The organism is Pseudooceanicola marinus, from assembly GCF_002786295.1.
GTDB lineage: Bacteria > Pseudomonadota > Alphaproteobacteria > Rhodobacterales > Rhodobacteraceae > Pseudooceanicola > Pseudooceanicola marinus.
Window position 1 is genome coordinate 55,387 of record NZ_PGTC01000009.1, and the last position, 54,093, is coordinate 109,479.

Annotated in this window: 57 protein-coding genes and 1 riboswitch (2 of these 58 cut by a window edge); of the genes, 27 read left to right on the forward strand and 30 right to left on the reverse strand. The window is 68.0% G+C overall.

The features are described from left to right. From CVM50_RS01510 to CVM50_RS01540, 7 genes are all read right to left on the reverse strand, one after another. Window positions 1-58 carry the beginning of a FecCD family ABC transporter permease gene (locus CVM50_RS01510; RefSeq protein WP_085886450.1) on the reverse strand. 926 nt of this gene lie to the left of the window's left edge, so the window shows 58 of its 984 coding nt (coding positions 1-58); its start codon is at window positions 56-58; its stop codon lies off the left edge, out of view. Further along, window positions 55-870, reverse strand: coding sequence for an ABC transporter substrate-binding protein (locus tag CVM50_RS01515; RefSeq protein ID WP_085886449.1), 816 nt, complete (start codon window positions 868-870; stop codon window positions 55-57). The genes CVM50_RS01510 and CVM50_RS01515 overlap by 4 nt, the downstream gene beginning before the upstream one ends. Then, window positions 870-2,717: a TonB-dependent receptor plug domain-containing protein gene (locus CVM50_RS01520; RefSeq protein ID WP_085886448.1), complete on the reverse strand. Its 1,848-nt coding sequence runs from the start codon at window positions 2,715-2,717 to the stop codon at window positions 870-872. The genes CVM50_RS01515 and CVM50_RS01520 overlap by 1 nt, the downstream gene beginning before the upstream one ends. 140 nt (window positions 2,718-2,857) lie before the next feature. Further along, window positions 2,858-3,067, reverse strand: a riboswitch (cobalamin riboswitch). A 151-nt stretch (window positions 3,068-3,218) separates the two neighbouring features. Next, entirely contained in the window at window positions 3,219-3,812 is a 594-nt protein-coding gene (locus CVM50_RS01525; protein ID WP_085886447.1) for an SCO family protein, read from the reverse strand. Between the two features lie 68 nt (window positions 3,813-3,880). After that, the gene (locus tag CVM50_RS01530) at window positions 3,881-4,483 is read right to left on the reverse strand and encodes a copper chaperone PCu(A)C (RefSeq protein WP_198431832.1); all 603 of its coding nucleotides are present in this window, start codon (window positions 4,481-4,483) and stop codon (window positions 3,881-3,883) included. Window positions 4,484-4,604: 121 nt separating this feature from the next. Further along, window positions 4,605-4,955, reverse strand: coding sequence for a hypothetical protein (locus CVM50_RS01535; RefSeq protein WP_085886446.1), 351 nt, complete (start codon window positions 4,953-4,955; stop codon window positions 4,605-4,607). 40 nt (window positions 4,956-4,995) lie between these two features. Beyond that, window positions 4,996-5,469, reverse strand: coding sequence for a MarR family winged helix-turn-helix transcriptional regulator (locus tag CVM50_RS01540; protein WP_085886445.1), 474 nt, complete (start codon window positions 5,467-5,469; stop codon window positions 4,996-4,998). Window positions 5,470-5,613: 144 nt separating this feature from the next. On the opposite strand from CVM50_RS01540, the gene CVM50_RS01545 reads away from it, so the two are divergent. The 5 genes from CVM50_RS01545 to CVM50_RS01565 all read left to right on the forward strand — a co-directional run bounded on the left by CVM50_RS01545 (window position 5,614) and on the right by CVM50_RS01565 (window position 11,126). Further along, window positions 5,614-7,521, forward strand: coding sequence for an FAD-binding monooxygenase (locus tag CVM50_RS01545; protein WP_085886444.1), 1,908 nt, complete (start codon window positions 5,614-5,616; stop codon window positions 7,519-7,521). A 543-nt stretch (window positions 7,522-8,064) separates the two neighbouring features. Continuing rightward, a complete protein-coding gene (locus tag CVM50_RS01550; RefSeq protein ID WP_085886443.1) occupies window positions 8,065-8,592 on the forward strand; it encodes a CoxG family protein in 528 nt (175 codons plus the stop codon). A gap of 195 nt (window positions 8,593-8,787) precedes the next feature. Beyond that, a complete protein-coding gene (locus CVM50_RS01555) occupies window positions 8,788-9,723 on the forward strand; it encodes an ABC transporter ATP-binding protein (RefSeq protein ID WP_085886442.1) in 936 nt (311 codons plus the stop codon). Further along, the gene (locus CVM50_RS01560) at window positions 9,720-10,481 is read left to right on the forward strand and encodes an ABC transporter permease (RefSeq protein WP_085886441.1); all 762 of its coding nucleotides are present in this window, start codon (window positions 9,720-9,722) and stop codon (window positions 10,479-10,481) included. The genes CVM50_RS01555 and CVM50_RS01560 overlap by 4 nt, the downstream gene beginning before the upstream one ends. 117 nt (window positions 10,482-10,598) lie before the next feature. Beyond that, window positions 10,599-11,126 carry a GNAT family N-acetyltransferase gene (locus tag CVM50_RS01565; protein WP_085886440.1) on the forward strand — a complete coding sequence of 176 codons (528 nt, stop codon included), beginning with the start codon at window positions 10,599-10,601 and terminating at the stop codon, window positions 11,124-11,126. Between the two features lie 64 nt (window positions 11,127-11,190). On the opposite strand, the gene CVM50_RS01570 is transcribed toward CVM50_RS01565, so the two are convergent. From CVM50_RS01570 to CVM50_RS01595, 6 genes are all read right to left on the reverse strand, one after another. After that, window positions 11,191-12,693 carry an SLC13 family permease gene (locus tag CVM50_RS01570; RefSeq protein ID WP_085886439.1) on the reverse strand — a complete coding sequence of 501 codons (1,503 nt, stop codon included), beginning with the start codon at window positions 12,691-12,693 and terminating at the stop codon, window positions 11,191-11,193. 133 nt (window positions 12,694-12,826) lie between these two features. Continuing rightward, on the reverse strand, window positions 12,827-14,719 hold the full coding sequence (gene uvrC, locus CVM50_RS01575) for an excinuclease ABC subunit UvrC (protein ID WP_085886438.1): 1,893 nt from the start codon (window positions 14,717-14,719) through the stop codon (window positions 12,827-12,829). Window positions 14,720-15,007: 288 nt separating this feature from the next. After that, the gene (locus tag CVM50_RS01580; protein WP_085886437.1) at window positions 15,008-15,787 is read right to left on the reverse strand and encodes an SDR family oxidoreductase; all 780 of its coding nucleotides are present in this window, start codon (window positions 15,785-15,787) and stop codon (window positions 15,008-15,010) included. Between the two features lie 21 nt (window positions 15,788-15,808). After that, on the reverse strand, window positions 15,809-16,759 hold the full coding sequence (locus CVM50_RS01585; RefSeq protein ID WP_085886436.1) for a calcium/sodium antiporter: 951 nt from the start codon (window positions 16,757-16,759) through the stop codon (window positions 15,809-15,811). A gap of 7 nt (window positions 16,760-16,766) precedes the next feature. Next, the gene (locus CVM50_RS01590; protein WP_085886435.1) at window positions 16,767-16,973 is read right to left on the reverse strand and encodes a hypothetical protein; all 207 of its coding nucleotides are present in this window, start codon (window positions 16,971-16,973) and stop codon (window positions 16,767-16,769) included. A gap of 103 nt (window positions 16,974-17,076) precedes the next feature. Beyond that, window positions 17,077-17,874 carry a S49 family peptidase gene (locus CVM50_RS01595; RefSeq protein ID WP_085886434.1) on the reverse strand — a complete coding sequence of 266 codons (798 nt, stop codon included), beginning with the start codon at window positions 17,872-17,874 and terminating at the stop codon, window positions 17,077-17,079. A gap of 139 nt (window positions 17,875-18,013) precedes the next feature. On the opposite strand from CVM50_RS01595, the gene pgsA reads away from it, so the two are divergent. From pgsA to CVM50_RS01610, 3 genes are read left to right on the forward strand one after another with little or no spacing between them, the layout of a single operon-like run. Then, entirely contained in the window at window positions 18,014-18,676 is a 663-nt protein-coding gene (pgsA, locus tag CVM50_RS01600; protein ID WP_085886433.1) for a CDP-diacylglycerol--glycerol-3-phosphate 3-phosphatidyltransferase, read from the forward strand. 38 nt (window positions 18,677-18,714) lie between these two features. Further along, window positions 18,715-18,960, forward strand: coding sequence for a molybdopterin converting factor subunit 1 (moaD, locus tag CVM50_RS01605; RefSeq protein ID WP_085886649.1), 246 nt, complete (start codon window positions 18,715-18,717; stop codon window positions 18,958-18,960). A gap of 10 nt (window positions 18,961-18,970) precedes the next feature. Next, complete coding sequence (locus CVM50_RS01610) at window positions 18,971-19,429, forward strand: molybdenum cofactor biosynthesis protein MoaE (RefSeq protein ID WP_085886648.1); 459 nt, start codon at window positions 18,971-18,973, stop codon at window positions 19,427-19,429. Between the two features lie 219 nt (window positions 19,430-19,648). On the opposite strand, the gene pufQ is transcribed toward CVM50_RS01610, so the two are convergent. The 3 genes from pufQ to ubiA are packed head-to-tail and all read right to left on the reverse strand — an operon-like array spanning window position 19,649 to window position 23,037. Then, complete coding sequence (gene pufQ / locus CVM50_RS01615) at window positions 19,649-20,026, reverse strand: cytochrome PufQ (protein ID WP_143515551.1); 378 nt, start codon at window positions 20,024-20,026, stop codon at window positions 19,649-19,651. Between the two features lie 3 nt (window positions 20,027-20,029). After that, on the reverse strand, window positions 20,030-22,000 hold the full coding sequence (locus tag CVM50_RS01620) for an OmpA family protein (protein WP_085886431.1): 1,971 nt from the start codon (window positions 21,998-22,000) through the stop codon (window positions 20,030-20,032). Between the two features lie 59 nt (window positions 22,001-22,059). After that, window positions 22,060-23,037 carry a 4-hydroxybenzoate octaprenyltransferase gene (gene ubiA, locus CVM50_RS01625; protein WP_085886430.1) on the reverse strand — a complete coding sequence of 326 codons (978 nt, stop codon included), beginning with the start codon at window positions 23,035-23,037 and terminating at the stop codon, window positions 22,060-22,062. Window positions 23,038-23,048: 11 nt separating this feature from the next. On the opposite strand from ubiA, the gene CVM50_RS01630 reads away from it, so the two are divergent. The 5 genes from CVM50_RS01630 to CVM50_RS01650 all read left to right on the forward strand — a co-directional run bounded on the left by CVM50_RS01630 (window position 23,049) and on the right by CVM50_RS01650 (window position 27,151). Then, on the forward strand, window positions 23,049-23,795 hold the full coding sequence (locus CVM50_RS01630) for a 16S rRNA (uracil(1498)-N(3))-methyltransferase (RefSeq protein WP_085886429.1): 747 nt from the start codon (window positions 23,049-23,051) through the stop codon (window positions 23,793-23,795). Next, window positions 23,795-24,673: a GNAT family N-acetyltransferase gene (locus CVM50_RS01635; RefSeq protein ID WP_085886428.1), complete on the forward strand. Its 879-nt coding sequence runs from the start codon at window positions 23,795-23,797 to the stop codon at window positions 24,671-24,673. The genes CVM50_RS01630 and CVM50_RS01635 overlap by 1 nt, the downstream gene beginning before the upstream one ends. Further along, a complete protein-coding gene (locus tag CVM50_RS01640; protein WP_085886427.1) occupies window positions 24,670-25,200 on the forward strand; it encodes a hypothetical protein in 531 nt (176 codons plus the stop codon). The genes CVM50_RS01635 and CVM50_RS01640 overlap by 4 nt, the downstream gene beginning before the upstream one ends. Window positions 25,201-25,279: 79 nt before the next feature. Continuing rightward, on the forward strand, window positions 25,280-26,650 hold the full coding sequence (locus CVM50_RS01645; RefSeq protein WP_085886426.1) for a glutamate--cysteine ligase: 1,371 nt from the start codon (window positions 25,280-25,282) through the stop codon (window positions 26,648-26,650). 126 nt (window positions 26,651-26,776) lie between these two features. Further along, on the forward strand, window positions 26,777-27,151 hold the full coding sequence (locus CVM50_RS01650; RefSeq protein ID WP_085886425.1) for a hypothetical protein: 375 nt from the start codon (window positions 26,777-26,779) through the stop codon (window positions 27,149-27,151). Window positions 27,152-27,201: 50 nt separating this feature from the next. Here the strand turns inward: CVM50_RS01650 and CVM50_RS01655 are convergent, their stop codons facing one another. From CVM50_RS01655 to CVM50_RS01675, 5 genes are all read right to left on the reverse strand, one after another. Next, a complete protein-coding gene (locus CVM50_RS01655; RefSeq protein WP_085886424.1) occupies window positions 27,202-27,747 on the reverse strand; it encodes a GbsR/MarR family transcriptional regulator in 546 nt (181 codons plus the stop codon). A 94-nt stretch (window positions 27,748-27,841) separates the two neighbouring features. Beyond that, a complete protein-coding gene (gene plsY / locus CVM50_RS01660; RefSeq protein ID WP_100148413.1) occupies window positions 27,842-28,453 on the reverse strand; it encodes a glycerol-3-phosphate 1-O-acyltransferase PlsY in 612 nt (203 codons plus the stop codon). Continuing rightward, window positions 28,440-29,735 carry a dihydroorotase gene (gene pyrC, locus CVM50_RS01665; RefSeq protein WP_085886423.1) on the reverse strand — a complete coding sequence of 432 codons (1,296 nt, stop codon included), beginning with the start codon at window positions 29,733-29,735 and terminating at the stop codon, window positions 28,440-28,442. The genes plsY and pyrC overlap by 14 nt, the downstream gene beginning before the upstream one ends. A gap of 131 nt (window positions 29,736-29,866) precedes the next feature. Beyond that, window positions 29,867-30,466 carry a hypothetical protein gene (locus tag CVM50_RS01670; RefSeq protein WP_085886422.1) on the reverse strand — a complete coding sequence of 200 codons (600 nt, stop codon included), beginning with the start codon at window positions 30,464-30,466 and terminating at the stop codon, window positions 29,867-29,869. Between the two features lie 174 nt (window positions 30,467-30,640). Then, entirely contained in the window at window positions 30,641-31,594 is a 954-nt protein-coding gene (locus tag CVM50_RS01675; RefSeq protein ID WP_085886421.1) for an aspartate carbamoyltransferase catalytic subunit, read from the reverse strand. A gap of 101 nt (window positions 31,595-31,695) precedes the next feature. On the opposite strand from CVM50_RS01675, the gene CVM50_RS01680 reads away from it, so the two are divergent. From CVM50_RS01680 to CVM50_RS01695, 4 genes are all read left to right on the forward strand, one after another. Continuing rightward, window positions 31,696-32,532 (forward strand): uracil-DNA glycosylase, encoded by an 837-nt coding sequence (locus CVM50_RS01680; RefSeq protein WP_232618123.1) that lies wholly within the window; start codon window positions 31,696-31,698, stop codon window positions 32,530-32,532. Between the two features lie 40 nt (window positions 32,533-32,572). Next, the gene (moaB, locus tag CVM50_RS01685; protein ID WP_085886420.1) at window positions 32,573-33,106 is read left to right on the forward strand and encodes a molybdenum cofactor biosynthesis protein B; all 534 of its coding nucleotides are present in this window, start codon (window positions 32,573-32,575) and stop codon (window positions 33,104-33,106) included. A gap of 130 nt (window positions 33,107-33,236) precedes the next feature. Next, window positions 33,237-34,724, forward strand: coding sequence for an efflux RND transporter periplasmic adaptor subunit (locus tag CVM50_RS01690; RefSeq protein ID WP_085886419.1), 1,488 nt, complete (start codon window positions 33,237-33,239; stop codon window positions 34,722-34,724). A 4-nt stretch (window positions 34,725-34,728) separates the two neighbouring features. Continuing rightward, a complete protein-coding gene (locus CVM50_RS01695) occupies window positions 34,729-38,118 on the forward strand; it encodes an efflux RND transporter permease subunit (protein WP_085886418.1) in 3,390 nt (1,129 codons plus the stop codon). 96 nt (window positions 38,119-38,214) lie between these two features. Here CVM50_RS01695 and CVM50_RS01700 read toward each other — a convergent pair whose 3' ends face one another. After that, complete coding sequence (locus tag CVM50_RS01700) at window positions 38,215-39,027, reverse strand: protein-disulfide reductase DsbD domain-containing protein (protein WP_085886417.1); 813 nt, start codon at window positions 39,025-39,027, stop codon at window positions 38,215-38,217. A 169-nt stretch (window positions 39,028-39,196) separates the two neighbouring features. Here CVM50_RS01700 and CVM50_RS01705 point away from each other — a divergent pair, with 169 nt between their 5' ends. After that, a complete protein-coding gene (locus CVM50_RS01705) occupies window positions 39,197-39,763 on the forward strand; it encodes a YqgE/AlgH family protein (RefSeq protein WP_268808198.1) in 567 nt (188 codons plus the stop codon). A 54-nt stretch (window positions 39,764-39,817) separates the two neighbouring features. Here CVM50_RS01705 and CVM50_RS01710 read toward each other — a convergent pair whose 3' ends face one another. Further along, entirely contained in the window at window positions 39,818-40,771 is a 954-nt protein-coding gene (locus CVM50_RS01710) for an L-threonylcarbamoyladenylate synthase (RefSeq protein WP_085886415.1), read from the reverse strand. 166 nt (window positions 40,772-40,937) lie between these two features. On the opposite strand from CVM50_RS01710, the gene CVM50_RS01715 reads away from it, so the two are divergent. From CVM50_RS01715 to CVM50_RS01735, 5 genes are all read left to right on the forward strand, one after another. Beyond that, on the forward strand, window positions 40,938-42,662 hold the full coding sequence (locus CVM50_RS01715) for an acyl-CoA dehydrogenase (RefSeq protein WP_085886414.1): 1,725 nt from the start codon (window positions 40,938-40,940) through the stop codon (window positions 42,660-42,662). Next, the gene (locus CVM50_RS01720) at window positions 42,659-43,696 is read left to right on the forward strand and encodes an MBL fold metallo-hydrolase (protein WP_085886413.1); all 1,038 of its coding nucleotides are present in this window, start codon (window positions 42,659-42,661) and stop codon (window positions 43,694-43,696) included. Before CVM50_RS01715 ends, CVM50_RS01720 begins: the two co-directional genes overlap by 4 nt. Before the next feature lie 43 nt (window positions 43,697-43,739). Beyond that, on the forward strand, window positions 43,740-44,198 hold the full coding sequence (locus CVM50_RS01725) for a hypothetical protein (protein WP_198431833.1): 459 nt from the start codon (window positions 43,740-43,742) through the stop codon (window positions 44,196-44,198). Between the two features lie 74 nt (window positions 44,199-44,272). Continuing rightward, a complete protein-coding gene (locus tag CVM50_RS01730) occupies window positions 44,273-44,407 on the forward strand; it encodes an aa3-type cytochrome c oxidase subunit IV (protein WP_085886412.1) in 135 nt (44 codons plus the stop codon). Window positions 44,408-44,464: 57 nt separating this feature from the next. Next, window positions 44,465-45,091, forward strand: coding sequence for a hypothetical protein (locus CVM50_RS01735; protein WP_085886411.1), 627 nt, complete (start codon window positions 44,465-44,467; stop codon window positions 45,089-45,091). Window positions 45,092-45,179: 88 nt separating this feature from the next. Here the strand turns inward: CVM50_RS01735 and CVM50_RS01740 are convergent, their stop codons facing one another. Together CVM50_RS01740 and CVM50_RS01745 are read right to left on the reverse strand one after the other, a co-directional pair. Then, complete coding sequence (locus tag CVM50_RS01740) at window positions 45,180-45,536, reverse strand: AzlD domain-containing protein (protein WP_085886410.1); 357 nt, start codon at window positions 45,534-45,536, stop codon at window positions 45,180-45,182. After that, on the reverse strand, window positions 45,533-46,267 hold the full coding sequence (locus tag CVM50_RS01745; RefSeq protein ID WP_085886409.1) for an AzlC family ABC transporter permease: 735 nt from the start codon (window positions 46,265-46,267) through the stop codon (window positions 45,533-45,535). The genes CVM50_RS01740 and CVM50_RS01745 overlap by 4 nt, the downstream gene beginning before the upstream one ends. A 121-nt stretch (window positions 46,268-46,388) precedes the next feature. Here CVM50_RS01745 and mobA point away from each other — a divergent pair, with 121 nt between their 5' ends. Beyond that, a complete protein-coding gene (gene mobA, locus CVM50_RS01750) occupies window positions 46,389-47,009 on the forward strand; it encodes a molybdenum cofactor guanylyltransferase MobA (RefSeq protein WP_085886408.1) in 621 nt (206 codons plus the stop codon). A 4-nt stretch (window positions 47,010-47,013) separates the two neighbouring features. Here mobA and CVM50_RS01755 read toward each other — a convergent pair whose 3' ends face one another. The 5 genes from CVM50_RS01755 to soxR form a co-directional block, all read right to left on the reverse strand. Continuing rightward, complete coding sequence (locus CVM50_RS01755) at window positions 47,014-47,496, reverse strand: lytic transglycosylase domain-containing protein (RefSeq protein WP_085886407.1); 483 nt, start codon at window positions 47,494-47,496, stop codon at window positions 47,014-47,016. 122 nt (window positions 47,497-47,618) lie between these two features. After that, window positions 47,619-48,461, reverse strand: coding sequence for a 4-(cytidine 5'-diphospho)-2-C-methyl-D-erythritol kinase (locus CVM50_RS01760; RefSeq protein ID WP_085886406.1), 843 nt, complete (start codon window positions 48,459-48,461; stop codon window positions 47,619-47,621). Window positions 48,462-48,491: 30 nt separating this feature from the next. Beyond that, complete coding sequence (locus CVM50_RS01765) at window positions 48,492-50,195, reverse strand: tetratricopeptide repeat protein (protein WP_085886405.1); 1,704 nt, start codon at window positions 50,193-50,195, stop codon at window positions 48,492-48,494. Between the two features lie 109 nt (window positions 50,196-50,304). Beyond that, complete coding sequence (locus CVM50_RS01770; protein ID WP_085886404.1) at window positions 50,305-51,948, reverse strand: electron transfer flavoprotein-ubiquinone oxidoreductase; 1,644 nt, start codon at window positions 51,946-51,948, stop codon at window positions 50,305-50,307. A gap of 97 nt (window positions 51,949-52,045) precedes the next feature. Continuing rightward, entirely contained in the window at window positions 52,046-52,561 is a 516-nt protein-coding gene (gene soxR / locus CVM50_RS01775; protein ID WP_085886403.1) for a redox-sensitive transcriptional activator SoxR, read from the reverse strand. Window positions 52,562-52,643: 82 nt separating this feature from the next. Between soxR and CVM50_RS01780 the strand changes: the two genes are divergently transcribed. From CVM50_RS01780 to CVM50_RS01790, 3 genes are all read left to right on the forward strand, one after another. Beyond that, entirely contained in the window at window positions 52,644-53,027 is a 384-nt protein-coding gene (locus CVM50_RS01780) for a VOC family protein (RefSeq protein WP_085886402.1), read from the forward strand. Window positions 53,028-53,174: 147 nt separating this feature from the next. After that, window positions 53,175-53,645: a transcription elongation factor GreA gene (gene greA / locus CVM50_RS01785; RefSeq protein WP_085886401.1), complete on the forward strand. Its 471-nt coding sequence runs from the start codon at window positions 53,175-53,177 to the stop codon at window positions 53,643-53,645. 200 nt (window positions 53,646-53,845) lie between these two features. After that, on the forward strand, window positions 53,846-54,093 hold the start of the coding sequence (locus tag CVM50_RS01790; RefSeq protein ID WP_085886400.1) for a hypothetical protein. Its footprint extends 781 nt past the window's final position; the window shows 248 of its 1,029 coding nt (coding positions 1-248); its start codon is at window positions 53,846-53,848; its stop codon lies off the right edge, out of view.

Here is a 54,093-nt window from a genome sequence, read left to right on the forward strand (position 1 = left end):
GCGCGGCCAGCGCCAGCAGGATCACCAGGGTCGCGAGGACCGCGAAGAGACGGGTCATTCCAGTCCTTTCCGGAAGGCGGCGAGATCGTCGATCGCCTTCAGAACATAGGGGGTGCCGCAGATCCAGTCACTGTCACTGACGGCGCGCGAGGCCGCGCGGTCGCGGATCGCCTCGACCACCGGATGCTCCAGGATTTCCTCCGAGCGCGAGGCGCCGGGGTAGGGCGTGCCGGTGATGATGGCGTCGGGATCGGCCATGGCGAGCGTTTCCAGCGGCAGGTGGCCGCCCATGGTGTCGCCGGCGATATTGTCGAAGCCGGCGGTGATCAGGATCTCCCCGGCCAGGGTCCGGTCGCCGGTGGTATAGCCGTTGGCATAGTAGATGGCGGCCGAGGGGCGGTCATCGACCTGGGCGCGCAGGGTGGCCAGGCGCCCCTCGAAGGTGGCGATCATCTCCTCCGCCTGCGCCTCACGCCCCAGGGCGGTACCGATGCTGCGGATGCGGTCGGGGATATCGTCCAGGCTGTAGGCCGGGGCGACCTCCACCACGGGGGTGCCCAGCCGTTTCAGCATCTCGACCGCGGCGCGGGAGGTGAAGGAGCCAGCCAGCACCAGGTCCGGCTTCATCAGCCAGATCTCCTCGGCGCGGCCATGGTTGGCGGGATAGGCCTGCGCCTCTTGCGCCATGGCGGAACTGCGCGGATCGCGCGCGATCCAGGAGACGGAGTGCAACTGGCCGGGGGCGGCCAGCTGCATGGCGATCTGATCGGTGCACAGGTTGATCGACACGACGCGCCGCGGCCCCTCCTCCGCCGCGACGGGCAGGCCCGCCGCGCAGAGGGCCAGCGCAAGTGCGGCGCGTCGCAGCATCAGAAGCGCCCGCGCAGGCCGAAGTAGACGGCGCGGTCCGAGGTGCCGTAGCCGTAGACGGTCTGGTATTCCTCATCCAGCACGTTCTCGATTCGCATGTAGGCCTCCGCGCTGTCGTTCAGGCGATAGCCTAGGCTGAGGTCGACCAGCGTGTAATCCTCCAGCGCGACGATGCCGGAGCCGGGCCAGGGGACATTGTCCAGCGTGTCGTAGACCTGGCGCAGGGTCAGGCTGCCGTTCAGCGCCTCGGTCAGCTCGGCGTCCAGGCTGACGTTGAACTCATGCTCGGGCACGCGCACCAGGCGGTCGCCGTCGGCATCCTCGGTGTCGGTGTAGGTATAGGCGGCCGAAAGATGCAGCGTCTCGCTCAGGGGGACGCCGCCCGACAGTTCCAGCCCCTGCATGGTGCTGGTGCCCGGCACCTGGTTGTAGCCGCTGCCGGCGAAATCGATCAGGTCGGTGATTTCCATCCGGAACAGCGTAGCGCGCAGGAAGGCGTCAGGGCCGAAGCGTTTCTCGACGCCCATCTCGTAGCTGACCGAGGTCTCTGGATCGAGGTTCGGGTTGCCGAAGTTGGAGTAGAGTTCATAGAGCGAAGGCGCGCGGAAGCCGGTGCCGACAGCGGCGCGCAGGATCAGGTCGTCCAGCGGCCGATAGGCGACGGAGACGCGACCGGTCGTGGCGCCGCCGAACTCGGAATGGTCGTCCTGGCGCAGGGTCAGCACGACGTCCAGCGCCTCGGACGGGGCCCAGGCGCCTTCGACGAAGACGCCGGCGGTCTTGTAGGTGCCGTCATTTGCGGTGCCGAAGGCGTCGCTCTTGAACTCTTCGCGGGTGTAGTCACCGCCGAAGGACAGGTCGAAGGTCGGGGCGAGCTGGACCGAACCGCTGTAGGACAGGCCATAGCGTTCCCCCAGGTAGCGCGAGGCGCTGCCTTCCTGGTAGCGGCGGTCGATGGCGTAATATTGCAGGGCGACCTCGTTCTCGACCGCGCCGGTCTCGAAGCGGGCGAAGGCGCGCAGCCCGTATTCCTCGGTGTCGCTGGTGTTGTCGGCATCCCCCGCGCTGGTGTCGTATTCGCCCTCGCTCGTCTGGTAGAAGCCCGCGCCGCCGATGGTCATCGTTTCGCTGACATCATATTCGCCGGCAAAGGACAGGCGGGTCGCCTCGAACCCGTCGGCCTCGGTGTTGCCCAGGTTCTCATCCGCGGAAGAGAAGCCGTCGGTGCGGATGTGGGTCAGCGAGGCGGAGACGCTGCCGTTGTCGGTCACGTAGCTGGAGTTGAAGCCCAGCTTTACGGTGTCGTAGCTGCCCAGCTCGACGGCGTAGCGGTTGCTCAGCCCCGGTTCGGTCGCGCGGTTGGTGGTGATGTTGATGACACCGGCCACCGCTTCGGATCCGTAGAGCGCGGATTGCGCGCCCTTCAGCACTTCGACCCGGCAGATGTCCGAGGTCATCATGTTGGCCCAGTTGAAGGCCATCTGGGTGCTGGCGGTGTCGCTGACGTTGATGCCGTCGACGAAGACGCCGATGTAGGCGCCGCCCGCGCCGCGGATACGCAGGGTGGATGTAGTACCAGCCGGGCCGTTGTTGGAGACCGAAACGCCCGGCAGGCGGTTCAGGAACTCCGACAGGCGGACCTCGCCGGCGGCGCGGATCTCTTCTTCCTCGACCACCTCGACGGTGGAGCCGGAGCGCTCGACCGCGGTGGCCTCGGCATTGGCGGTGACGGTGATCGCGTCGAGGTCGAAGGCCTCCTGCGCCTGGCCGGGGGTGGCGACGGCCACCAGTAGGGCGGCGGAGGTGAGGGCGGTCGTGCGCGAAAGCGCGGCCTGGGTTCGTGTCATCTGCTGTCCCTTCGGACCCGGGACGTGATCCCGGGCTGAGCCTGTGGAGAAGCCTTGGAAGGGAAAGACCCTGCCGCGGCGGTTGCTTGCATGCCACCACGACGGAAAGGTCCGTTGCCTCGTGCGCGCCCCGCGCCCGGACAGGGTGATCGGCCTCGGCAGGTCTCCTGACTCGCGGGTCACGGCTTCACCGGGTCTTCCCACGGCACGGGTGCGCCGCAGTGACATGGTCCGGTGTCGCTCTCCGCCTACAGTTGCGGGGGCAGTCGCGGTCTGGGAGGGGATCCTCCGCACCGCATTCCCTATTCACCGGCCCCCGGAAGGGCCGGACCGAAGCAGGATCTTGCTAGTGCAGGGGCCCGGTTTCAGCAAGGGGCGCAATGTGTCAGCCGCCGGGAGAGGGGCTTTCACGCCACAGGGGGAAGTCCGCGCCGAGACCAAAGCAAAAAGGGGCGCCCGGTGGACGCCCCCTTGCAACTGTCGTGTCCCGCTGACGTCGGATCAGCTGTCCAGCAACCGCCGGATCTTGGCCACCGCGCGGTCGTAGTCCTCCTGGTAGCCGATCGGCTCGAAGAAGCGGCCACGGTCATCGAAGAGCAGGACCGAGGCGGAATGGTCCATGGTGTAGTCGCCATCCTCCAGGTCGACCTTGCGGGCGTAGATGCGGAAGGCCTTGATCGCCTTCTCGATCTCCTCCGGGTCGCCCGACACGCCTTCGACCCCCGGCACCCAGGACACGTAGTCGCGCAGCTGGTCCACCTGGTCCCGCTCCGGGTCGACGGTGACGAAATAGCTGCGGATCGACTGGTCGGTCGTCGCCAGTTCCTCCTGCCAGGTGGCGATGTCGCCCAGGGTGGTCGGGCAGACCTCGGGGCAATGGGTGAAGCCGAAGAAGACCGCCGTCGGCGCGCCGCGCAGGCTGTCCTCGGTGAAGGTCTCCCCGGTGGTGGTGGTCAGCACGTAGTCGCCCCGGCCCAGCTCATCGGCCAGGGTGCGGTTCAGCATCGGCTGCAGGATGCGGAAGGCGGCGAAGAGGATCACGGCGACGCCGGCGATCACCCAGAGGCCGATGATGGCCGCTTTCTTGGAGGTCATGGCGGGTTCCTTTCTGTCTGTCGGCCCGGCCGCCACGCGCAGGGCGCGGCGGCGCATGGCGGGAGGGGTCAGTGCGACATGCCGTGGCCGGCGGGACCGCGTGCATTGGGCGCGCCGATCGCCAGCGGGACCTCGACGCGGCCGGCGTTCTCGAAGATCAGCGTGATGGTGGCGGTCTCCCCCTCGACCAGGGGCGCCTGCAGCTCCATCAGCATCAGGTGGTAGCCACCGGGCTTCAGCTCCACGGTCTCGCCGGCGGGGATGACCAGCCCGTCGGCCAGTTCGCGCATCCGCATCACGTCGCCCTCCATGGCCATCTCGTGGACTTCCATGTGACCGGCCAGCGGGCTTTCGGCGCCGATCAGGCGGTCGTCGCTGTCGCCGGTGTTGGTGATGGTCAGGAAGCCGCCGCCGACGGGGGCATTGGGCAGGGTCGCGCGGGAAAAGCCGCCCGAGAGTTTCAGCGGCCCGGCCATGACGTGGTCATGGCTGGCCACCATGTCCGAGATCGGCAGGGCGCAGGCATCGCCGGGCGCGGCGCGCTGGCTGAAGCCGGTGACGGGCGCCGTGGCACCGGGCAGGGCGACGGTGGCGGCGGCGCTGCCGGCGGTCACGGCCAGAGCCAGGGCGGCGGCAGTCAGGGTGCGGGCGGAAAGGGTGAGAGTCTTCATCTGTTGTCTCCGGTCTCGCGCGGCGGCTCTCGGCCGTCCTGCGCGTCTCCTCCGAGGCACCGCGCGGGCGGTGCCATGTCTCTTTCGATCAGGGATGCGGCGCCCGGTCGGGGCAGTCCGCTCAGAGGATCGGGGCCGGAGGGGCGCGGGGCGCGTGGCGCTGGTCGGGGCGGGCGCCGGGGATCAGATGGGCCGAGGGGGCCCGCGACAGGGCGAAGATCAGCCGCGCCGGGGCCTCGGGGGCCTGCGGCGCTGCGGCTTTCGGCAGGGCGTGGCAGAAGGGGCAATGATGGCCCGCGCCACCCTCTTCGGCGCAGAGGGAGTCATATCCCGCCTCCAGCACCAGCACGCTGCGTTCGCGGGCGATATCATCGGCCGTGGGCGTCATGTGGGCGGCGGACAGCACAGACCCCCACGCCAGCAACAGCGTGAGCCACAGCGCCAGGAAAATGCGTCCGATCGCGGGTCTCATGCCCTGTTCCTAGCCGGTTGCGGGCGGTCGGGGAAGCCCCTCACCCCGCGTCGCCACCTTGTGACGCAGGGGCGGGTGCCGCGTCGGGCGCGTCGAGGCGCGCCAGCACCTTTCCGGCCAGGGCGTGGAACTGCGCGCTTTCCTCCGCCGTCAGCCCGGCCAGGATCTCCGCCTGCAGATCCGCCACCACGGGCAGGGCGCGGGCCAGAAGCTCCGCGCCATCTGCCGTCAGGTAGACGGCCCGGGCGCGGCGGTCGGTGGCGCTGACCTCGCGCCGCAGGTGGCCCTTTTGCACCAGACGTTCGATCACCCCGCCGATGGTGGCGCGGTCATAGGCGATCCGCCCGGCGACACCCGCCTGGTCGATGCCGGGATTGTCGCGCACGGCCCCCATGGCGGCGAATTGCACCGGGGTCAGATCCAGCCCGGCCGCCTTCGTCCGCTGCTGGAAGACATGGGTCGAATGCTGGTTCAGCCGCCGGATCAGATGCCCGGCCATGCCCGTGATCTCCAATGCTCTCTCCTTCGCCATCCGCGGTGTCGCGGGCCAGTCTAGCGCAGTTGATAAGTGGGCACATCAATTTCTTGACCGGAGATAAGATGCATGCTTATCATAAGTTGACTTACTAAAATTTGAGAGATCGCTCTGGGAGGAGACATGCAGTTTCATCTGAACGGGTTCCGGCCCGGCAATCCGGCCATCGCCCATCCGCTGAAAGAGACCCCGCCGTACCGCCCACTGCCCGACCAGGTCGATGTGCTGATTGTCGGCGCCGGGCCCACGGGGCTGGTGGTGGCCGCGCAGCTGGCGGCCTTCGAGGGGATCACCACGCGGATCATCGAACAGAAACCGGGCCGCCTCTTGGTAGGCCAGGCCGACGGGATCGCCTGCCGCTCGATGGAGATGTTCGAGGCCTTCGGTTTCGCCCGCCGGATCGAGGAAGAGGCCTATTGGGTGAACGAAACCGCCTTCTGGAAACCGGACCCGGCGGAGCCGTCGCGCATCGCCCGCTCGGGCCGGATCCAGGACACCGAGGACGGGCTGTCGGAGTTTCCCCATGTGATCCTCAACCAGGCCCGGGTGCATGACCATTTCCTCGACCTGATGCGCGACGGCCCGGCGGGGATCCTGCCCGACTACAACCGCCGCCTGGTCGAGCTGATCCGCGATGACGACGCGGAGCATCCGCTGCTGGTGCGCGTCGAAAGCACCGACCCCGACCGCGCCGGCGAGGTCGAGGAGGTGCGCGCGCGCTACGTGGTGGGCTGCGACGGCGCCCGCAGCCGGGTGCGCGCCAGCATCGGGCGAGAGCTGAAGGGGGATGCTGCGAACCAGGCCTGGGGCGTGATGGACGTGCTGGCGGTCACCGATTTCCCCGACATCCGCCTGAAGGCGACGGTGCATTCGCGGGACCAGGGCAGCCTCCTGGTGATCCCGCGGGAGGGCGGCTACATGGTCCGGCTCTATATCGAGCTGGACAAGCTCTCGCCCGAGGAACGCATCCGCGACAAGAACCTGAAGGTCGATCACCTGATCGCGGCGGCGCAGCGGATCCTGCATCCCTACAGCCTGGACGTGAAGGAGGTCGCCTGGTGGTCCGTCTACGAGATCGGCCAGCGCCTGTGCGATCGATACGACGACGGGGCGGAGGGACGCGCGCCGCATGTCTTCATCGCGGGCGACGCCTGCCATACCCACAGCCCAAAGGCCGGGCAGGGGATGAACGTGTCGATGCGCGACGGTTTCAACCTGGGCTGGAAACTGGCCGCCGTGCTGCGGGGGCGCAGCGACCCCGATCTGCTGGACAGCTACAGCGCGGAACGCCAGGGCGTGGCGCAGATGCTGATCGACTTCGACCGGGAATTCGCCGCCATGTTCAGCGCCCGCCCCAAGAGTGGTGAGGGCAACGACGATGGCGTCGATCCGGCGGTCTTCCAGGACTACTTCCAGCAGCATGGCCGTTTCACCGCCGGCACCGCGATCCGCTATGCGCCCTCGCGGCTGATCGGGCAGAAGACGCACCAGGGCCTGGCGCGCGGCTTCGACATCGGCATGCGGTTCCATTCTGCTCCGGTGATCCGGTTGGCGGATGCGAAACCCCTGCAGCTGGGCCACGTGGTGCGGGCCGACGGGCGCTGGCGGCTCTTTGCCTTTGCCGACGCCAGCGATCCGACCACGCCCGACAGCGCCCTTTGGCGGCTGTGCGAGGCGCTTGGCACCGATCCGACCTCGCCCCTGCGGCGGATCACGCCGGAGGGCAACGACATCGACTCGGTCCTCGACCTGCGGGCGGTCGTCCAGCAGGGCCACCGCGACCTGTCCCTGCCGCAGATGCACCCGATTCTGCGTCCGGCGAAGGGCCGCTACGGGTTGATCGACCAGGAGAAGGTCTTCTGCCCGGACCTTAAGGACGGCCCCGACATCTTCGACGCGCGCGGCATCGACCGGGGGCAGGGCGCCATGGTGCTGGTGCGGCCCGATCAGCACGTTTCCCACGTGCTGCCGCTGACGGACGTGGCGGCCCTGTCGGAGGTCCTGGCGGGCGTCTTCCGCCCTGCCCGCTGACGGAGGGCGCCCCTGCCAGGCGGCATCGGGGCGCCCTTATATCGGTCGGGCTTGCAGGTCGCGACAGGCCGCGCGCCGCGCCTATCCGTTCGGATAATCCGGCTATCCCTCGGCGCGCCATGTGACACGATTGAGCAACTGAAATTCCTGCAGAATTCAGGCATGTATATAGGTGCGGTACCACCTGGCGGTAGACACCCGGCACGACAGGCCGGGGCGAGGTCGGGACCGCGGCAAGAGGGCTCTGCGCCGGCGGCCTCCGGACACCGGACAGGCGGTGGCGCGACACACACACGCACGCCCCTCCTGCCAATGATAGCGAGTCAGGTCGGCCCAGCTGACACACACACCAAATGGTCTGACCTGACTCACAAGCTTCCCGGGCGTGTATCCCGCGCGCCCACAGCGCTGCCCGGGAGCCGGACCGGCGGAAGTCCCACCGCCGGTCCGGACAGCTTGTGCCCGCCTCCGACCTCCACTGACTTTTCAACTGCCCGCACATCCTCTAGCCTGACGCGACAGGAACGACAGGAGGCGCGCCCCATGGAAATGAGCGACAGCCGCGTGATCCGCGCGGACAAGGAAAAGGTTTTCGCGGCGCTGCTTTCGCCAGAGGTGCTGCAGGAATGCGTCCCCGGCGCCAAGGAGGTGACCGGCACGCCGGAAGAGGGCTTCCACGCCGTCGTCGCGCAGAAGGTCGGGCCGGTGAAGGCGACCTTCAAGGGCGAGGTCACGGTGTCGGACATTGTCGAGAACGAGGCCCTGACCCTGACCGGCGAAGGCAAGGGCGGCGCGGCCGGTTTCGCCAAGGGCGGCGCCCGCGTTCGCCTGGCGGAGGTCGAGGAGGGCACCGAGCTGTCCTACGATGTCGACGCCAAGGTGGGCGGCAAGCTGGCGCAGCTCGGCTCGCGCGTGGTCGATGGTTTCGCCAAGAAAATGGCGGACCAGTTCTTCACCCGCTTCCAGGAGGTGCTGGAAGGCCCGGCAGAGGGCGAAGAGGCCGAGGGCGACGAGGCTCCGGTGTCGGAGGCCGAGAAGAAGGGCTGGCTGTCGCGCTGGCGCGGCAAATAGGCCCGCACGCAGGCGCAGCCGTGACGGGAGGGGAGGCCCGGCGCAAAGATGCGAACCCATTGTGTGAAATGGCACAGTGAAACCCGGCCCGCCCCGGGCTACCTGATGTGCAACTGACGGGCCCCACGGGCCCGTTTGCCTTTCCGGCCGCGCGGCCTGCGCGGACCGAGTAACCGACATCAACCGGAGGGACGCATGTCAGCGATCCTGGAAATCCGCGACCTGCGGAAAGTCTACGACGGCGGGTTCGAGGCGCTGAAGGGCGTTACGCTCGACATCGAGGAGGGGGAGATCCTGGCCCTGCTCGGCCCCAACGGGGCGGGCAAGACCACGCTGATCTCAACCCTCTGCGGCATCACCGAGCCCACCTCGGGGACGGCGACCGTGGCCGGCTACGACATCAAGACCCAGTACCGCGAAGCGCGCAAGCTGATCGGCCTGGTCCCGCAGGAGATCAACCTCGAGCCCTTCTCCTACGTGGAGACGAACCTGCATTTCTCGCGCGGGATCTTCGGCAAGCCGCGCGACACCGCCAAGGTCGAGGAGGTGCTGCGCAAGCTGGCCCTGTGGGAAAAGCGGTCCAACCGCGTGCGGGAACTGTCTGGCGGCATGAAACGCCGCGTGCTGATCGGCAAGGCGCTGGCGCATGAGCCGCGCGTGCTGTTCCTGGATGAGCCGACCGCGGGGGTCGACGTAAGCCTGCGCAAGGAGATGTGGGATGTGGTCGCCGAGCTGAAGAAGCAGGGCGTGACCATCATCCTGACCACCCATTACATCGAAGAGGCCGAGGCCATGGCCGACCGCGTCGCGGTCATCCGGGGCGGCGAGATCCTGATGGTCGAAAAGACCGGCGACCTGATGCGCCGCCTGGGCCGCAAGGAACTGACGGTCGAGCTGCGCGAGCCGCTGGCCGAGATCCCCGCCCCCCTGGCGGAGTACGACCTGGAGCTGTCGGCGGACGGTCTGTCGCTCACCTATCGCTATGACACCCAGGCCGACCGCACCGGCATCGCCGGGCTGATGCGCGCCTTTTCCGAGGCCGGCATCATCCTGCGGGACCTGCACACCAGCCAAAGCTCGCTGGAAGAGATCTTCGTCGGTCTCGTCGAAGGAGAAGGAGAGGCGCAATGAACCTCCGTGCCGTCCAGGCCATCTACATGAACGAGATGCAGCGGTTCTTCCGCACCATCCTGCAAAGCTTCGTCTCACCCGTCATCTCGACCTCGCTCTACTTCGTGGTCTTCGGGGCCGCCATCGGCTCGCGCATCGAAACGGTCGAGGGCGTGTCCTACGGCGCCTTCATCGTGCCCGGCCTGATCATGCTGTCGGTCATCATGCAGTCGATTTCCAACGCCAGTTTCGGGATCTATTTCCCGAAGTTCACCGGCACGGTGTTCGAGCTGCTTTCGGCGCCGATCAACTTCCTGGAAATCGTCATCGGTTTCGTGGGGGCGGCGGCGACCAAGGCGCTGTTCATCGGGATGGTGATCCTCGGCACTGCGGCGGTCTTCATCGACCTGACGATCCTGCATCCGGTGGCCATGGTGCTGTTCCTGGTGCTGACCTGCCTGGCCTTCGCCCTTCTGGGCTTCATCATCGGGATCTGGGCAAAGAATTTTGAGCAGCTGCAACTGGTGCCGCTCTTGGTCGTGACGCCGCTGGTCTTCCTCGGCGGCTCCTTCTATTCGACCGAGATGTTGCCGCCGGTGTGGCAGACGATCACCCATTTCAACCCGGTCTTCTACCTGATCTCGGGCTTCCGCTGGGCCTTCTTCGGGGTGGCGGACGTCGCCGTGGGCTGGAGCCTGCTGGCCGTCGCGATCTTCTTTGCCATCTGCCTCGGGCTGGTGGCGCGCATCTTCCAGACCGGCTGGCGCATCCGCGACTGAGGCGGGGCGCGCGGCACTGACACGACAGGGAGGCCTTCGGGCCTCCCTTTTTCTTTGCCGTTGCCAGGGCGCCCGCGGAGCCGCAGACTGGTGGCTGCCAGACCAGAGAGGCAGGCGATGACGATCACCACAGGACATGAGGGGCCCGAAGAGCCCTTTCGCGCGCTTTTCGTCGCGGCCTTTGGCGCCGAGGAAGGGCCGCTGATCGGTGATCTGGTGGGGGATCTGCTGACCAAGACGCCCGGCGCAGACATCCGCGTCTTTCGAGATATGCGCGACGGGGCGCCGGTGGCCGGGTTGATCTTTACCCGGCTGCTGTTCCCAGAGGACCCGGCACGGGTCTTCCTGTTGTCGCCGATGGCCGTGGCCCCGGCCTGGAAGCGGCAGGGTATCGGTCAGGCCCTGTTGCGTCACGCGCTGAACGCGCTGCGCGGCGACGGCGTGGAGGTGGTGATGACCTACGGCGATCCGGCCTTCTATGGCCGTCTGGGGTTCGGTCCCGTGACCGAGGCGCAGGTGCAGCCCCCGCTGCCCCTGTCGATGCCTCAGGGCTGGATCGGGCAACGCCTGGACGGGGCGGGCGCCCCGAGCCTGCGCGGGCCGTCGCGCTGTGCGGCGGCGCTGGACCGCCCTGACATTTGGTAGGGCCATTCGGCGGACATGAAAAAGGGGGCCGGTGGCCCCCTTTGGGTTTGTCATGTCGCCCGGCTTACAGGCCGAAGACCGGCCCCGCCAGCAGGTACATCGCGGCGAAGACCACGGCGATCGACACGATGTTCAGCAGGAAGCCCGCCTTCACCATGTCGCTCAGGTGCATCTCCTCGTAGGAGAAGACGATGGCATTGGGCGGCGTGGCCACCGGCATCATGAATGCCATCGAGGCGCCAAGCGCCACCGGCACCATCAGCAGTTCGGGCGAGACGCCCAGGCCCACGGCCACGGCACCCAGGATCGGCAGGAAGGTGGCGGTGGAGGCGGTGTTCGAGGTGATCTCGGTCAGGTAGACGATCACCACGGCAACGATCAGCACCAGCAGCCACAGGTTGATGCCCTGCAGGCCCGCGACGCCATCGCCGATCCATTCGGCCAGCCCGGTGGCGCTGAAGGCGCCAGCCAGGGCCAGGCCGCCACCGAACAGCATCAGCACGCCCCAGGGCAGGGTGCGGGTGATCGACCAGTCCAGTACGAAGCCCTGCTTCCGGCCCACGGGGATCGCGAAAAGCAGCAGCGCGGCGGCCATGCCGATGCCCGCGTCGTTCAGCGGCAGGCCCAGGAAGCTGCGGGTGATCCAGAAGAAGGCGGCGGCGCCGAAGACCACGGCGACGATGATCTCGCCCCGGTCCATGCGACCCAGCCGCTGGTATTCCTCGTCGATCACCGCGTTGACGCCGCCCAGATCCAGCCCCTTCATCGGGAAGATCACGCGGGTCAGCAGCAGATAGGCCACCGGCAGCATCACCAGCACCACGGGCACCCCGATCAGCATCCATTGCATGAAGCCGATCTCGATTCCGTAGGTTTCCCCCAGCAGGCCCGCCAGAAGGGCGTTCGGCGGCGTGCCGATCAGCGTGCCGACGCCGCCGATGGAGGCGGAGAAGGCGATCGACAGCATCAGCGCCACGCCGAAGTTGCGCACCAGCGCGCGGTCCTCGACCTTGGCGGCGACGAACTCGATCACCGAGATGCCGACGGCATACATCATGACGGCGGTGGCGGTGTTGGAGATCCACATCGACAGGAAGGCCGTGGCCAGCATGAAGCCCAGCACGATCCGCGTGGGCGTCGAGCCGATGGCGCGCACGATGGTCAGCGCGATGCGCCGGTGCAGGCCCCAGCGTTGCATGGCACCTGCCAGGATGAAGCCGCCGAGGAAGAGGAAGATCAGGTGGTTGCCGTAGTTCACCGTGATCGCCGGCACCTCCTGGATGCCAAGAAGCGGCATCATCGGAATCGGCAGCAGGGCCGTGGCGGGCAGGGGCACCGCCTCCGACAGCCACCAGACGACCATCCAGACGGTCAGCGCTACCAGGTGCCAGGCCTCGGGCGACATGTCCGCCGGGGCAGGCAGCAGCGACAGGATCAGGGTGGCGACGGGGCCGAGGATCAGCGCCACCAGTTTCCACGGCTTGATCGGTTCGATCGGGTCGTCGTGGGGCGGGTGGTTCGGATCCGACTGGGCCTGGATCTCTCGTTCGGTGGGCGGCGTTCTCATGCGTCACTCTCCATGGCGGTTTCCGGGCCTTAGACGCGGCGCGGCGACTGATCGCAAGAGCGGCCGGGACGCGGGCGCGCGAAATTCCCGCGCCTCGCGTGTTCGTGAGGCGCGCGGCCTCGGGCCTGCACCCTCAGCCGCCGGAATGGAAGTGATCGTAGATCTTTTCGGCCAGGCTGCTGGAGACGCCATCGACCGCCTTCAGGTCCGCCAGGTTCGCCCGGCTGACCGCCTTGGCCGAGCCGAAATGCGCCAGCAGCGCCCGCTTGCGCGCCGCGCCGACGCCCGGCACCTCGTCCAGCGGGTTGGCCATGTTCGCCTTCGCGCGCTTGGCCCGGTGGGTGCCGATTGCAAAGCGATGCGCCTCGTCGCGCATCCGCTGCACGAAATAGAGGACCGGGTCGTTCATCCTCAGGGCGAAGGGCCGCTGGTCGGGGCGGTGGAACTCTTCCTTGCCGTGGTCGCGGTCCACACCCTTGGCGACCCCCACCATGGGCAGGTCGGGCACGCCCATTTCCTCCAGGATCTCCTGTACCGCGCTGACCTGACCCGCGCCGCCGTCGATCAGCAGCAGGTCGGGCCACATGCCCTTGCCGTGGTCGGGATCTTCCTTCAGCAACCGTTTCAGGCGGCGCTTGAGCACCTCCTTCATCATGCCGAAGTCATCGCCGGGGGTCAGTTCGTCGCCGCGGATGTTGAACTTGCGGTACTGCGATTTCAGGAACCCGTCGGGCCCGGCGACGATCATGCCGCCGACGGCATTGGTGCCCTGGATGTGGGAGTTGTCGTAGACCTCGATCCGCTCGGGCACCTTTTCCAGGCCAAAGGCCTCGGCCAGCCCCTTAAGCAGCTTTTGTTGCGTCGCGCTTTCCGACATGCGGCGGCCCAGGCTTTCGCGGGCGTTGCGGGCGGCGCCGGCGATCAGCTCCAGCTTCTCGCCCCGTTGCGGCACCAGGATCTCGACCTTGCGGCCGGCCTTTTCCGACAGCACCTCCTGCATCAGGTCGGTGTCCTCGATGTCATGGGACAGCAGGATCTGCCGCGGCGGTTCTTTCTGGTCGTAGAACTGGCCCAGGAAGGCCTGCATGACCTCGGCCTCGCTGACGTCGGTGCCCGCGCGGGGATAGAAATCCTGGTTGCCCCAGTTCTGGTGCGCGCGGATGAAGAAGACCTGCACGCAGGCCTGGCCGTGTTCCATGTGCAGGGCCACCACGTCCGCCTCGGCGGTGGAACGCGGGTTGATGCCTTGGGTCGACTGCACCTGGGTCAGGGCCTTGATCCGGTCGCGCAGGGCGGCGGCGCGCTCGAATTCCATCTCCTCGGAAGCCTTCTGCATCTCGGCGGCCAGCTTCTCCTGCACGTCCGTGGACCGGCCCTGCAGGAAGCGTTCCGCGTCGGCCACGGTGGCGGCGTAATCCGCCTCGGAGATATAGCCCACGCAAGGCGCGCTGCAGCGCTTGATCTGATAGAGCAGGCAGGGGCGCGTGCGGCTGTCGAACATCGAATCCGAACAGTTGCGCAGCAGGAAGACCCTTTGCAGCTGGTTCAGCGTGCGGTTCACCGCGCCCGCGCTGGCGAAGGGGCCATAGTAGGCGCCCTTGTCCTTCTTCGCGCCGCGATGCTTGCGGATCTGCGGAAAGGGGGTGTCCTTGGCGACCAGGATATTGGGGAAGGACTTGTCGTCGCGCAGCAGCACGTTGTAGCGCGGTTTCAGCTGCTTGATGAGGTTCTGTTCCAGCAAAAGCGCCTCGGTTTCCGTGCGCGTGGTCAGGAACATCATCGAAGCGGTCTGGCGGATCATCCGGGCGATCCGTTCGGAATGACCGGTGGGCCGCGCATAGCTGGACACGCGCGCCTTCAGGTTCCGCGCCTTGCCGACATACAGCACCCGGCTCTCGCTATCGAGCATCCGGTAGACGCCGGGAGAGCTGTCCAGCGTGGACAGGTAGGACTGGATCACGGCACGCCCGCGAGGCCGGTTTTCGCCGGTCTCCGTCTCGGTCGTGCTGTCGATTCCGTCGGTCATGCGATTCCGTCTCGATTCTCGGAAGGGCTGCAAATTTCCGCGTGTGGAGACAAGAGCAAAGCTTTCCCCGCATTCTGTGGATAAGTCCGGGGATAGGATTTAGACATCCGAAAAAAACCCTTGTTACGCGGCGCTTTCCTTGAGTTGACTAAATTTTATGCGGATTTTCAACTGGTTGTTTTTGCTGGGAAATTTTTATTGCGGAGGACAACCAGCTGAAAACATTGAGGTTTTGGTAACGGATTTGTAAAGGCGCCGTGACAGGTGCAAAACTCTGTCCGCGACACATCACTCGACGCCCTGTACGTCCGGTGTCTGCCAGGCCAGGTGCTGGCCGCCGTCGGTGCAGATCAGCTGTCCGGTGACCCCTTTTGCCCCCAGGAAATAGCGCAGCGCGCCGCAGATATCCTCCGGGTCGGAGCCGCGTTCCAGCACGGTGTTCTGCCGCTGGCTGTCAAAATGCGCCTGGCTTTGCCGGGCGCCGCGCAGGGTGGGGCCGGGACCGATGGCGTTGACGCGCACTGCAGGCGCCAGGGCACGGGCGGCGGTCTGGGTGAAGGCCCAGAGACCCATCTTGGAAATCGTGTAGGACATGAATTCCGGGGTCAGCTTGTGCACCCGCTGATCCAGCATCTGGATCACCAGCGCCTGGGCCACCGGCTCGCCGTGATCGTCGGTCGCGGCCGCGGGGGCCTGCTCCGCGAAGAGCTGTGTCAGCAGGAAGGGCGCGCGCAGGTTCACCTCCATGTGGCGATCCCAGCCGGCGCGGTCGGCGGTCTCGATGTTGTCGTAGTCGAAGACCGATGCGTTGTTGACCAGGCAGGTCAGCGGCCCGCCTAGGGCCTCGGCGGCGCGATCTATGAGGGGGGCCACCTCGGCCTCCTGCGTCATGTTCGCCTGAAGTGCGACGGCCTGGCGCCCCATGGCGCGGATCTCGGCCACGACCTCCTCGGCGGCCTCGGCGGAGCCGTTGTAATGCACCGCGACGTCATGGCCATCCTCGGCCAGGGTCAGGGCCATGGCACGGCCAAGGCGTTTGGCGGCTCCGGTGACGAGGGCGCGGGACATGGGGCTTTCCTCCGCTTGGGATCAGGTCAGGACAAGAACGATGTAGAGGCCATATAGCGCAGTCAGCACGATCCCCCAGAGCCGGCCGATGTCGCGGGCGAAGAAGACGAAGGGGATCAGCAGCAGCGAGGCCCCCAGCATGACGGCAAAGTCGAAGGCCAGCTCGGGCATGTCGACGGGGATCGGGGCGAAGATCGTGGTGATGCCGATGATGGCCAGCAGGTTGAACAGGTTGGACCCGATCACGTTGCCCAGGGCCACGTCGGCCTGGCGGCGCAGCGCCGCCATCACCGTGGTCGCCAGTTCCGGCAGCGAGGTGCCGAGGGCCACCAGGGTCAGGCCGATCACCGTCTCACTGATACCGTAGTCGCGGGCGATCTCCGAGGCGCTGTCGACCAGCAGAGAGGCACCCAGGGGCAGGCCCGCGAGGCCCAGCAGGAGATAGAGCCCGATCTTCCAGCCGGGCATCTTCGGGTCCGCGCCTTCGAGGTCCTCCTCGTCGATGGCCGCGCCATTGGCTTCGCTGCGGTGACGCATCGCCTCGCGGCCCTGATCGAACAGGATCAGCGCCAGCATGGTCAGCAGGATCAGCCCGTCCAGATGGGTAAAGCCGCGGAAGGCCAGCAGCACGAAGATGAAGGATGCCCCCAGCATCACGACATAGCTCTTGCGGGTGTCGTGGCCGGCGGTGCGCATGGTGGCCAGGATCGCGGGCAGGCCCAGCACCAGCAGCACGTTGGCGGTATTCGATCCCACCACGTTGCCCAGGGCCAGGCCGGGTTTTTCCTGCGCGGCGGCCTTCAGCGAGATCAGGAGTTCCGGCGCCGAGGTGCCGAAGGCGACGATGGTCAGGCTGACCAGCAGCGCCGGGATGCCGATGCGCAGCGCCAGGTTGACGGCGCCCCGCACCAGCATGTCGCCGGCCAGAAGCAGGATGACGAGGCCGAGAGCGGCCATGAGCCAGACGAGCATTCGCGGATTAACTCCCCTTACGGTTTTCTGTGCCGGCCTTGCAGGGGCAGGGGCCCTTGCCGATCCGGTGCCGCCCGCAGTCGGGGCAGGTGGCAGAGACGCGGCGTGCGGGTTTCAGGACATCGCTGCCCAGTTTGCGCAGCAGCGACAGCTTGCCGAACATGGCCAGCACGGCCATACCGACGAGAAAGAGAAAGACGATCTTCAGCAGCATGGACGGACCGGTCTTACCGTCTGCACCCTGTCCTGACAGGAGCAGGATATCCCTGCGCGCGAAACGGCCGGGCCGCTGATCGAGAAGGGCCCAAGGGCTGCGATCACAGGCCGAACCGCGCGTAGGCCGCGCGTTCCTCGACCGTCACCAGAGCCTCGCCCAGCACCGAGGCGCCCAGGCGCTGCATCCAGCCGCGCTTGCGCCCGTAGTGGCGCAGCTTCACGTCCTTGCCGTAGCGTTCCTTCAGCACCGGCACCAGGTGACCGATGGAATCGGCCAGGCCCAGATCGACCGCCGCCTGGCCCAGCCAGATGCGACCGGTGAAGAGATCGGGATCGGATTTCAGCCGGTCGGCGCGGCGTGTCTTCACATGGGCGATGAAATGGCCGTGGATATCGCCCAGCAGGTCCTTCAGCCGGGCCACGTCCTCTTCCTTCTCGGGCTGGAACGGGTCCAGCATGCTCTTGCTTTCGCCGGCGGTGTAGACGCGGCGCTCGATCCCCTGGCGGGCCAGGAAGACATGGGCGCCGAAGCTCGATGAGATCACCCCGATGGAGCCCAGCATCGAGCTTTCGTCGGCGATGATCTCATCCCCGGCGCAGGCCAGCCAGTAACCGCCCGAGGCCGCCACGTCTTCGACGAAGGCCAGCACCGGGATCTTCTTTTCCTCGGCGAGCCGCCGGATGCGCGCGGCGATCAGCGAACTTTGCACCGGCGAACCGCCGGGCGAATTTATGACCAGGGCGACGGCGGCGGGTTTGCCGCGCTTGAAGGCGCGCTCGATCACCGGGGCCAGCGCCTCATCGTTGAGAGAGGCACGTGCGCCGGTGGCGATCATGCCGCTCAGCCTGACGACCGCGACGGTGGGGCCGCGTTTCTTGAAGGGGTTCCGAACTGCCATGGGGGGCATGTAAGGCGAGGGCCTGCGGCAGGCAAGATGGGGGGCGGCAATCCCGGGGCAAAGGTGGAAAAAACATTCGGCACCTCACGCCTGCGCGAAGGATCTTTCCCCGGCGTGCGCGGCGGAGTAGGAGGGGGGCATGCAACTGACACTGCCCAACCTGCTGACCCTCCTGCGCCTGGCTGCCGCGCCCGGCATCGCGATCTGTTTCCTGGCGCTGCCCCGGCCCTTTGCCGACGCCTGCGCGCTGGTCCTGTTCGTCGTCGCCTCGCTGACCGACTACGCCGACGGCTACCTGGCCCGCAAATGGCAGCAGGTGTCGAAACTGGGCACCATGCTGGACCCGATTGCCGACAAGGCGATGGTGGTGATCGCGCTGATGGTGCTGGCGCATTTCTCCACACTCTCGGCGCTGCTGATCCTGCCCGCCGCGCTGATCCTCTTCCGCGAGGTCTTCGTTTCCGGCCTGCGCGAATACCTGGGCGACACCGCTGGTCTGCTGAAGGTGACCAAGCTGGCAAAGTGGAAGACCACGGCGCAGATGGTCGCCATCGCCGTGCTGCTGGCGCAGGGCATCGTGGAACACACCCTGGGCGAGGCGGTCTTCGGCCTCGACAACGGCCATGTCACGGCTATCCTCGATGGCGAGGCGCCGGATGACGTGGGCCTGCGTCCGCTCTTCCTGCTCAACGACCTCGCCACCTGGGCCGGGCTCGCCCTGGTCTGGATCGCGGCGGTGCTGACGGTGATCACCGGGGCGGATTACTTCCTCAAGGCCCGCCCGCATCTGCGCGACGAGTGACGCGCCCCCGACACGCGACGGAGGAAACCATGCAATCCCTGCAGATCGTCTATTTCGCCTGGCTGCGTGAACGCATCGGCCTGCCGCGCGAAACCTGGGAGACGAAGGCCGAAACTCCGGCGGAACTGGTCGCCGAACTGGCCGCGCGCGAGGATCGCTATGCCCTGGCCTTTTCCGACCTCTCGGCGGTGCGTGTGGCGCTGGATCAGGAGTTGGCCGATTTCGACGCGCCGCTTGCCGGCGTGCGCGAGGTGGCCTTCTTCCCCCCGATGACCGGAGGCTGAGATGGGCGACCTGCAAATCCGCGTGCAGGAGGCGGACTTCGATCCCGGCGCGCTGCTCGGCGATTTTCACCAGCTCGCCGCCCGGTCCGGCGCCGGCGCCGTGGTCACCTTCACCGGGCTGGTCCGGGACCTGCCGGGTGGCGGTTTGCACGCGATGGAGATCGAGCATTACCCCGGCATGACCGAGAAGGCGCTGACCGCCATCGCGGAGGAGGCCGCGGGCCGCTGGGATCTGGGCCCCGTCCTGATCCTGCACCGCTACGGCCTGATGCGCCCCGAAGAGCCGATCATGATGGTCGCCACGGCCTCGGCGCATCGCGCGGCGGCCTTCGCGGCGGCGGATTTCCTGATGGACTACCTGAAAAGCCGCGCGCCCTTCTGGAAGAAGGAAACGACCGAGGCGGGCGAAAGCTGGGTCGCGGCCAAGGCCGAGGATGAAGCCGCCCTGGACCGCTGGCGTCAGGGCTGACGCGCCGCCCCGGTCGGCCTGCGGCCGATGCCTCCGGCGGGAGTATTTCAGACAAGGTGAAGCCTGAGGGGCTGCACGAGAGGCCTCGGCGGCAGTCCGGGCTGACACCTTGGCCTGCAGGGCGTCACGCCCCTGTCTTCACTTCGTTGAAAATACTCCGGGGGAGTCTCCGGACCGGAGACGGGGGCAGAGCCCCCTGCCGTGGCCTGTCAGGGCGCCTCAGCCGGGCTGGTGGACGCGCTCGATGTAGGCGCGCAGTTCCTCCGCCTCGGACCGGGCCTCGCGCAGACCGTCCATCGCTGCCGACAGCTCCGCCTCGGTCTGCGACAGCTGGTTGGTCAGCTCCGCCTCGCGTTGCTGCAGGTAGGTGATCGCCTGGTCGCGCGTCTCCTCGGCCTCGTGCAACTCCTGCGCCATGCGCTCCAGCTCGCCGATGTCGGCGCTGGCCACCCGGGTGAAGCGATGGATCAGCCAGTAGGCGAACCAGCCGAGGCAGAAGGCCACGAACAGAATGATGGCCGTGGCTATGATGAATTCGGTCCTGTTCACCCGGTGGGTCCTCGTCGTCGTGGCCGGGCGGGCGCCCGGCCGGAATATCTCTTACTCGTCGCCCGAGCCGGCCTCTGTGTCCGCGTCGTCAGCGCCATCGCCATCCTCCGCCGCCGCGTCGTCACTTTCGTCTGCGGCCTCCGCCGTATCCTGTGCCGTGTCCTGCGCGGTCGCGCCCGTTTCCTCCGACGCATCTTCCGCCGTTTCGTCGGCGGTGCCGATCAGGCTGAACTCGATCCGGCGATTCGCCTCGCGGCCCGCTTCGGTCCCGTTATCAGCGATCGGCAGGGTTTCACCATAGCCTTCCGCCTCGAATGTGCGGGTCAGAACGCGGCGCAGGCGCAGCTCGTTCAGCACGGCCTGGGCGCGTTGCTGCGACAGGCTGAGGTTCATTTCCTCGCGCCCCTGGCTGTCGGTGTGACCGGCGATCTGCAGCGGCAGGTTGGGACATTCCTTCAGCACCTCGGCCATGCGGTCAAGCAGATCGAGGCTGGCGGCGTCCACATTCGTCGAGCCGGGTTCGAAATTGATCTTCTGATCGGCGGTCTGGATCGCCTGCAGATCCGCCAGGCATTCCTCCGGCGTCGGGATCGAGGCGACCGGGTCCAGTTCTTCCCGGTAGGTGACGGCGATGTCGTAGGTGCCCGAGGCGCCCAACTTCTCGCTCAGCAGGCGCGCGATGGCGTCGCTGGCCTCGGCATTGCCGGTGTTGCCGCGGATCTCAACGGCATCGGGCGTGACGGTGACAGACCCGTTGGACAGCTGCGACAGCGCGTCCAGCGCGGTCAGCACCCGCAGGGGCCAGGTCTCCGGCAGTGTCTCGTCCAGCCGCGCGGCGGCATAGACGTTTTCAGAGCCGAAGCGCGCCCGGGCCAGCGATTCGGCGGCACGGCGGGTGATCTCGTCCCCCAGGCGGCCACGGATCTGCATCATCCCTTCGGGGCTGAGCGTGGCGGTGAATTCCGGCGGACCCTCGGCCTTTTCGTCGGGGGCTTCGGGCAGCACGGCGGACAGGGAGTAGACCTCGGGCAGGCTGTTCTCCAGCTCGCCCACGACGCGATCGAAAAGGCCGGAGCCGGTGCCCTGGGCCGCGATCAGCGAAATGTCGGCATCCGAGAAAGTGACGGTGCCGCCCCCCAGTTCGCCCACGGCGCGGATCGACATCGACGCGGCCCGCGACCAGTCCGAGGACGGCACGCCCAGGCCGATCACGCAGCCGGCCGTGTCGGGTGCCCCCCAGGAGCGGGCGGCGGACAGGATGCGGTCGCGCGCCGCCTCGGTGTCGGCGGAACAGGCGTCGAAACGCGCGCCCTCGTCATCCAGCACGAAGCGCAGGGTATAGGGCGCGATGATCGGGCGCGGCGCGGAGATATCCATCGTCAGGTCGATGTCGGTGCCCGCGGCGCGGGTCAGCGCGGCCTGCATCTCGCGCTTTTCATCGGCGCTGCGGCTCATCGCGGTGATCGACACCTCGCCGGCGGAGAGGGAGATTTTCGACTGCGGCAGCTCGCGCAGGGCCTCCAGCGCATAGTCGATCGTGTCCCCCCAGCCCTCGGGCACGGGGTAATCGGCGGTCTGCAGCAGGTCCGACACCTCGTCGACGCCGCTCAGGCGCCCGGCGCGTTCGACCAGGGCGTCGCGGTCGTACTGCATGGGGATCAGCCCGATCAGCGACAGCTCCGCCCCGTTCCGCAGGATTTCGACCGAGAACCGCGGCGGGGCGATGCCGGTCCGCGATTCGACCTCCATCTCGTCGATCACCCGCGAGGCATCGACGACCGAGCTGGCCACCGATTTCGCCGAGAAACGGCGCGCCTCGGTGGGCGCCACGCCCGACAGGATCACCTGCAGCCCGTCGGCCTTCACCTCGGCCCAGCCGAGGTCGTTCATGTCGAGCGAATTGCGGACAGTGATCTCGGAGTTGTTCTCGACCAGACGGACCGTGAAGCCGGCGGCGACCAGGCTGCCGGCGGCTGCGGTCGCGAAGGCACCGGAAAGGATGGCGATGGCGGAAAGTCGCATGGGCGGTCTTGCGTCGTTGAAGTCACGCTTTCTCTAAAGGCGCGGGGGAGGGGTTGCAATCACAGCAGAAAGGCAACGGCGAAAAACGGCAAGGGCAGGAGGCCCGCATTGCGGTTGGACCGGAAGAGCATCAGCAGCCCGTCCATGTTCTCGCTGTCGAAGGTTTTCAGCTGCCACAGCAGGTGGAACCCCATGGCCCAGGGGCCCAGCAGGGCGAGGATCAGCGCCGACGGGTCCTGGCGCGGCATGACGGCGAGGATCACCGCCAGACCCATCAGCGACACGGCGGCCACCAGGAAGCGGGCCAGCCAGGCCGGCGTGCGGTCCATGAACAGCCGTGCGGTGGATTTCACCCCGATCAGCGCGTCGTCCTCCTTGTCCTGGTGGGCATAGATGGTGTCGTAGAACAGCGTCCAGGCGATGCCCGCGACGTAAAGGACGACCGCCGGCCAGCCCAGGGATCCGCTATGCGCCGTCCAGGCCAGCAGGGCGCCCCAGTTGAACGCCAGTCCGAGGAAGATCTGCGGCCACCAGGTGAACCGCTTGGCGAAGGGGTAGATGCAGACCGGGCCAAGCGCGATGATTCCCAGCACGATGGCGGGCAGGGGGAAGGTCAGCAGGATGCAGAAGGCCACCAGCGCCTGGATCACCATCCAGGCCACCGCCTGTTGCGTCGTCACCTGCCCCGAGGGGATGGGCCGCGACTTGGTGCGCTCGACCATGCCGTCGAACTTGCGGTCGGTGATGTCGTTCCAGGTGCAGCCCGCGCCGCGCATCAGCCAGGCGCCGGCGCCGCAGCCCAGGAAGATCCACAGGTCCTGCCAGCGCGGATCGCCGCCCGCCGCCATGGCCAGGAACAGACCCCACCAGCAGGGCAGCAGCAGCAGCCAGGTGCCGATCGGCCGGTCCGCGCGGCTGAGGCGCAGGTAGGGACGGGTCCAGGCAGGGGCGAGCGTGTCGACCCAGTTGCCGCTGACCGCGTCAGAGACCTGACCGGCGAGGGTGCGTTGCTCTGGCGTCGTGGGTCCGCTGGTCATATGTAGGCCTCATGGATATGGCGAAGATCAGGCTCTGTGTAGAGCACCCGCTGGGGCAAGGGCAAACCGTTCCGCTCGAACGCGACCAGGCGCATTATCTCTTTGGCGTGATGCGCCAGGGCGAAGGGACCATGGTGGCGCTGTTCAACGGACGCGATGGCGAATGGCAGGCGGAGGTGACGCAGGCCGGCAAACGCGGCGGCGAACTCGTCTGTCGCAGCCAGTCGCGGCCGCAATCCCATCCGCCCGACCTCTGGCTGCTCTTCGCCCCGATCAAGAAGGCGCGCACCGACTTCATCGTCGAAAAGGCGGCCGAGATGGGCGCGGCGAAGATCCAGCCGGTGCAGACCGAATTCACCAATGCCGAACGCATCCGCCGCGACCGGCTGCAGGCCCATGCGGTGGAGGCGGCGGAGCAATGTGGTGCCACCCATGTTGCCGAGGTGGAGGATCTGGTGAAGCTGGATCGCCTGCTGGCCGACTGGCCGGAAGACCGGCAGCTGATGGTCTGCGACGAGGCCTTCGCCGATGCCAGCTACGGCACGCCCGACGGCGCCCCGCGGCCTCTCTCCGATGCGCCCAGGGGGGCCTGGGCCGTGCTGATCGGCCCCGAGGGTGGTTTCTCCCCCGCCGAACGTCGTCGGCTGCACAGCCAGCCCTTCGTCTGGCCGGTGCAGCTCGGCCCGCGCATCCTGCGCGCCGATACCGCCGCCGTGGCCGCGCTGACCCTGTGGCAGGCGACCCTGGGGGATTGGTGATGGCCGCGTCCGAAACCCTGCGGCGCGCCGGCCCCGAGGATGCAGCGGCGCTGGAGGCCTTTCTGGCCCGCTATCCAGAAACCTCGATGTTCCTGCGCAGCAACCTGGCGGCCCATGGCGTGGGGCCGGGCGATCATCCCCATGCGACCGAGTTTCTGATCTTCCCCGCCGAAGGGCCGCTCCGCGCTGTCTTCGGCCGGACCTCGGGCGGTTACACCCTGGTGCAATGCCCGGGGCTGGAACCCGAGGCCTTTGCCAGCGCCGCGCGCGCCTGGGCCGGACAGGGTTTCCGTGCACTGACCGGCGAGGCGGAAATGGCCGCGCGGCTGCTGTCGGCCCTGGGGCTGGCGGGTGCGGTGGCGCATGACAATGTCGAGCCGCTGTACCGTCTGGCCCTGCGCGACCTGCCAGCAGGGGACGAGGTGATCCGCCCGGCGCAGCCCGGGGACGAGGCGCTGCTGACCGACTGGTTCGCGACCTACGAGGCCGAGATCGGCACGGCACATGCCGACGCGGTGCAGGCGCGCGCCGACGCCCTGTCGCGGGCCCGTGCCGCCATCGCTGGCTTCCCCATGCGGCTGATGCTGGACAACGGCCAGCCGGTGGCCATGGCAGCCATCAACGCCCGCGTGGGGGACGTGGTGCAGGTCGGCGGCGTCTTCGTGCCGCCGGAGGCGCGCAACCAAGGGCTGGGCCGGCGTGTCACCCGCGCGCTCTTGCAGGAGGAGGCGCAGGCGGACACCCGTCTGGCCGTCCTCTTCGCCAACAATGCCGCCGCGGCCCGCGCCTATGAGGCTCTGGGCTTCGTCCGCGTGGGCGACTACCGCGTGGCGCTTGCCGACCGTCTGCTGACCATTCCCGGGGAGGGGCCCGCATGATCCGACCCGAGGTGAAGACCGCCCTTATGCGCTGGCGCGAGGCGCTGATCGGCGCGGCCCTGCTGGTCTGGGGTCTGTGGTGGGCGCTGACGGCGCATGGCTACATCCCCTGGATCGGCGGCGTCATGGCGCTGATCGGCCTGGCGCTGGCGGTGACCGGTGTGCAGCGCGGCCGCTTCCGCACCGGGGCGGGCGGCGCGGGTGTGGTGCAGGTGACCGAGGGCCAGGTGGGATATTTTGGCCCTTTCACCGGCGGCGTGGTGGCCCTGTCGGACATCTCGAAACTGGAACTGGACGCGGGCCGCACACCGCCCTGCTGGCGCCTCAGCCAGCCCGGCCAGCCGCCGCTTGAGATCCCGTTGAACGCCGAAGGCGCCGAGGCGCTTTTCGACGTCTTCGCGGCCTTGCCGGACATTCGCACCTCGCGCCTTGTGGCCGAGGTGCAGCGCGCGGCGAGCGGGCAAGCGGGGGGATCCGGGGCTCAATCGGTCGTGATCTGGGAACGGGCAAGGCTGCGCCTGCATTGACACCCGGTGGAATTCGGCTGAGGTAATGGATCCCGACGCCCCTTGACCGGGCACAGATACCCCGACGGAGATCCTCCCCATGTCCATTCCCCAATCGGGCGGCGGCCCCATCGAGCGGCGCGAGCAGATGGCCGAATACCTGGCGCTGGGCTGCAAGCCCAAGGAAGACTGGCGTATCGGCACCGAGCACGAGAAGTTCGGCTTCTGCACCGACAGCCTGAAACCGCTGCCCTACGAGGGCGAGCGGTCGATCCACGCGGTGCTTTCGGGCCTGCGCGACCGCTACGGCTGGGCGCCCGTGGAGGAGGGCGGCAAGCTGATCGGTCTGCAGAAGGACGGCGCCAACGTCAGCCTGGAACCGGGCGGCGCGCTGGAGCTGTCGGGCGCTCCGCTGGAGACGATCCACCAGACCTGCGACGAGGTGAACGAGCACCTGAAGGAAGTGAAGAGCATCGCCGACCATATCGGCGTGGGCTTCATCGGCCTCGGCGCGGCGCCCACCTGGACCCATGACGAGATGCCGCTGATGCCCAAGGGGCGGTACAAGCTGATGGATGCCTACCAGAACACCGTGGGCACGACGGGCACCACCATGATGCGCCGCACCTGCACGGTGCAGGTCAACCTCGACTTCGGGTCCGAGGCGGACATGGTGCAGAAGATGCGCGTGGCCCTGGCCCTGCAGCCCGTGGCCACCGCGCTTTTCGCCAATTCCCCCTTCTTCGAGAACAAGCCCAACGGCATGAAGAGCTATCGCAGCTGGGTCTGGCGCCACATGGATGCGGCACGCACCGGCATGCTACCCTTCGTCTTCGATGAGGGCTTCGGCTTTGACGCCTACGTCGAATACGCCCTCGATGTGCCCATGTACTTCGTCTATCGCGACGGCGAGTACATCGATGCCCTGGGTCAGTCCTTCCGCGATTTCCTGAAGGGCGAGCTGCCGGCGCTGCCGGGTGAGAAGCCCACGCTGTCGGACTGGGCCGATCACCTGACCACGATCTTCCCTGAAGCGCGGCTGAAGAAGTTCATCGAGATGCGCGGCGCCGATGGCGGCCCCTGGCGCCGCCTCTGCGCCCTGCCGGCCTTCTGGGTCGGGCTGACCTACGACCAGGGCGCGCTGGATGCGGCCTGGGACCTGGTGAAGGGCTGGACCGCGCCGCAACGCGAGGCGCTGCGCATCGCCGCCGCCGATCAGGGGCTGCAGGCCATGGTCGACGGCATCGACATGCACGACCTGGCGCGTGAGGTCCTGGCAATCGCGGAAAGCGGTCTGAAGGCGCGGGCGCGCCCCGGGGCCGGCGGGTTGATCCCCGATGAGACCCATTTCCTGAACGCGTTGAAGGAAAGCGTCGACAGCGGCAAGGTGCTGGCCGACGAACTTCTGGACAAGTACAACGGCGAATGGGGTGGCGACATCTCCCGCGTCTTCGGTGAATACTCCTACTGAGACGGCCTGAACGCCAGGTCATGGCGCGGGCGGGAAACCGCCCCGCCCACGGCAACGTTGGTATCTGGTGAGCCGCCCGGGTGTCGGGCCTTTGCCTGCTGCGGCGGGCCCGTCGGAGGGACAGTGATGCGCAATTTCATGATCCGGGCCTTCGAGGCCGTCATCCTGGCCTTCAGCCTGCTGGCCGCTCTGGGCGTGACGCTGGCCGCCGCCGGCATGGTGATGGGCCAGGTGACCCTGGCCGAGCTGGACGGTCCGCTGTCGATGCTGGGCATGGGTACGGAGATGCAGGCGCAGCGGATGGCTGCGGAGATCACGGGAGAGCCGTTACCCGACGCCGTGCAGGGCAGCGCGCTGGCGGTCTGGCTCAGCGCCGGGGCGGTCCTTCTGGCCGGTTACCTGTCGATCATCCTGCTGAGCGGCGCGGCCCTGACCCTGACCGGGATCTACCGCCGTATGACCCGCCTGGTGAAGCTGATCGAGACCACCCCCACGGAGTGAACCCGGGGCCAGGGCGCTGGCGCCGCATCAGCGGCGAGGGGGCCTTCGCGTCAGCTGGTCTTCTTCTTTTTCTTCTTCGGCTTGGCCGTGTCGTTCTGGCTTTGGCTTGCGGCTTCATCGGCAAGCGCGGTCAGCGTGTCGTCGAGGGCCTGGCGCGCGCTGTTGTCGAGCGCATCCATGACCCGGGCCGTTTCGCGCAGGCGCGCCAGAACCGGCGCGGGGGTGCCGTCGCGGGTGGCGGCGGCCATCTGGGTGTCCAGCGCGGCACGATAGGGGGCGACCTCGCGTTCGTGGCGCGCGGCGATCACTGCGCGGGCCAGCACGGTTATGTCCCGGGGGGCGGTGAAATATTCCTTGCGGTCGCCCAGGTGGCGGCTGCCCTCGATCACCTGCCAGCCGTGCAGCTCCTTCAGACCCGCCGACACGTTGGAGCGGGCGAGGCCCAGGGTCTCGCTGATCTCGCCGGCGCTGAGCGGATCAGGCGACAGGTGCAGCAGGATCAGCATCTGCGCGGCAGAGCGGTTCAGGCCCCACGTGCTGCCCATTTCACCCCAATGCAGGATCATCGCCTGCATCGCCGGGGTCAGTTCGACCATGTGACCGGTTCTCCGTCTGCCCTGTGCTGTGAACAGACTTAGCACGGGTCCGGTCTATTCCAAAACACAGCCGAGCCCGCAGCGCGACCTTCGCCTATTTTTTCCCGATCCGGGGCTCTTCGCCGGCCAGCAGGCGCTGGATATTGGGCGCATGGCGAATGTAGATCAGCACCGCCAGGGCGATCGCCAGGACGATCATCCCGGGTCTGTCGAAGGCCCAGAGCCAGACCGGCACCGCCGCTGCGGCCACCAGCGCCGACAGGGACGAAATGCGGAAGACCAGCGCGGTGAAGGCCCAGGTGGCACAGGCCGCCAGACCCACGGGGAAGAACAGCGCCAGCAGCGTGCCCAGATAGGTCGCCACGCCCTTGCCGCCCCTGAAACCCAGCCAGACCGGAAAGCAATGGCCCAGGAAGGCGGCGAAGCCCGCCAGCTGCACCGCATCCGCATCGGCCAGGGCCCGCGCGATCAGCACCGCCGCCGCGCCCTTGCCGCTGTCGCAGATCAGGGTCAGCAGCGCGGCCAGCTTGTTGCCGGTGCGCAGCACGTTGGTGGCGCCGATGTTGCCCGATCCGATCTGGCGCAGGTCGCCCAGTCCGAAGGCGCGGGCGATGACGATGCCGAAGGGGATCGACCCCAGCAGGTAGCCCAGGCCGCCCGCCAGCAGCAGGGTCAGCGCGGGGGAGGTCAGCTCAGGCAGCCACATAGGACACCTCGCCGAAGACCAGCGCCCCACCCACCCAGGTCGCGCGGACACGGCCCTGCATCCGGGCGGAGTCGAAGGGGGTGTTCTTCGATTTCGAACGCAGCTTGAACCGGTCGAGCACGAAGGGCGCATGTGGGTCGAACAGCACCAGGTCGGCGGGGGCGCCGGTGGCCAGCCGCCCGGTTTCCAGCCCCAGCCGTTTCGACGGGTTCAGCGACAGGGCGCGGAACAGCACCGGCAGGGTCAGATCGCCCGCATGCACCAGCCGCATCGCGGCGGGCAGCAGGGTTTCCAGCGCCACCGCCCCGCTTGCCGCCTCTTCGAAGGGCAGGCGCTTGCTTTCCTCGTCCTGGGGCGTGTGCATCGAGCTGATGGTGTCGATCAGACCGGAGGCCACGGCCTCGACCACCGCCTGGCGGTCTTCCTCGGCGCGCAGCGGCGGCTTCACCTTGAAGAAGGTGCGGTAGTCCGAAACGTCGTATTCGTTCAGCGTCAGGTGGTGGATCGAGACGCCGGCGGTCACGTCCAGGCCGTTGCGCTTGGCCCGTTCCAGCGCGGGCAGGGCGCGGGCGGTGGTCACCTGGTCGAAGTGGTAGCGCGCGCCGGTCATCTCCAGCAGCGAGACATCGCGGTCGATGCCCATCCGTTCGGCCATGGGCGACACGGCCGAGAGGCCCTTCAGCGCGGCGAACTTTCCGGAGGTGGCGCAGGCGCCCGCCGAGAGGCCCGGTTCCTGGATATGGCCCAGCACCAGCGCGCCGCGGGCGCGGGCGTAGGTCAGGGCGCGTTGCAGGACCTTGGTGTCGGTGACGACATGGTCGCAATCGGTGAAGGCCACGGCGCCGGCATCCATAAGGAAGCCGATCTCCGTCATCTCGCGCCCCTGCCGGCCCTTGGTCAGCGCGGCCATGGGCAGGACGCGCACCGGCGCGGCTTCGCGCGCGCGGCGGGTGACGAATTCCAGCGTTTCGGGGTTGTCGATCGACGGATCGGTGTCGGGGCGGGTGACGATGGTGGTGACGCCGCCGGCGGCAGCGGAGCGTCCGGCGGTGCCAAAGCTCTCCTTGTGGCGCTCGCCCGGTTCGCAGACCTTTACGCCGATGTCGACGATGCCCGGCGCCAGGTACTTGCCGCCGCAATCCACGACCTCGGTGGCGCCATGGGCCTCCGCCTCGGCGCCGGTGGCCAGGATCCGGCCCTCGCCGATCAACAGGCTGCCGGGGGCCTCGGTGCCCGCCTCGGGGTCGATCAGGATCGCATTGGTGAGAAGGGTCGTGGTCATGGGCGCGCCTGCCTGTCGTCTGCGTCGTTGCGCCCGCTATACGCCATCGGGGGACGAGGGGGGAGGGGGGAAATGGCCCCCGTCCGGTCTGGGTCCGGCCCCGTGGCCCCGCCGCCGATGGCCCCGCGCCGTCAAATCAGCGCCAGGGCGACCCACAACAGCAGGCCCAGGGCGACGATCCCGGTGAGGATCAGCGTGATCTGCCAGGGCCGCGACAGGCGGAAGGGGCCGGGCAGGGGCCCCTGTGGTGGCGGCAGTGTGCCAGCGGTGGCCGTGCGCGTGGGGATCTGGCCCAGCCCGATGGGGGTGTAATCGGCGTCATACCGTCCGAGCAGGGACAGCCCGCGCGGCAGCGGCAGCACCCGGTCCTCCAGCCCCGTCAGCCGCCCGCGCAGCAGGACCACCGGCGCGGTCACTGCGTCCAGCCGGGCGCGGTCCGGCGTGACCTCCTCCGGATCCAGGCCCAGCCCTTCGGTCAGATAGCCCGACAGGCCCACGCCCTCCAGGTCGGCGGGGTTCACCAATTCCAGCTCATCCTCGGCCTCGGGGGGCAGGCCCAGCAGGGTGGCGAGGGTGGCGCCGGTCTCTCCGTTCAACCGGCGCGGCGCCAGAAGGGCGGCCATCTGCGGTGCCTCGGGGTCGACGGCCAGCAGGTAGACGGCGCTGCGATCGGCGGGCGTCAGGGTCAGCACCTCGGCGCTGGCGGGGATGACGGGGTCTGACGGCGACATGGCGGGCCTCGTGTTGCGACTGTGCTCAGGCGGTCTGTCAGTCGCGGATCCCCTCGATCAGGGAAAAGACCTTCTGACCGTCTGCTATACATTCAAACCCGATCTTCGGGGTCTGGGTTCCGCGTTTCCTCAGATGCCGTGCTTCGGCGACGGAGGCCGACGGGGCGCGCGCCGCTATGCGGCGGCCTCTGCCGCGCGGCGCTCGCGCAGGTTGCGGGCCAGAAGGTCCATGGCGGCCATGCGCACGGCCACGCCCATTTCCACCTGGTCGCGGATCACGCTGCGGTTGATGTCATCGGCGATGGTGCCGTCGATCTCGACGCCGCGGTTCATCGGGCCGGGGTGCATGACGATGGCATCGGGCGCGGCATGGGCCAGCTTCTCGGCGTCCAGGCCGTAGCGGTGGTAATACTCGCGTTCCGAAGGGATGAAACCGCCGTCCATGCGTTCCTTCTGCAGGCGCAGCATCATCACCACGTCCACGTCCTTCAGACCTTCTTCCATGCTGTCGTAGACCTCGCAGCCCAGCTCGGCGAAGGCGCCGGGCACCAGGGTGGGCGGGCCGACCAGGCGGATGCGGTTTTCCATCTTGTGCAGCAGCAGCAGGTTCGACCGCGCCACGCGCGAATGCGCGACGTCGCCGCAGATCGCGATGTTCAGCCGGTGCAGCCGCCCCTTGGCGCGGCGGATGGTCAGCGCGTCCAGCAGCGCCTGGGTGGGATGTTCGTGCCGCCCGTCCCCGGCGTTCAGCACGGCGCAGTTCACCTTCTCCGACAGCAGGTCGACGGCGCCCGAGTTCGGGTGGCGCACCACCAGCAGGTCCGGGTGCATGGCGTTCAGCGTCAGTGCGGTGTCGATCAGGGTCTCCCCCTTCTTCACCGAGCTGGCCTGCATCGCCATGTTCATCACGTCCGCGCCCAGTCGTTTGCCCGCCAGTTCGAAACTGGCCTGGGTGCGGGTGGAATTCTCGAAAAACATGTTGATCTGGGTGAGACCTGCCAGGGCCTCGGAATGCTTGTCATCCGAGCGGTTCAGCGCGACGTAATCCTCCGCCAGGTCGAGAAGGGTCGTGATCTCATCCGGGGCCAGCCGTTCGATGCCCAGAAGGTGCTGTTGCCTGAAGCTCATCTGCTGTCTCCCGCTCGTTTGGGGCCTTATAGGCGCGGGCAGGGGCGCGCGGCAAGCGGGGCGCGCTTTTCCCCGCGCAGACGGCAGGATAGGGTGGCGCCATGGAATCGCAGCCCCCCCTCGACATGATCGCAGAGATGCCCGCCGGCCAGATGGACTGGCACCTGGCGCGTGCCCTTCTGGAATGGCAGATCGAGATGGGCGTCGACGAATGCATGGCCGAGGCACCGGTCGATCGCTTCGCCGTGGAGGCCGAGCGCCCGAAGGCGCCGGCGCGCGCGCAGGGGCAGACCCACGCCCCCGAAACCCCGGTGCAGCCGCGCCAGGAGATCGATGCGGTGGAGGTCGCCCGCCAGGCCGCGGAGGGCGCCACCAGCCTGGAGGGCCTGCGCGAGGCCCTGGCCGCCTACGAGCATTGCGAGCTGAAGCGCGGCGCCCGCAGCCTGGTCTTCGCCGACGGTAATCCGGCGGCGAAGGTGATGATCCTGGGCGAGGCGCCGGGCCGCGACGAGGACCGCGAGGGGCGCCCCTTCGTCGGGCGGGCGGGCCAGCTGCTGGACCGGATGCTGGCCGCCATCGGCCTGGCGCGCGACGCCGAGGAGCCGGAGGAAGCGGTCTACATCACCAATGTGCTGCCCTGGCGGCCGCCGCAGAACCGCGACCCGAAGCCCGAGGAAATCGCCATGATGCTGCCCTTCGTGCAGAAGCACGTGGCGCTGGCAAATCCCGATGTGCTGATCCTGATGGGCAATATTTCCTGCCAGGCGGCGCTGAAGAAACGTGGTATCCTGAAACTGCGCGGCACCTGGGCCGAGGCCTTCGGCCTGCCCGCCCTGCCGATGACCCACCCCGCCTACCTGCTGCGCCAGCCCCATGCCAAGCGCGAGGCCTGGGCGGACCTGCTGTCGCTGAAGGCGCGGCTGGAGGACCGGGGCTGACGCCTGGCCCGGACCTGGTGCGCCCCGAGGAGGAGATCCGATGAGCGAGAAAGACTTCATCCCCGTGCGCATCGCCGTGCTGACCGTGTCCGACAGCCGGACCCTGGCCGAGGATCGGTCGGGCGACACGCTGGTGACGCGGATCGAGGCGGCGGGCCATGTCCTGGCCGCGCGCCACATCCTGCCCGACGACCGCCCCCGGATCCGCGACCAGCTGGCCGCCTGGGTGGCCGATCCGGACATCGACGTGGTGATCTCCACCGGGGGCACCGGGCTGACGGGGCGCGACGTGACCGTCGAGGCGCACCGCGATGTCTACGAGAAGGAGATCGAGGCCTTCGCCACGGTCTTCACCATCGTCTCGATGAACAAGATCGGCACCAGCGCGGTACAAAGCCGCGCCACGGGCGGCGTGGCGGGGGGGACCTACCTCTTCGCGCTGCCCGGCAGCCCGGGCGCCTGCAAGGATGCCTGGGACGAGATCCTGGTCAAACAGCTGGATTACCGCCACGCGCCCTGCAATTTCGTCGAAATTATGCCCCGTCTGGATGAACATCTGCGACGGAAACCGTGAACCTCTGCGTAAGACGTTCCAAGTGATCGTGTAGATCGTCATAACCGTATTGTTTGTTGGAGACTGACCGGGCGTGGTGCAGGCTGGCCGCCATGACCCTTGCCGCGCCGATCTGACGGGACCGAACCGCATGAGATTTCTCAGCCGCAGCCTCTTGGGGCTGTTCCTCCTTTCCCTGACCCTGGGCCTGCTGACCTACGCGGGCAGCCTGGTCTATGACGCGGTGCAGGTGCGCATGGCGCGCGAACCGTTTATGCCGCGCGGGCGCGAACGGGAGTTCGCGGTGAACGTGGTCGAGGCCCGCGCGGGCACCGTGGCTCCGGTGCTGACGGTCTTCGGCGAGGTCGAAAGCCGCCGCACCCTGGAAATCCGCGCCGCCGTGGGCGGCGAGGTGGTGGAACTGTCGGACGATTTCGTTGAAGGCGGGCAGGTCAGTGCGGGGCAGGTCCTGCTGCGGCTGGACCCGGCGCAGGCCGAAACCGCGCGGGACCGCGCCGAGGCGGACCTGGCCGATGCCCGGGCCGAACAGCGCGACGCGACCCGCGCGCTGGAGATCGCCCGCGACACGCTTGTTGCCGCCGAGGACCAGGCGGCGCTGCGTCAGCGCGCGCTGGAACGACAGCAGACCCTGATCGAACGTGGTGTCGGATCCGCCGCTGCAGAGGAGGACGCCGAGCTGGCCGCCTCCGCCGCGCGGCAGTCCGTGTTGTCGGCGCGCAACGCCCTGGCCGTAGCCGAGGCACGGGTCGACAGCGCCGCTACCGCCCTGCGCCGGGCGGAGCTGGACCGCGACGAGGCCGAGCGTGACCTGACCGACACGGTGATCCGCGCGGGCTTCGACGGGAAGCTGTCGGGCGTGGACCTGGTGGAAGGCCGCCGCGTCTCGGCCAGCGAGGCCCTGGCGCAGCTGATCGACCCCGATGCGCTGAACGTCGCCTTCCGCGTCTCCACCCCGCAATACGTGCGCCTGCTGGATGACGCGGGCCGCCTGCCGCCGCTGCCGGTCGAGGCCGCGCTGGAGGTCTTCGGCACGACCCTTTCGGCCGAGGGCGAGATCCGCCGCGACAGCGCCGCCGTGGGCGAGGGGCAGACGGGCCGGATGCTGCTGGCCGAACTGGGCCCGGCGCCGGGGCTGAAGCCCGGCGATTTCGTCACCGTCCGCGTGCAGGAACGCCCCCTGGAGGATCTGATCCGCCTGCCGGCCACGGCGCTGTCGGCCGATGGGCTGGTGCTGGCGATCAATGACGACAGCCGGCTGGAGGAATGGCCCGCCGAGCTGGTGCGCCGCCAGGGCGATGACATCCTGGTGCGCGCGCCCGCATTGGAAGGCCGCCTGATCGTGGCCGAACGCACGCCGCTTCTGGGGCAGGGGATCCTGGTGCGCCCCTTGGGCGGCCCGGAGGCCGCGACCGACGCAGGCGCGGAGGGTGCCGCGGGCCCCGCCGAGGCCGCGCAGATGATCCCCCTGACGCCCGAGCGCCGCGCCGAACTGGTGGCCATGGTCGAGGGCAACGACCGCCTGCCGCAGAAGGTGCGCGCACGTCTTCTGGCGCAGCTCGATCAGCCGCAGGTGCCGGCGCAGGTGATCGAACGCCTCGAACAGCGGCGCGGAGGCTGAGCCGATGCGCCCCGTCCCCCGCCGCGCCACCGGCCTGCTGAGCTATTTCACCCGCCACCGCACGGTCGCCAACCTGCTGCTGCTGGTCATGCTGGCCGCCGGCGTCGCCGCCCTGCCGCGCATGCGGGCGCAGTATTTCCCCGACATCATCGTTGACACGATCAGTGTCTCCGTCCGTTGGGATGGCGCGGGCGCCGAGGACGTGGACCGCGCCATCGTGCAGCTGCTGGACCCGGAACTGATGACGGTCGAGGGGGTGATGTCCTCCGAGGCGCGCTCCACCGAAGGGTCGGCGCGCATCAGCCTGGAGTTCGAGCCGGGCTGGGACATGGCCCGCGCCGCCGATGACGTGCAAAGCGCCGTCGACGGGGTGTCGAACCTGCCCGAGGAGGCCGAGGAGCCGGAGGTCAGCCGATCCGCCTGGCGCGATCGGGTGACCGACGTGGTCATTACCGGCCCTGTGGGGGTGGACCAGATCGCGCGTTTTGCCGATGAATTCGTCACCCGGCTCTTTGCCGAGGGCGTGACCCGCACCACGATCCGGGGCCTCTCGGCGCCGCAGGTGATCGTCGAGGTGCCCTCGCTGAACCTCATCGCCCATGACGTGACCATGGCCGAGATTGCCCAGGCCATCGGGGCGGAGGTCGATGCCTCCCCCGCGGGCGACGTGACCGGGGCCAATGCGCGGGTCCGGACGGGACGCGAGAAACGCTCCGCCGAGGAGATCGAGGCGCTGGTGCTGCGCCGGGGCGAGGATGGCGCGGCGCTGACCGTGGGCGACGTGGCCCGCGTGCGGGTCGAGGGCACGGACCGCGAGCGGACCTATTTCGTTGGCGACGACCCGGCGATTTCCGTCCGCGTCGACCGGTCCGACACGGGCGACGCCATCGCCATCCAGGACAGCGTGGAGAAGGTCGCGGCCGAGATGCTGCCGACCCTGCCCGAGGGCACGTCGATCGACCTGATCCGCACCCGGTCCGAACAGATCACCGGCCGCCTCGACATCCTGATCGAGAACGGCGCCATGGGGCTGGGCCTGGTGCTGTGCCTGCTGTTCCTGTTCCTCAACGCGCGCTCCGCCTTCTGGGTGGCCGCCGGGATCCCGGTGTCGATGCTGACGGCCATCGCGCTAATGTATGCCTTCGGTCTGACCCTGAACATGATCTCGCTTTTCGCGCTGATCATCACCTTGGGCATCGTGGTGGATGACGCCATCGTGGTCGCAGAATACGCCGATGCCCGCGTGCGCCGCCGGGGCGAAGGCCCGGTGGAGGCCGCCGAGGGCGCGGCGAAGCGCATGGCCATGCCGGTCTTCTCGGCCACGCTGACCACCGTGATCGCCTTCTTCGGCCTGACCGTGATCGAGGGCCGCTTCGGCGAGATGATCGCCGACATCCCCTTCACCGTCATCGTGGTGCTGATGGCCTCGCTGGTGGAATGCTTCCTGATCCTGCCCAACCACATGTCCCACGCCCTGGCCCATTCCGGCGAGGAACGCTGGTACGACTGGCCGTCGCGCCAGGTGAACCGCGGCTTCGGCTGGGTGCGCGACCGGCTGTTTCGCCCGGCCATGGGGCTGGTCATCCGCCTGCGCTACCCGGTGCTGGCCCTGGTGCTGGTGATCTTCGCCGGGCAGATGTCGAACTTCATCCGTGGCGATCTGCAATGGCGCTTCTTCAGCTCGCCGGAACGCGGGTCGGTGACCGGCAACTTCATGATGGCCCCGGGCGCCACCCGCGACGACACGCTGGCGATGATGCGCGAGATGCAGCGCGCCACCGAGGCCCTGGGCGCGCGGTATGAGGCCGAATACGGGGTGAACCCGGTCGATTATGCCATTGCCGAGATCGGCGGCAACTCGGGCCGGCCCCTGTCGGGATCGGACAGCAAGGAGCCGGACCAACTGGGCTCGATCACCATCGAGCTGATCGACCCCGATTTCCGCCCCTATTCCAGCTCCGCCTTCGTCAGCGCCCTGCAGGAGGAGGTGCAGCAGCACCCCCTGGCCGAGGTGGTCAGCTTCCGCGGCTGGGGCTCCGGCCCGGCGGGCGATTCGCTCGATGTGCAGTTCTCGGGCGCGGACCCGGATACCCTGAAGGCCGCGAGCCAGGACCTGCAGCAAGCCGTGCTGCGCTACCCCGAGGTTTCGGCGGTGGAGGACAACCTGTCCTACGACAAGGAAGAGATGATCCTGGAGCTGACCCCGCAGGGGGAGGCGCTTGGCTTCTCGGTGGATGAGCTGGGCCGGGTTTTGCGCAACCGTCTGAACGGCATCGAGGCGGCGACCTACCCAGTGGGGCCGCGATCGGCCGAGATCCGGGTGGAACTGCCGGAGGAGGAGTTGTCGGCGGATTTTCTCGAACGGATGATGCTGCGCAGCCCCGAGGGCGTCTACGTCCCGCTGGCGGATCTGGTGACGGTCGACCGCCGTTCCGGCTTCTCCACCGTGCGGCGCGAGAACGGCTTGCGCCTGCTGTCGGTGAACGGAGAGATTTCCGACGACGACCCGGCGCGGGCCGAGGAGATCCTGCGCACCCTGGAAACCGAGATCCTGCCGCGCATCGCCGCCGAACGGCAGGTGGAGTTCCGCCTTTCGGGCCTGGCGGAGCAGGAGGATGATTTCCTCGACGATGCGTTCTTCGGGCTGATGATGGTGCTGACGGGGATCTACCTCGTGCTGTCCTGGGTCTTTGCCAGCTGGACGCGGCCGCTGGTTGTCATGGCGATCATTCCCTTCGGCCTGGTCGGGGCTTTCTGGGGCCATGCCCTTTGGGGGGTGCCGCTGTCGATGTTCACGGTGGTGGGCCTGCTGGGGATGACCGGGATCATCATCAACGATTCCATCGTGCTAGTGACCACGGTCGATGAATATGCCGAAGGGCGGGGCCTGCGCCCGGCGATCATCGACGCCGCCGCCGACCGTCTGCGGCCCGTGATGCTGACCACGCTGACCACGGTGATGGGGCTGGCGCCGCTGCTTTACGAGAAATCCAGCCAGGCGCAGTTCCTGATGCCCACGGTCATCACCTTGGTCTACGGGCTGGGCTTCGGCATGGTGCTGGTGCTGCTGGTGGTGCCGGCGCTGATGGCGATGCAGGACGATATGGGACGGATGCGGGCGGGGCTGGGCCGGGCGCTGCGTACGCGCCGCGCGGGCGGGTTGCGGACCCTGATGGGGCTGGGTCTGGCGCTGGTGCTGGGATGGTTCGCGGCCACCCTGGGCCATGTCCTGTGGCAGGGGGCGCTGCCGTCGGTCCTGGCGGGGCTGGTGCCCGGTAGCGGGGGACTGGCGTCGGCGCTGCTGCTCTATCTCGCCGGGGCGGCGGTGATCGTGCTGGCGCTCTTCGCGGTGGCGGGACTGACCCTGCGCCGGCACGCCAGAGGCACGGCCTGAGACAGGGGGCTGACACCGGACGGCTCACACCGGGCAGCGCGGTGACATCAGCTGCGAACAGACCCGGAGGACGGCAGGAGCAGGGCTTTCCCCGCCTCAGCGGGCCGGGCAGCCCTCGATCTCGACCGCGTAGTTGTGGCCCAGCACGGTGATCTTCAGGCGCGAGCGATCCAGGTGCAGGCCCGAGGCGCCGGGGCTCAGGATCGCCTTGGACACCAGCGTGTCGCCCTCCCGGCGGCTGACCGAATCCGACACGACCGCACCGGGCACATGCGGCTCGAAGACCGTCACCTCGGTGCCTCCGGCCGAGGGCATGCGGATGCGCGCCTCGATCAGCAGGCCCTTGTCCTTGGGGCGCACGGCACAGGTGACGGAGCTGACCCGCGCCTCCTGCTCGCTGTAGGGCCGGCCGGCCAGCGCGGCGGCGATGGCCGGGGTGCGATCCCCGCCGGCGGGCAGGGTGCCGGCCACGCTGATATCCATCGGCACGCAGACATTTTCGCAGATGCCCAGGAAGATATCGCCGCGCAGCTCCACCGGGGCACCGTCGCGCGTCGGCGCGATGCGCAGGGGCAGCACCACGTGATCGTGGTAGCCGATGGAGCGCATTCCCGACAGCTCGAAGACCTCCGGTCGGGGCCAGATCACCTCGACCCGCTGGAGGTTGTCGGACCCCGACCAGTTGAAGCTGGGCGGGATGCCCGCGCTGCCGGGCTGGCGCCAGTAGGTCTTCCACCCGTCGGCCAGGGTCAGTTCCAGGCCCGCCACATGGGTCCCGTCGGCCTCGCGCCAGCCGGGCAGGATGCGGGCAGTCAGATACTCGGCGTAGGGATTTGCCACCGCCGGCGGCGCCAGGGCGGCCATCAGCAGCGAGAACAGGGAGAGAAGGCGAGCAACAGGTCTGATCATGGCCTTAGACATGGCGACAGACGGGCGAATTGCCAACTCACAAAGCAGAGACAGGCGTGAGAGGGCTTCAGGTTTGGGTGCTGAACAGCGCCTTAACGGTTGCAAATGATGCGAGAGCGCGTCAAAAGAGACGAGGTGGGGTTAGGTACAAGTCGTGGGGGCAGAGCAATTGCCTGGACTATTCGATCTCACTGGCAAGATCCTAATCGCGATGCCAGGCCTGTCTGACGAACGGTTCGCCAACACGGTGATCGTTCTATGCGCACATTCGGACGAAGGTGCAATGGGCCTCGTGGTGAACAAGCCCGCCGACCATGTGTCCCTGCCGTCCCTTCTCGACCAGTTGGAGATCCCCCGCTGCGCCGACCTGTCGGGCCGATCCGTCTATGCCGGCGGCCCGGTGGAGATGGAGCGCGGCTTCGTCCTGCATTCCCCCGATTACGATACCGAGATGTCGACGCTGCAGGTGAACGAGCAGTTCGCTATGACCGCGACCCTCGACGTGCTGGAGGATATCGCCGCTGGGCAGGGCCCGATGCTGGCGATGGTCGCCCTGGGCTATTGCGGCTGGGCACCCGGACAGCTGGAAGACGAGATCGCGCAGAACGGCTGGCTGGTCGGCGATCCGACCGGCGGCCTGGTCTTCGAGGCCGAGGATGATCGCAAGTGGGACCTGGCCATGTCCAGCCTGGGGATCGATCCGCTGAGCCTCTCGGCGGTCGCGGGCCGCGCCTGACCGGGGCAGACCGCCCGTCGCCGTTCCGATTTTCGGCAAATCTGCCTGCCGGGATCAGCCCCGGGGCGCGGCGGCACGGCGCAGCCGGTCATTGATCGCGCGGCCGATGCCCGTTTCTGGCACTGGCGCCACGGCGATCCGCTCGATCCCGTCGCGGTCCATTTCATGCAAGCGACGGAAGAGATTGGCCGCGGCCTCGGCCAGGTCCCCGGTTTCGGACAGCGAGTAGCGGCTGTCGGAGGGGCCGAAGGCCAGCAGCACCTCGTCCGGGCGCGGATCGGTGACGTTCAGCCGGACCTGCCCACGTGGCGCGTAGTGTGACAGCATCTGGCCCGGCGCCTCGATCTTCTGGGCCTGCGCCTCGGGGGCGGGCAAGGTCAGGCCGGTGCGCTCCAGGATTTCCTCCGCGCCGATACCGCCAGGGCGCAGCAGGCGCAGGGCGCCGTCGGGGGCGACCGACAGGATGGTCGATTCGACGCCCACGTCGCAGGGGCCGCCGTCGATCACCGCCGCGATGCGCCCGCCGAGACCCTCGATCACATGGGCCGGTTCCGTCGGGCTGATCCGGCCCGAGGGGTTGGCCGAGGGGGCGGCCAGCGGGCCGCCAAATTCGCGCAGCAGGGCACGCGCCGCCGGGTGGGCGGGCATGCGGATCGCCAGGGTGGGCAGGCCGGCGGTGACGCGCGGCGCGACGGCAGCCCCGGCGCGCAGGGGCAGCACCAGGGTCAGCGGGCCCGGCCAGAAGGCGCGGGCGAGCGCCAGCGCCTCGGGCGGGAAATCGGCCAGGCGCTGTGCCATGTTCATGTCGGCCACATGGGCGATCAGCGGGTTGAACGAGGGGCGGCCCTTGGCGGCATAGATCGCGGCCACCGTCGCGTCGGACCCCGCGTCCCCGGCCAGCCCGTAGACCGTTTCCGTGGGCATCGCCACCAGCGACCCGGCCCGCAGCAGATCCGCCGCGCGGGTCAGCGCGGTGGCATCGGTGCCCAGGATCTCGGTCTTTACCATGCTGATACGTATGCCTCTGGCCCGGCTCCGCTCTTCCGCAATGCGGGAGTTGTGACGCCGCGTTTGACTTTGATGCCCACCGGGTCGCGGTTAGATGTCGTACTCGGGCCGGGCTGTCCTACAGCCGGTGCCGCAGCTTGCCAAGATGCTGAGGGAGGAGACCCAAATGCCATTCCGCGCCCCCGTCGATGACGTCCGGTTCATCTTCGATCATGTCGTCGATTTCGACAAGGTCGCCGCAACCGATCGCTTTGCCGAAGCCTCCTCCGACACGGTCGACGCGATTCTGGGCGAGCTGGCCCGCCTGTCCGAAGAGGTCTGGGCGCCAATCAACCGCGATGGCGACACCGATCCGGCGATGCTGGAAAACGGTGTCGTGCGCACCTCCAAGGGCTTCAAGGAGGCCTTCGGCGCGCTGGCCGAGGGCGGCTGGCTGGGTCTGTCGGCGGCGGAAGACAACGGCGGCATGGGGCTGCCGCTGGCGCTGACCTCGGCGATGAACGACATGCTGTCGGCCTCCTGTCTGTCGCTGGGTCTGAACCCGCTGCTGACCCAGGGTCAGATCGAGGCGCTGGAAAACCACGCCAGCGACGCGCTGAAGGCGATGTACCTGCCCAAGCTGATCTCGGGCGAATGGACCGGCACGATGAACCTGACCGAGCCGCAGGCCGGGTCCGACGTGGGCGCGCTGCGCTCGAAGGCCGTGCCGAACGGCGACGGCACCTACGCGATCTCGGGGCAGAAGGTCTACATCTCCTGGGGCGATCACGATTTCGGCGGCAACGTCTGCCACCTGGTGCTGGCACGCCTGCCCGACGGGGTGCCGGGCACCAAGGGCATCAGCCTCTTCATGGTGCCCAAGTACATTCCCAACGAGGACGGCTCGCTGGGTGAGGCCAACAGCCTGCGCGTGGTCAGCCTGGAGCACAAGATGGGCCTGCACGGCAGCCCGACCGCGGTGATGGAATACGACGGCGCCACCGGCTGGCTGGTCGGCGAGGAGCATAAGGGCATGGCCGCGATGTTCACCATGATGAACAACGCGCGCCTCGGCGTCGGCATCCAGGGGCTGGGCGCGGCCGAAGGGGCCTACCAGAAGGCGCTGGAGTTCGCGCTGGAGCGCAAGCAGGGCCGCACCCCGCTGGAGGGCAAGGGGGGCACCGGCGCCATCGCCGATTTCGCCGACGTCCGCCGGATGCTGGGCGAGATGCGTGCCGACATCTTTACCGCCCGCTCGATCGCCCTGGCCTGTGCCGTGGCCATCGACATGGGCCACGCCACCGGCGAGGCGGAGTGGAAGGCGCGCGCCGCCTTCCTGACCCCGATCGCCAAGGCCTTCGGCACCGAAACCGGCATGCGCGTCTCCGAGATGGGGATGCAGGTGCACGGCGGCATGGGCTTCATCGAGGAGACGGGCGCGGCGCAGTATTACCGCGACGTCCGCGTGACCGCGATCTACGAAGGCACCAACGGCATTCAGGCCATGGACCTGGTGGCGCGCAAGATGATGGACAAGGGCGAGACGGCCTTTGCCCTGATCGACGAGATGCAGGCCTTCACCGAAACGGCGCGCGCCAGCTGCGACACCCTGGCCGAACCGCTGTGGCAGGCCATCGAGACCCTGCGCGAGGCGACCGAGTGGATGCTGGCACAGGGCGACCTGAACGAGCGGTTCGCCGGCTGCGTGCCCTACCTGATGGGCTTCGCCCGGGTGCTGGGCGGCTACTACCACCTGAAGGCCGCACTGGCCGAGGGCGGGGAGGGACCGCGCTCGCGCCTGGCCGCCTTCTACTTGAAACGTCTGCTGCCGGAACATGCGGGCCTGCTGGCCCACGCCACCGCAGGGGCCGCGGACCTCTATGCGCTGAGCATAGAGGACCTGTCGGCGTGACCGTCGCGGGCGCCATCCGTTTCCCCTGGGAAGAGGCGCCAGCCCCGGGGGAGGCGGTGGAGATCGCCGAGGGCGTGCTGTGGATCCGTCTGCCGCTGCCCATGGCGCTGAACCACGTGAACATCTACGCGCTGGACGATGGTGACGGCTGGACCCTGGTGGATACCGGGATCCATACCCGTGAGGCGAAGGCGCTGTGGCAGGAGCTGCTGGCGGGCCCCCTGGCGGGCAAACCCGTCACCCGCGTGCTGATCACCCACCACCACCCCGATCACATCGGCATGGCGGGCTGGTTCATGAAACACCATGGGGCCGAGCTGCTGACCTCGCGCACCTCCTGGCTGATGGCGCGGATGCTGATCCTCGACGAGGAAACGCGCCCGACCGAACAGGCGGTGACCTTCTGGACTCGCGCCGGGATGGACCCGGAGCTGCGCGCCAAGCGCGAGGGGGGCCGGCCCTTCAACTTCGTCGACGCGGTTCACCGCCTGCCGCCGGGTTACACCCGCCTGCAGGAAGGCGATGTGATCCGCGCAGGCGGTCGCGACTGGGACATCCGCATGGGCAACGGCCACGCGCCCGAGCATGTCACGCTGTGGTCCCGGGACGACGCTCTGGTGCTGGGGGGCGATCAGCTCCTGTCGTCGATCAGCCCCAACATCGGCGTCCATGTGACCGAACCCGAGGCCGATCCCATGGCCGAGTTCCTGGAGGCCAGCCGTCGCCTGGCCGCCCATGCCCGCGAGGACCAGCTGGTGCTGGGCGGTCACAAGCTGCCCTACACAGGGCTGCCCATGCGGCTGCGGCAGATGATCGACAACCATGTCTCTGGGGTGGAGCGGCTGAAGGACTTCCTCGCCACCCCGCGCACCGTGGTCGACTGCTTCCCGCAGCTGTTCATGCGCCGCATCGACGAGGGAAATTACGGGCTGGCCATGGCCGAATCCCTCGCGCATCTTAACTACCTTCACAAGCGGGGTGAGATCACCCGGCGGCTGCGCGCGGATGGCGCCTGGGAGTGGCAGAGCCACTGACCGGCCGCCTCCGCGTCCCAAGTGGGCAGGAGAGAGGACCGAGATGCGCGAAACCATGGTATCGACCAGTGCCGAGATGGCCGAGGACGCGGTGCTGCCCTGCCGGCACGAGGTGCATTCCGATGGCCGCGCGCCGCAGGGGCCCTTGCCCGAGAACGTGATCGACAAGCCGGTGGAGAAGAAGAGCCCCGCCGCTTGGGCCTATGAGCGGCTGATCCTCTACATCCAGCAGTTCGAGGAAAGTCTGAACGGCGACGAGGAGGTCGCCATGGGCTTCGCCGGCGGTGACGCGGGCGTTCTGCGGATCGAGGGGATGGGCTATTTCGACCCCGATATCGTGACCTTCACCGGCACCGATGCCCAGGGGGCGAAAACCCAGCTGGTGCAGCATGTCAGCCAGCTGTCGGTGATCCTGCGGGCGATGCCGAAACGCCCCGAGGTGGCGGAGCCTGCCCGCATCGGCTTCCGCCTGCGGCGGGATCTGGAAAACACCGCCACCTGAGCGACCGAAACAGGTGACAGGGGCCGATCTTTGCAGTATTCCCGGCCCTGTAACGACCACCGGGAGGATAGACGATGGCCGAGCACAAGCATGGCGAAATGGACATTGAACCGCAGGAAAAGACCTTCGAGGGCTTTATCAAGGCCGCGATGTGGGTCTGCGGCATTTCGATCGGCGTGCTGGTCATCCTCGCCCTGTTCAACAGCTGATCCCGCGCCTGCCGCGTCGGGGGGCAAGCCCAGCAGGGCCGATCTACGGAGATTTCCATGAAACGCCTGATTCTTGCCCTGGCCGCCATCGGCGTGCTTGCCGGCTGTGCTGCGAAAAACGCCGACTACGACCAGCCGGCGCCCGAGATGGCGGAGGATTCCTATCGCCACCCCGGCCCGCCGTCGCTGACGCTGATCACCATCCGCTCCAATGACACCGGCAAGGGGGCGCATACGGCGCTGCTGATCAGCGGGTCGGAGCGGGTGATCTTCGATCCCGCCGGCTCCTTCCACCATCCGCAGATTCGCCGCGAAGGCGACGTCCTGGTGGGCATCAGCCCGGCCTTCTGGGAAGGCTACCGTTCGATGCACGCGCGCGACACGCATCATTTCGACACCCAGACCGTGACGGTCTCTCCTGAAGTGGCCGAACAGGCGCTGCGCCTGGCCTACGCCCGTGGCGGCGTGGCGGGGGCGCAATGCGCGCTGTCGACCTCGGGGCTGCTGTCGAAGCTGCCGGGCTTCGGCGGTATCCGTCAGACTTGGTGGCCGAACCAGCTGCAGGAGTCCTTCGAGCAGGTGACGGGCGTTGCGCCGACCTCCTACTACGAGGATTACAGCCCGGTGCCCGAGGGCGCGATCCTGGGCATTGACCGAACCACGGTCGCCCGCGCCGAGGGCTGACAGGCCCCGACGCGATGGACATGAAAAAGGCCGGCCCGGTGACGGGTCGGCCTTTTCTCTGCCCGGAAGGGACGCGGCTTTTGCGGTGTCAGCCCATCAACCACAGCATCAGGTAAAGGGTGCCCAGACCGCAGACGATGGCCAGCAGGGTGCGCCGGAATATCACCCCCAGGGCCAGGGTGACCAGCGCGGCGGTCAGGCGCGGCGGGTCCATCTCGCCCCCCGTGGCGCCGGGCCAGACGACCAGCGGCGCCACCAGCGCCGGCAGCACGGCGACCGGGGTGTAGCGCAGGTGGCGCAGCAGCCATTCCGGCATCTGCCGTTTGCCGATCAGCCCGAGGAAGGCAAAGCGTAGGGCGAAACTGCCCAGGCCCAGCCCGATGATGACGATCCACAGGTCGACGCGGTCGATGGCCGCGCCGGTGGCGAGGTCGGTCCCGTTCATGTGCTGGCCTCCGTCTGGCTGCGTTTCTCGATCGCGGCGCCGGTCATCATGCCCGCCAGGGCGGCGATCAGCAGGCCGAGGTTGTAGGGCAGCCCGGCAAAGACCAGCGCCAGCGCGATGGCCACGCCGCAGGCCGCGAGGTGCGCGACCGAGCGCAGCATTGGCGCCACCATGGCGATGAAGGTGATCGGCAGGGCGAAGTCCAGCGCCAGTTCCGGCGGGATGGTCGATCCGACCATGGCCCCGATCACGGTGAAGACGTACCAGAAGGGGCAGATCGGGATGATCACCCCGAAGAAATACCCCACCTTCTGCGACACCGACCAGTCACGATGCTTTTCAAAGGCCATGACGGAACAGGCATAGCTTTGATCCACCAGGAAATAGGCCGCCAACGCCCGCTGCCACAGGGGCGCGCCGCCGATATGCGGGGTCAGCGAGGCCGAGTACATCGCCATGCGCAGGTTGACCGCCAGGGCCGAAACCAGCGCCACCGCCACCGGCGCCCCGTCGCGCAGCAGTTGCAGCGAGGCGAACTGGGACGCCCCGGCGATCACGGCGATGGAATAGACCAGCGCCTCGTAGACCTTCAGCCCCGCCTCTGAGGCGACCACGCCGAAGAGCATGGCGAAGGGGCCGACGACCAGGAGGAAGGGCGCGCCATCGCGCATGCCTCGGAGGAAGGTCGCGCGGGCGCTGGCGGGGGAGGGGGTTTCGGCGTAGGCTGTCATGGGTCGTATCGCTACCCGGCAACCCGGCCAGAGGCAATCCGAGATACATGCACAACGCATATTCCGCATCTTCCGGTATGGACGGACGCAGGGCCGGTCAGGGGCGTGACGGGGCGCGCGCATGATGCGGCCCGGCATGATCCTGGCTGGTGGCTTGTCGCGCCGCATGGAGGGGCGCGAGAAGGCGCTGCTGCCGCTGGCGGGGCGTCCGCTGCTGTCCCATGTCATCGACCGGGTGGAGCCGCAGCTGTCGCACCTGGCGCTGAACGCCAATGGCGATCCCGCACGGCTGGAGCGCTTTGGCCTGCTGATCGTCCCCGATCACCTGCCCGAAGGGGTGCCGGAGCGCCCTGGCCCGCTGGCCGGCGTGCTGGCCGCGATGGACTGGGCGGCGGGGCTGGGGGCCAAGCGGGTCTTTACCCTCGCGGGCGATCAGCCCTTCCTGCCCGGGGATTTCGTGCCGCGCCTGCTGATGGCCGCCGAGGACCACGACGGTCCGGTGCTGGCGCAAAGCCGCGACGCGGCGGGTGAGATGCGCCTGCACCCGACCTGTGCGCTCTGGCCCGTGGCACTGGCCGAGGATCTGCGCGGCGCGCTTCAGGCTGGGCAGCGGCGGATGATGGGCTGGGCGGAAAGCCGGGGCGCCCGGGCGGTGGAGTTCGCCGCGCCCGGCCTCGACCCCTTCTTCAACATCAACACGCCCGAGGATCTGGCCCGGGCGCAGGCGCTGATGGACGGCTGAGGGGTTATTCGCTGCGCAGGCCGGTCTCGACCAGCATGTCCTGGCGCTTGGCCTCGAAGTAGTAGCCGCGGGCGTACCATTTCACTGCCGTCGCCTCGTCCCCGTCGGACAGAAGCCAGGCACCGCGCAGGTATTTCACCGCGTATTTCAGGTTGGTTTCCGCATCCAGCAGGTCCCGCGGCTGGCCGGCAAAGCCCATGGAGCGGGCGGTGGCCGGCAGGATCTGCATCAGCCCGTAGTAGGGGCCGTTGCGGGCGCCGGGCCGATGGGTGCTTTCGCGGATCACCACCCGTTGGACCAGGGTCACCGGCACTTCGTATTCCGCCGCGTATTGCTCGATCAGTCCGCGCAGTTCGGGCGTCTCGTTGGGGTAGAGCGGCGCCGTGTCGCGGAAGGCCATGTAGGGCTGTTCGGGATCGGGCGTGCTGCAGGCGGCAAGGGGCAGAAGGCAGGCAAAAACCAGGGTCAGGGTGGTGAGGGGGCGCATCGGCCAGGCTCCGGTAAACTCGGTTACCAAGGGCTTACGGCAGGGGGGCGAAATCGCAAAGCGCGGCGGGGCACGATAGGCGGAGGGTTGCGCAACGCAGCCGGTCGAGAGCCCTTTTTTGCCTAGCTGAGACGCGTATCGACGACCCACCAGCCAGGCTGCGCGGCGCGCAGCATCCGCGCAGCCTCCGCCGCCGTGACGCCATCGGGAAAGAGCGCGAAACAGCTGGCGCCGGAGCCGGACATGCGCGCGATCAGGCAGCCCGGCAGGCTGGTCAGCGCGCCCAACACGGCGCCGATGGCAGGCTCCAGCGCCAGCGCCGGGGCCTCCAGGTCGTTGCGGGTGGTGGCAAGCCAGGTCGTCAGGTCGGCGGGTGTGGCCAGATCTTCGGGGATCTCGCCCATCCCGGGATTGTCGCGCTTTTCCAGACGCTTGAAGACGGCCGGCGTGGCGACGGGGCGGCCAGGGTTCACCAGCACAGCGGGCAGGGGCGGCAGGCCGTGGAGGGGCGTCACCACCTCTCCCAGCCCCTGCATCCGCGCGGCACGGGCCGCCAGGCAGACGGGCACGTCGGCGCCCAGCACCTCCGGGTGATCGGGCAGGGGCGTGCCCAGATCGGCCAGCCCGCGCAGCACGGCGGCGGCGTCGGAGGATCCGCCCCCGATGCCCGCCTGGTTCGGCAGATGCTTCTCCAGCGCGATGGCGACGGGGCGCCCGGCAAGGCGCGCGGCCTTGAGGCACAGATTGCCGTCATCCACCGGCACACCGGCGCTGCGGGGGCCGGTGACGGTCAGGGAATAGTCCTCGGCAGGGGTAACGGAGAGGCAATCGCCCAGGTCCGCGAAGACCACGAGCGAATCAAGCAGGTGATAGCCGTCGGCGCGCTGGCCGGTGACGTGCAGGGCCAGGTTCACCTTGGCCGGCGCCAGCAGCGCGGACCCGGTGGGCGTGTCGGTCTGGGTCATCGGAACCTCGGGCAGCCTTGAAGGGGCGGATCAGCCGCCGTCGGCGGCGACCTGTTCCGTGCCCTTCTGCTCTTCCGCCAGCACGGCGTCCAGCCCCGCGGCCAGCTTGCGTCGGATGCGGTCGGCCTCGTCCTCTTCGGGATTGAAGGACAGGGCGCGGGTCCACTGGAATTGCGCCTCGCGGATGCGGCCCACCTTCCAGTAGACATCGCCCAGGTGGTCGTTGATCACCGGGTCGACGGGCATCAACTCTGCCGCGCGTTCCATCTGCACCACCGCGTCCTCGTAGCGGCCCAGCTGGTAGAAGGCCCAGCCCAGGCTGTCGACGATGTAGCCCGACGAGTTGTCCAGCTCGACCGCGCGCTCGATCATCGTCAGCGCCTCGTCCAGGTTCTCCCCCTTCTCGACCATGGCGTAGCCGAGATAGTTCAGCAGGTTGGGCTGATCGGGGTTGATCGCGAGGGCGGCGCGGAAATCCGTCTTGGCGTCTTCCCAGTTGTCCAGCCGTTCCTGGCTCATGCCGCGGGCGTAGTAGACGAACCATTTCGACGGGTCGTCACCACTGTAGAGATCCAGCGCCGCGTCATAGGCCTGAACGGCATCCATGTGGCGGCCCTGCCAGCGGTAGTGATCCCCGCGCGAGGCCTGGATCTTGGGTAGGGTAGGGTAGGTGGCGGCCAGCTGGTCCAGCACCTCGATCGCCGCATCCTCGCGGCCGGCGCGGCGCAGCGCCGTGGCACGGCCCAGCTCGGCCAGGTAGAAATTCGGGTTGTCGCGCGGCACGGCGCGGTAGGCGCGGGTCGCCAGTTCGGGGCGCCCCAGGTCCTCCAGCAGCTCGCCCGACAGCAGGATGGCATCGACGTGGTCGGGGCGCAGCGCGGTGGCGACGCGGGCGTAAAGCAGGGTGTAGGCCTCGGCGGTTTCCTGTTCCAGCGCGGCGGCCACGGAATAGAACACCTCAGCTACGCCGTCGGCGACGGAGTTGACATGGCTGTTGGGCAGGGTTTCCCCGGCGGCCAGCCGTTCGCGCAGGTCCTTGATCTCCATCCCCGGGTCGGAGCCGAAGATGCTGTCCAGCAGGCTCAGCGCATCCTCGTTGCGATCGAGCTGCGACAGGGCTTCGACCCGGGACAGCACGCTGCGGCGTGTCATCTGCACCGGGTTTTCGCTGTCGGAGGCATAGAGCGCCTCGGCGCCCTCGTAATCGCCCACGTAGGACAGGGCCAGCGCCTTGTGATAGCGGGCGAAGCGAGCCAGGCCGGGTTCACCGGCGACGCTGTCGAACCGCGCCAGCGCGGCGCCCATGTTGCCCTGGCCCAGTTCCATCCAGGCGGCCAGCAGCCCGTCGACCAGCGGGCCGATGGCACGGCTCTGCTCGATGCGGGTCAGCACCGAGGCGTAATCCTCGCGTTTCACCGCATCGACGATCAGGGCCATGTGGCCGACCTGGCTGTCGATGTTCATCTCGTCCAGCCGCTGTGCCGGGCTGAGGGCGGCATCCACCGCCCCGGCGGAGACCTGGGCCATGATCAGCCCATCGAGCAGCAGCGGTTCGCGCGGCTGGTCGCCGAGCGCACGCATGTAGTAGTGGATCGCCGCATCATAGTCGGAGGTTAGCCGGGCCTGGCGCGCGGCAAGGTAGTTGCCGGCCAGGTCCGCCGCCGCCACGGGCAACGGCAGCAGGACGGCGCAGGTCAGCGCCGTCAGCGATGCGGAGAGCTTCATTCCTGTCATGCCGTACCTCTCGGTATTTCTGGTCAGCCGAGACTAGAAGCGGGCGGTCGCGAAAGCAATGAGGGGCGCCCGATGGACGCCCCTGCTCGCGGAATTGTTCCCGCGAAGTTTACATATTGGGATAGTTGGGCCCGTCACCGCCCTGGGGCGTGGTCCAGTTGATGTTCTGGGCCGGGTCCTTGATGTCGCAGGTCTTGCAGTGGACGCAGTTCTGGAAGTTGATCTGGAACCGCTTGTCGTCCCCTTCGCCGATGAATTCGTAGACCCCGGCCGGGCAGTAGCGCGCCGAGGGGCCGCCGTATTTCGGCAGGTTCTCCCGCACGGGCAGGTCCGGATCGGCCAGCTTCAGGTGGCAGGGCTGGCTTTCCTCATGGTTGGTGGCCGCGAAGGAGACGTTGGTCAGCCGGTCGAAGCTGATCTTGCCGTCGGGCTTGGGATAGTCGATCGGCTTGTGCTTCGATGCCTCTTCGGTCGCCTCGGCGTCGGTCTTGCCGTGGCCCAGGGTGCCCAGCAGGGAGAAGCCGAAGGTGTTGGTCCACATGTCCATGCCGCCGAGCGCCAGGCTGGCGGTCAGGCCGTACTTGGACCACAGCGGCTTCACGTTGCGGACCTTCTTCAGGTCCTTGCCGATGGCGCCCGAGCGCACCTCGTCTTCGTAGGCGGTCAGCTCATCCGAGCTGCGGCCGGCCTGCAGCGCCTCATAGGCGGCCTCGGCGGCGGCCTTGCCCGAGAGCATGGCGTTATGGTTGCCCTTGATGCGCGGCACGTTGACCATGCCCACCGAACAGCCCAGCAGGGCGGCGCCCGGCACGGTCATCTTCGGCATCGACTGATAACCGCCCTCGGAAATGGCGCGGGCGCCGTAGGCCACGCGCTTGCCGCCTTCCAGCAGGTCCTTGACGATCGGGTGATGCTTGAATCGCTGGAATTCCATGTAGGGGAAGAGGTGCGGGTTCTTGTAGTTCAGGTGCACCACGAAGCCCACGTAGACCTGGTTGTTCTCCAGGTGGTAGATGAAGGACCCGCCGCCGGCGTTCTTGCCCAGGGGCCAGCCCATGGTGTGGGTCACGGACCCTTCCTTGTGCTTGGCCGGGTCGATTTCCCAGATTTCCTTCATCCCGAGGCCGAACTTCTGCGGCTCATGGCCCTTCGACAGCTCGTACTTGTTGATCAGCTCCTTGGCGAGCGAGCCGCGCACGCCCTCGGAGATGAAGACATACTTGCCGTGCAGCTCCATCCCCGGCTCGTAGCCCGGGCCCTCGGTGCCGTCGGGGTTGCGGCCGAACTCGCCGGCCACGACGCCCTTCACCACGTCGCCGTCATAGACCAGCTCGGAACAGGCCATGCCGGGGAAGATCTCGACCCCCAGCTCCTCGGCCTGTTCGGCCATCCAGCGGCAGACGTTGCCCATCGACACGATGTAGTTGCCGTGGTTGTTCATCAGCGGCGGCATGGGGAAGTTGGGCACGCGGATCTGGCCCGCTTCGCCCAGCATGTAGAAATTGTCGTCCTTGACCGGCGTGTTCAGCGGCGCGCCCTTTTCCTTCCAGTCGGGGATCAGCGCGTCCAGGCCACAGGGGTCCAGCACGGCGCCCGAGAGGATGTGTGCGCCCACTTCCGAGCCCTTCTCCAGCACCACGACCTCCAGGTCGGAATCGAGCTGTTTCAGGCGGATGGCGGCGGACAGACCGGCGGGGCCGGCCCCGACGATCACCACGTCATATTCCATCGTTTCGCGTTGTGTCTCGGACATGTTGGCTTCCCTGTCGGCGTGGCTTTGTTATGGGCTTCGAAATTTTCTTTCGCATCGTTAGCCGCTTCGCGGCGCGCTGGTCAATTGCAACGATGCGTCATGAACTGCTGTTATCGCTCGCGTTTTCCGGCGTTTCCGCTGTGTCGTCGCCCAACAGATAGCGCGGACCGGCGCCAAGGCGAGCGGCCCGGTCCCCCGGGTTGTAGAGCGCGCAGCGCTCAAGAGAGAGGCAGCCGCAGCCGATGCAACCATCCAGATCGTCACGCAGTTTGGTCAGCTGGGCGATGCGGCGGTCCAGGTCGGCGCGGTAGTGGGCGGACAGGCGGCGCCAGTCGGCGGCCGTGGGCGTGCGGCCCCGGGGCAGGGTGGCCAGCTGGGCACGGATCTCGGCGATCGAGCCGCCCAGGCTCTGGGCGATCAGCACGAAGGACAGGCGGCGGATGTCGGCCCGCTCATAGCGGCGCTGGCCCGCCTCGTTGCGCCAGGGCGCGATCAACCCCTCGCTTTCGTAGTAGCGGATCGCCGAGACCGACAGGCCCGTTCGGGTGGCCATGGCGCCGATGGACAGGCTGTCGCGACGCGCAGTTCTACGTATGCTATTGGATTGTCTCATTTCTTTCCCCTTGCCCTAAAGTTTACTTTAGCTATCAGGATTGGAAAGGTCGAAATTCAGCCCAAGACAGGACACCGAAGAGATGATCCGACTGGACCACGCCAACATCACCGTGGACGACCCCGACGCGACCGCCGCCTGGCTGTGCGATGTCTTTGGCTGGCAGGTGCTGTGGCGCGGGTCGGGCATCGAGGTCGGTCGGACGGTCCATGTGGGCACCGACGACAGCTATATCGCGCTTTTCACCTTCGGCGGGCCGAATGCGCCGCGTCCGGCGCGATACCGGACACAGGGCATGCTGAATCAGCTGTCGGTGCTGACGGAGGAGGATATCGGCGCGGTGGAAGCACGGGTGGCCAACGCCGGGTTCGAGCCGATCAACCACCGCGAGGCCGGTGCGCGCCGGCGCTTCTGTTTCCTCGACCACGATGGAATCGAATGGGAAGTGGCGGCGCGGCAGGGGTAGCGCGCCACCGCTCACGCGCAGACGGGCCCTGCCGGCAGCGCCCGCAATTCGCTTGCAAAGGCGCCCTGCTTTGGGTCAGGTAACCGAACGACGAGATTTGAGAGAGGGGCCCTCGCAGGCCCCTTTCTCCGTGCCATGGAGGGCCGAATGGAAAAAGTACCGATGACCCGCACTGGCTTCCAGCAGCTTGAAGCCGAGTTGAAACAGTTGAAATCCGTGGAACGTCCCGAGATCATTCGCGCGATTTCCGAAGCACGGGAGCACGGCGACCTTTCGGAAAACGCCGAGTACCATTCCGCCCGCGAGAAGCAGAGCTTCATCGAGGGCCGGATCAAGGAAATCGAGGGCCTGCTGGGCCTGGCCGAAGTGATCGACCCCAAGACCCTGTCGGGCAGCATCAAGTTCGGGGCCACCGTCACCCTGGTCGACGAGGATACCGACGAGGAGAAGACCTGGCAGATCGTAGGCGAGCAGGAGGCCAACATCGAGAAGGGCCTGCTGAACATCCGCTCGCCCATTGCCCGGGCGCTGATCGGCAAGGAAGAAGGCGATTCCGTCGAGGTCCGCACGCCGGGTGGTGAAAAATCCTACGAAGTGCTGAAGATCAGCTATCAATAAGACGAACGCTGACGAGACGGATACCTGCCTTGACCAAGCCAGGCGGCGACAGTGCCGCGGACCACAAAGGTGGAACGGGGAGCACGGCGCCGCAATGGCGCCGCGTCTTCGCCCAAAGCCGTTTCGGAGCCAACAAGCAGCTTGGGGAAAGGGCCGCTGCGGCCCGTACCCCGGTTGACAGTGGTCTGCAGAGGGCCGGGATGAGCGAGAGCCAGACAAGCAAGTCGACCCTTGTCGGCGCCTATGACAGCAAGCACCGCCCGGGAGTGTCGGTGGCCGAAGCGGTCGCCGTGCTGGCCAGCCTGGCCTGGGTTCTGGGCGCGGCGGTCTATTTCCTCTTTCTCTACGACGCGGACGCCGGCGACGGCGACCGCCTGCGGTCGCTGCAACTGGTGCTGACGGTCTTTGCCGTGCTGATGCCGGTGGCGATGATCTGGGTGGCGGCGAT

What these genes read in the sequence shown, in the direction of transcription:
- CVM50_RS01735 (WP_085886411.1), top strand. Translation starts at nt 44,465, where the DNA reads ATGAAACGCCTGATTCTTGCCCTGGCCGCCATCGGCGTGCTTGCCGGC.
- CVM50_RS01780 (WP_085886402.1), top strand. Translation starts at nt 52,644, where the DNA reads ATGATCCGACTGGACCACGCCAACATCACCGTGGACGACCCCGACGCG.
- CVM50_RS01635 (WP_085886428.1), top strand. Translation starts at nt 23,795, where the DNA reads ATGGCCGCGTCCGAAACCCTGCGGCGCGCCGGCCCCGAGGATGCAGCG.
- CVM50_RS01675 (WP_085886421.1), bottom strand. Translation starts at nt 31,594, where the DNA reads ATGAGCTTCAGGCAACAGCACCTTCTGGGCATCGAACGGCTGGCCCCG.
- CVM50_RS01630 (WP_085886429.1), top strand. Translation starts at nt 23,049, where the DNA reads ATGGATATGGCGAAGATCAGGCTCTGTGTAGAGCACCCGCTGGGGCAA.
- CVM50_RS01585 (WP_085886436.1), bottom strand. Translation starts at nt 16,759, where the DNA reads ATGCTCGTCTGGCTCATGGCCGCTCTCGGCCTCGTCATCCTGCTTCTG.
- ubiA (WP_085886430.1), bottom strand. Translation starts at nt 23,037, where the DNA reads ATGACCAGCGGACCCACGACGCCAGAGCAACGCACCCTCGCCGGTCAG.
- CVM50_RS01755 (WP_085886407.1), bottom strand. Translation starts at nt 47,496, where the DNA reads ATGCGCCCCCTCACCACCCTGACCCTGGTTTTTGCCTGCCTTCTGCCC.
- CVM50_RS01700 (WP_085886417.1), bottom strand. Translation starts at nt 39,027, where the DNA reads ATGATCAGACCTGTTGCTCGCCTTCTCTCCCTGTTCTCGCTGCTGATG.
- CVM50_RS01570 (WP_085886439.1), bottom strand. Translation starts at nt 12,693, where the DNA reads ATGAGAACGCCGCCCACCGAACGAGAGATCCAGGCCCAGTCGGATCCG.
- soxR (WP_085886403.1), bottom strand. Translation starts at nt 52,561, where the DNA reads ATGAGACAATCCAATAGCATACGTAGAACTGCGCGTCGCGACAGCCTG.
- CVM50_RS01545 (WP_085886444.1), top strand. Translation starts at nt 5,614, where the DNA reads ATGCAGTTTCATCTGAACGGGTTCCGGCCCGGCAATCCGGCCATCGCC.
- CVM50_RS01650 (WP_085886425.1), top strand. Translation starts at nt 26,777, where the DNA reads ATGCGCAATTTCATGATCCGGGCCTTCGAGGCCGTCATCCTGGCCTTC.
- CVM50_RS01550 (WP_085886443.1), top strand. Translation starts at nt 8,065, where the DNA reads ATGGAAATGAGCGACAGCCGCGTGATCCGCGCGGACAAGGAAAAGGTT.
- CVM50_RS01640 (WP_085886427.1), top strand. Translation starts at nt 24,670, where the DNA reads ATGATCCGACCCGAGGTGAAGACCGCCCTTATGCGCTGGCGCGAGGCG.
- CVM50_RS01515 (WP_085886449.1), bottom strand. Translation starts at nt 870, where the DNA reads ATGCTGCGACGCGCCGCACTTGCGCTGGCCCTCTGCGCGGCGGGCCTG.
- CVM50_RS01765 (WP_085886405.1), bottom strand. Translation starts at nt 50,195, where the DNA reads ATGACAGGAATGAAGCTCTCCGCATCGCTGACGGCGCTGACCTGCGCC.
- mobA (WP_085886408.1), top strand. Translation starts at nt 46,389, where the DNA reads ATGATGCGGCCCGGCATGATCCTGGCTGGTGGCTTGTCGCGCCGCATG.
- CVM50_RS01555 (WP_085886442.1), top strand. Translation starts at nt 8,788, where the DNA reads ATGTCAGCGATCCTGGAAATCCGCGACCTGCGGAAAGTCTACGACGGC.
- CVM50_RS01535 (WP_085886446.1), bottom strand. Translation starts at nt 4,955, where the DNA reads ATGAGACCCGCGATCGGACGCATTTTCCTGGCGCTGTGGCTCACGCTG.
- CVM50_RS01595 (WP_085886434.1), bottom strand. Translation starts at nt 17,874, where the DNA reads ATGGCAGTTCGGAACCCCTTCAAGAAACGCGGCCCCACCGTCGCGGTC.
- CVM50_RS01620 (WP_085886431.1), bottom strand. Translation starts at nt 22,000, where the DNA reads ATGCGACTTTCCGCCATCGCCATCCTTTCCGGTGCCTTCGCGACCGCA.
- CVM50_RS01740 (WP_085886410.1), bottom strand. Translation starts at nt 45,536, where the DNA reads ATGAACGGGACCGACCTCGCCACCGGCGCGGCCATCGACCGCGTCGAC.
- uvrC (WP_085886438.1), bottom strand. Translation starts at nt 14,719, where the DNA reads ATGACCGACGGAATCGACAGCACGACCGAGACGGAGACCGGCGAAAAC.
- plsY (WP_100148413.1), bottom strand. Translation starts at nt 28,453, where the DNA reads ATGTGGCTGCCTGAGCTGACCTCCCCCGCGCTGACCCTGCTGCTGGCG.
- CVM50_RS01725 (WP_198431833.1), top strand. Translation starts at nt 43,740, where the DNA reads ATGCGCGAAACCATGGTATCGACCAGTGCCGAGATGGCCGAGGACGCG.
- CVM50_RS01580 (WP_085886437.1), bottom strand. Translation starts at nt 15,787, where the DNA reads ATGTCCCGCGCCCTCGTCACCGGAGCCGCCAAACGCCTTGGCCGTGCC.
- CVM50_RS01670 (WP_085886422.1), bottom strand. Translation starts at nt 30,466, where the DNA reads ATGTCGCCGTCAGACCCCGTCATCCCCGCCAGCGCCGAGGTGCTGACC.
- CVM50_RS01530 (WP_198431832.1), bottom strand. Translation starts at nt 4,483, where the DNA reads ATGAAGACTCTCACCCTTTCCGCCCGCACCCTGACTGCCGCCGCCCTG.
- CVM50_RS01745 (WP_085886409.1), bottom strand. Translation starts at nt 46,267, where the DNA reads ATGACAGCCTACGCCGAAACCCCCTCCCCCGCCAGCGCCCGCGCGACC.
- CVM50_RS01590 (WP_085886435.1), bottom strand. Translation starts at nt 16,973, where the DNA reads ATGCTGCTGAAGATCGTCTTTCTCTTTCTCGTCGGTATGGCCGTGCTG.
- CVM50_RS01525 (WP_085886447.1), bottom strand. Translation starts at nt 3,812, where the DNA reads ATGACCTCCAAGAAAGCGGCCATCATCGGCCTCTGGGTGATCGCCGGC.
- CVM50_RS01645 (WP_085886426.1), top strand. Translation starts at nt 25,280, where the DNA reads ATGTCCATTCCCCAATCGGGCGGCGGCCCCATCGAGCGGCGCGAGCAG.
- CVM50_RS01520 (WP_085886448.1), bottom strand. Translation starts at nt 2,717, where the DNA reads ATGACACGAACCCAGGCCGCGCTTTCGCGCACGACCGCCCTCACCTCC.
- CVM50_RS01710 (WP_085886415.1), bottom strand. Translation starts at nt 40,771, where the DNA reads ATGGTAAAGACCGAGATCCTGGGCACCGATGCCACCGCGCTGACCCGC.
- CVM50_RS01760 (WP_085886406.1), bottom strand. Translation starts at nt 48,461, where the DNA reads ATGACCCAGACCGACACGCCCACCGGGTCCGCGCTGCTGGCGCCGGCC.
- CVM50_RS01565 (WP_085886440.1), top strand. Translation starts at nt 10,599, where the DNA reads ATGACGATCACCACAGGACATGAGGGGCCCGAAGAGCCCTTTCGCGCG.
- CVM50_RS01695 (WP_085886418.1), top strand. Translation starts at nt 34,729, where the DNA reads ATGCGCCCCGTCCCCCGCCGCGCCACCGGCCTGCTGAGCTATTTCACC.
- CVM50_RS01680 (WP_232618123.1), top strand. Translation starts at nt 31,696, where the DNA reads ATGGAATCGCAGCCCCCCCTCGACATGATCGCAGAGATGCCCGCCGGC.
- CVM50_RS01690 (WP_085886419.1), top strand. Translation starts at nt 33,237, where the DNA reads ATGAGATTTCTCAGCCGCAGCCTCTTGGGGCTGTTCCTCCTTTCCCTG.
- greA (WP_085886401.1), top strand. Translation starts at nt 53,175, where the DNA reads ATGGAAAAAGTACCGATGACCCGCACTGGCTTCCAGCAGCTTGAAGCC.
- CVM50_RS01770 (WP_085886404.1), bottom strand. Translation starts at nt 51,948, where the DNA reads ATGTCCGAGACACAACGCGAAACGATGGAATATGACGTGGTGATCGTC.
- pgsA (WP_085886433.1), top strand. Translation starts at nt 18,014, where the DNA reads ATGCAACTGACACTGCCCAACCTGCTGACCCTCCTGCGCCTGGCTGCC.
- CVM50_RS01715 (WP_085886414.1), top strand. Translation starts at nt 40,938, where the DNA reads ATGCCATTCCGCGCCCCCGTCGATGACGTCCGGTTCATCTTCGATCAT.
- CVM50_RS01560 (WP_085886441.1), top strand. Translation starts at nt 9,720, where the DNA reads ATGAACCTCCGTGCCGTCCAGGCCATCTACATGAACGAGATGCAGCGG.
- pyrC (WP_085886423.1), bottom strand. Translation starts at nt 29,735, where the DNA reads ATGACCACGACCCTTCTCACCAATGCGATCCTGATCGACCCCGAGGCG.
- moaB (WP_085886420.1), top strand. Translation starts at nt 32,573, where the DNA reads ATGAGCGAGAAAGACTTCATCCCCGTGCGCATCGCCGTGCTGACCGTG.
- CVM50_RS01655 (WP_085886424.1), bottom strand. Translation starts at nt 27,747, where the DNA reads ATGGTCGAACTGACCCCGGCGATGCAGGCGATGATCCTGCATTGGGGT.
- CVM50_RS01730 (WP_085886412.1), top strand. Translation starts at nt 44,273, where the DNA reads ATGGCCGAGCACAAGCATGGCGAAATGGACATTGAACCGCAGGAAAAG.